48 protein-coding genes, 1 tRNA gene and 2 pseudogenes (2 of these 51 running past the window's edge) are annotated in these 56343 nt (G+C 72.8%); 27 read left to right on the top strand and 24 right to left on the bottom strand.

The genetic code is table 11. The annotated features are described in order from the left end of the window. Positions 1 to 600: the 3' portion of a histone deacetylase gene (locus AB0J36_RS16510; protein ID WP_357172679.1), read on the top strand. The gene continues 54 nt to the left of window position 1, outside the view; the window shows 600 of its 654 coding nt (coding positions 55-654); the start codon falls outside the window, past its left edge; its stop codon occupies positions 598 to 600. A 283-nt stretch (positions 601 to 883) separates the two neighbouring features. Further along, entirely contained in the window at positions 884 to 2590 is a 1707-nt protein-coding gene (locus tag AB0J36_RS16505) for a bifunctional metallophosphatase/5'-nucleotidase (protein WP_357132869.1), read from the top strand. 388 nt (positions 2591 to 2978) lie between these two features. On the opposite strand, the gene AB0J36_RS16500 is transcribed toward AB0J36_RS16505, so the two are convergent. Next, positions 2979 to 4262 carry an MFS transporter gene (locus tag AB0J36_RS16500; RefSeq protein ID WP_357132867.1) on the bottom strand — a complete coding sequence of 428 codons (1284 nt, stop codon included), beginning with the start codon at positions 4260 to 4262 and terminating at the stop codon, positions 2979 to 2981. 127 nt (positions 4263 to 4389) lie between these two features. Between AB0J36_RS16500 and AB0J36_RS16495 the strand changes: the two genes are divergently transcribed. Both AB0J36_RS16495 and AB0J36_RS16490 read left to right on the top strand, forming a co-directional pair. After that, positions 4390 to 4863, top strand: a complete 474-nt coding sequence (locus AB0J36_RS16495) for a hypothetical protein (RefSeq protein ID WP_357132865.1) — start codon at positions 4390 to 4392, stop codon at positions 4861 to 4863. 93 nt (positions 4864 to 4956) lie between these two features. Then, complete coding sequence (locus tag AB0J36_RS16490) at positions 4957 to 5808, top strand: hypothetical protein (protein ID WP_363660823.1); 852 nt, start codon at positions 4957 to 4959, stop codon at positions 5806 to 5808. Between the two features lie 61 nt (positions 5809 to 5869). On the opposite strand, the gene AB0J36_RS16485 is transcribed toward AB0J36_RS16490, so the two are convergent. Then, positions 5870 to 5946, bottom strand: a tRNA-Pro gene (locus AB0J36_RS16485). 159 nt (positions 5947 to 6105) lie between these two features. Next, positions 6106 to 6999, bottom strand: coding sequence for a metallophosphoesterase (locus AB0J36_RS16480; protein ID WP_357132861.1), 894 nt, complete (start codon positions 6997 to 6999; stop codon positions 6106 to 6108). A gap of 25 nt (positions 7000 to 7024) precedes the next feature. Here AB0J36_RS16480 and AB0J36_RS16475 point away from each other — a divergent pair, with 25 nt between their 5' ends. Beyond that, positions 7025 to 7480 carry a GatB/YqeY domain-containing protein gene (locus AB0J36_RS16475; RefSeq protein WP_355052539.1) on the top strand — a complete coding sequence of 152 codons (456 nt, stop codon included), beginning with the start codon at positions 7025 to 7027 and terminating at the stop codon, positions 7478 to 7480. An 87-nt stretch (positions 7481 to 7567) separates the two neighbouring features. Here the strand turns inward: AB0J36_RS16475 and AB0J36_RS16470 are convergent, their stop codons facing one another. Continuing rightward, positions 7568 to 10006 carry a penicillin-binding protein gene (locus AB0J36_RS16470; RefSeq protein WP_357132859.1) on the bottom strand — a complete coding sequence of 813 codons (2439 nt, stop codon included), beginning with the start codon at positions 10004 to 10006 and terminating at the stop codon, positions 7568 to 7570. A gap of 403 nt (positions 10007 to 10409) precedes the next feature. Here AB0J36_RS16470 and AB0J36_RS16465 point away from each other — a divergent pair, with 403 nt between their 5' ends. After that, positions 10410 to 10730 carry a WhiB family transcriptional regulator gene (locus AB0J36_RS16465; protein WP_355052537.1) on the top strand — a complete coding sequence of 107 codons (321 nt, stop codon included), beginning with the start codon at positions 10410 to 10412 and terminating at the stop codon, positions 10728 to 10730. A gap of 6 nt (positions 10731 to 10736) precedes the next feature. Here AB0J36_RS16465 and AB0J36_RS16460 read toward each other — a convergent pair whose 3' ends face one another. From AB0J36_RS16460 to AB0J36_RS16445, 4 genes and pseudogenes are all read right to left on the bottom strand, one after another. Next, positions 10737 to 11885, bottom strand: a complete 1149-nt coding sequence (locus AB0J36_RS16460; RefSeq protein ID WP_363660822.1) for an ArsA-related P-loop ATPase — start codon at positions 11883 to 11885, stop codon at positions 10737 to 10739. 57 nt (positions 11886 to 11942) lie between these two features. Further along, entirely contained in the window at positions 11943 to 12920 is a 978-nt protein-coding gene (locus AB0J36_RS16455) for an ArsA-related P-loop ATPase (protein WP_363660821.1), read from the bottom strand. A 26-nt stretch (positions 12921 to 12946) separates the two neighbouring features. Beyond that, positions 12947 to 13480: pseudogene (locus tag AB0J36_RS16450) on the bottom strand (hypothetical protein); the annotation flags it as partial. A gap of 151 nt (positions 13481 to 13631) precedes the next feature. Further along, positions 13632 to 13826: pseudogene (locus AB0J36_RS16445) on the bottom strand (pentapeptide repeat-containing protein); the annotation flags it as partial. 611 nt (positions 13827 to 14437) lie between these two features. Between AB0J36_RS16445 and AB0J36_RS16440 the strand changes: the two are divergent. The 7 genes from AB0J36_RS16440 to AB0J36_RS16410 all read left to right on the top strand — a co-directional run bounded on the left by AB0J36_RS16440 (position 14438) and on the right by AB0J36_RS16410 (position 22348). Next, entirely contained in the window at positions 14438 to 14923 is a 486-nt protein-coding gene (locus tag AB0J36_RS16440) for a hypothetical protein (protein ID WP_357132853.1), read from the top strand. Between the two features lie 44 nt (positions 14924 to 14967). Next, complete coding sequence (locus AB0J36_RS16435; protein ID WP_007466198.1) at positions 14968 to 15123, top strand: DUF4177 domain-containing protein; 156 nt, start codon at positions 14968 to 14970, stop codon at positions 15121 to 15123. Between the two features lie 55 nt (positions 15124 to 15178). Beyond that, on the top strand, positions 15179 to 15640 hold the full coding sequence (locus AB0J36_RS16430; RefSeq protein ID WP_355052533.1) for a RidA family protein: 462 nt from the start codon (positions 15179 to 15181) through the stop codon (positions 15638 to 15640). A gap of 113 nt (positions 15641 to 15753) precedes the next feature. Then, positions 15754 to 16581 (top strand): MBL fold metallo-hydrolase, encoded by an 828-nt coding sequence (locus tag AB0J36_RS16425; protein ID WP_363660820.1) that lies wholly within the window; start codon positions 15754 to 15756, stop codon positions 16579 to 16581. Beyond that, on the top strand, positions 16578 to 20207 hold the full coding sequence (locus AB0J36_RS16420; protein WP_363660819.1) for an adenylate/guanylate cyclase domain-containing protein: 3630 nt from the start codon (positions 16578 to 16580) through the stop codon (positions 20205 to 20207). The genes AB0J36_RS16425 and AB0J36_RS16420 overlap by 4 nt, the downstream gene beginning before the upstream one ends. Before the next feature lie 146 nt (positions 20208 to 20353). Continuing rightward, a complete protein-coding gene (locus tag AB0J36_RS16415; protein WP_357132847.1) occupies positions 20354 to 20809 on the top strand; it encodes a hypothetical protein in 456 nt (151 codons plus the stop codon). Positions 20810 to 20839: 30 nt separating this feature from the next. Then, complete coding sequence (locus tag AB0J36_RS16410) at positions 20840 to 22348, top strand: serine/threonine-protein kinase (RefSeq protein ID WP_357132845.1); 1509 nt, start codon at positions 20840 to 20842, stop codon at positions 22346 to 22348. Here the strand turns inward: AB0J36_RS16410 and AB0J36_RS16405 are convergent. Further along, the gene (locus AB0J36_RS16405; protein ID WP_357132843.1) at positions 22335 to 22676 is read right to left on the bottom strand and encodes a hypothetical protein; all 342 of its coding nucleotides are present in this window, start codon (positions 22674 to 22676) and stop codon (positions 22335 to 22337) included. The genes AB0J36_RS16410 and AB0J36_RS16405 overlap by 14 nt on opposite strands. A gap of 169 nt (positions 22677 to 22845) precedes the next feature. Between AB0J36_RS16405 and AB0J36_RS16400 the strand changes: the two genes are divergently transcribed. Continuing rightward, positions 22846 to 23787: a transporter substrate-binding domain-containing protein gene (locus AB0J36_RS16400; RefSeq protein WP_357132841.1), complete on the top strand. Its 942-nt coding sequence runs from the start codon at positions 22846 to 22848 to the stop codon at positions 23785 to 23787. After that, a complete protein-coding gene (locus AB0J36_RS16395) occupies positions 23784 to 24881 on the top strand; it encodes a hypothetical protein (protein ID WP_357132839.1) in 1098 nt (365 codons plus the stop codon). Before AB0J36_RS16400 ends, AB0J36_RS16395 begins: the two co-directional genes overlap by 4 nt. Here AB0J36_RS16395 and AB0J36_RS16390 read toward each other — a convergent pair. The 9 genes from AB0J36_RS16390 to AB0J36_RS16350 form a co-directional block, all read right to left on the bottom strand. Next, positions 24875 to 26038, bottom strand: coding sequence for an acyl-CoA dehydrogenase (locus tag AB0J36_RS16390; protein WP_357132837.1), 1164 nt, complete (start codon positions 26036 to 26038; stop codon positions 24875 to 24877). The genes AB0J36_RS16395 and AB0J36_RS16390 overlap by 7 nt on opposite strands. Then, positions 26038 to 28080 carry a biotin carboxylase N-terminal domain-containing protein gene (locus AB0J36_RS16385; protein ID WP_363660818.1) on the bottom strand — a complete coding sequence of 681 codons (2043 nt, stop codon included), beginning with the start codon at positions 28078 to 28080 and terminating at the stop codon, positions 26038 to 26040. The genes AB0J36_RS16390 and AB0J36_RS16385 overlap by 1 nt, the downstream gene beginning before the upstream one ends. A 12-nt stretch (positions 28081 to 28092) precedes the next feature. After that, complete coding sequence (locus AB0J36_RS16380; protein ID WP_357392915.1) at positions 28093 to 29694, bottom strand: carboxyl transferase domain-containing protein; 1602 nt, start codon at positions 29692 to 29694, stop codon at positions 28093 to 28095. Then, positions 29691 to 30887, bottom strand: a complete 1197-nt coding sequence (locus AB0J36_RS16375; protein WP_357392917.1) for an acyl-CoA dehydrogenase family protein — start codon at positions 30885 to 30887, stop codon at positions 29691 to 29693. The genes AB0J36_RS16380 and AB0J36_RS16375 overlap by 4 nt, the downstream gene beginning before the upstream one ends. Continuing rightward, the gene (locus tag AB0J36_RS16370; RefSeq protein ID WP_363660817.1) at positions 30884 to 32548 is read right to left on the bottom strand and encodes an acyclic terpene utilization AtuA family protein; all 1665 of its coding nucleotides are present in this window, start codon (positions 32546 to 32548) and stop codon (positions 30884 to 30886) included. The genes AB0J36_RS16375 and AB0J36_RS16370 overlap by 4 nt, the downstream gene beginning before the upstream one ends. Continuing rightward, on the bottom strand, positions 32545 to 33342 hold the full coding sequence (locus tag AB0J36_RS16365; RefSeq protein WP_357172651.1) for a TIGR03084 family metal-binding protein: 798 nt from the start codon (positions 33340 to 33342) through the stop codon (positions 32545 to 32547). Before AB0J36_RS16365 ends, AB0J36_RS16370 begins: the two co-directional genes overlap by 4 nt. Before the next feature lie 36 nt (positions 33343 to 33378). Next, entirely contained in the window at positions 33379 to 33984 is a 606-nt protein-coding gene (locus AB0J36_RS16360; RefSeq protein ID WP_357172648.1) for a TetR/AcrR family transcriptional regulator, read from the bottom strand. Between the two features lie 423 nt (positions 33985 to 34407). Then, entirely contained in the window at positions 34408 to 35151 is a 744-nt protein-coding gene (locus tag AB0J36_RS16355; protein ID WP_357172645.1) for a metallophosphoesterase family protein, read from the bottom strand. A gap of 122 nt (positions 35152 to 35273) precedes the next feature. Beyond that, a complete protein-coding gene (locus tag AB0J36_RS16350; protein ID WP_007466162.1) occupies positions 35274 to 35951 on the bottom strand; it encodes a Crp/Fnr family transcriptional regulator in 678 nt (225 codons plus the stop codon). Between the two features lie 143 nt (positions 35952 to 36094). Here AB0J36_RS16350 and AB0J36_RS16345 point away from each other — a divergent pair, with 143 nt between their 5' ends. The 6 genes from AB0J36_RS16345 to AB0J36_RS16320 all read left to right on the top strand — a co-directional run bounded on the left by AB0J36_RS16345 (position 36095) and on the right by AB0J36_RS16320 (position 41406). After that, positions 36095 to 36757 (top strand): adenosylcobinamide amidohydrolase, encoded by a 663-nt coding sequence (locus AB0J36_RS16345; RefSeq protein WP_357392921.1) that lies wholly within the window; start codon positions 36095 to 36097, stop codon positions 36755 to 36757. Between the two features lie 56 nt (positions 36758 to 36813). After that, positions 36814 to 37992, top strand: coding sequence for a CapA family protein (locus AB0J36_RS16340; protein WP_363660815.1), 1179 nt, complete (start codon positions 36814 to 36816; stop codon positions 37990 to 37992). A gap of 40 nt (positions 37993 to 38032) precedes the next feature. Continuing rightward, complete coding sequence (gene nth, locus AB0J36_RS16335; protein WP_357132816.1) at positions 38033 to 38821, top strand: endonuclease III; 789 nt, start codon at positions 38033 to 38035, stop codon at positions 38819 to 38821. Positions 38822 to 38826: 5 nt separating this feature from the next. Beyond that, positions 38827 to 39474, top strand: coding sequence for a TlpA disulfide reductase family protein (locus AB0J36_RS16330; RefSeq protein WP_357392956.1), 648 nt, complete (start codon positions 38827 to 38829; stop codon positions 39472 to 39474). Further along, positions 39471 to 40163 carry a CoA pyrophosphatase gene (locus AB0J36_RS16325; protein WP_355052513.1) on the top strand — a complete coding sequence of 231 codons (693 nt, stop codon included), beginning with the start codon at positions 39471 to 39473 and terminating at the stop codon, positions 40161 to 40163. Before AB0J36_RS16330 ends, AB0J36_RS16325 begins: the two co-directional genes overlap by 4 nt. Before the next feature lie 64 nt (positions 40164 to 40227). Then, positions 40228 to 41406: a MarP family serine protease gene (locus AB0J36_RS16320; RefSeq protein WP_357132813.1), complete on the top strand. Its 1179-nt coding sequence runs from the start codon at positions 40228 to 40230 to the stop codon at positions 41404 to 41406. Positions 41407 to 41419: 13 nt separating this feature from the next. Here the strand turns inward: AB0J36_RS16320 and AB0J36_RS16315 are convergent, their stop codons facing one another. The 4 genes from AB0J36_RS16315 to eccCa all read right to left on the bottom strand — a co-directional run bounded on the left by AB0J36_RS16315 (position 41420) and on the right by eccCa (position 48386). Then, entirely contained in the window at positions 41420 to 42115 is a 696-nt protein-coding gene (locus AB0J36_RS16315; protein ID WP_357392923.1) for a phosphatase PAP2 family protein, read from the bottom strand. A gap of 37 nt (positions 42116 to 42152) precedes the next feature. Next, entirely contained in the window at positions 42153 to 42944 is a 792-nt protein-coding gene (locus AB0J36_RS16310) for a phosphatase PAP2 family protein (RefSeq protein ID WP_357392925.1), read from the bottom strand. Between the two features lie 52 nt (positions 42945 to 42996). Then, a complete protein-coding gene (mycP, locus tag AB0J36_RS16305) occupies positions 42997 to 44328 on the bottom strand; it encodes a type VII secretion-associated serine protease mycosin (RefSeq protein ID WP_357392927.1) in 1332 nt (443 codons plus the stop codon). A gap of 74 nt (positions 44329 to 44402) precedes the next feature. Beyond that, positions 44403 to 48386, bottom strand: a complete 3984-nt coding sequence (gene eccCa, locus AB0J36_RS16300) for a type VII secretion protein EccCa (protein ID WP_357392929.1) — start codon at positions 48384 to 48386, stop codon at positions 44403 to 44405. Positions 48387 to 48487: 101 nt separating this feature from the next. Between eccCa and eccD the strand changes: the two genes are divergently transcribed. Beyond that, on the top strand, positions 48488 to 49891 hold the full coding sequence (gene eccD / locus AB0J36_RS16295) for a type VII secretion integral membrane protein EccD (protein WP_357132803.1): 1404 nt from the start codon (positions 48488 to 48490) through the stop codon (positions 49889 to 49891). Positions 49892 to 49922: 31 nt separating this feature from the next. On the opposite strand, the gene AB0J36_RS16290 is transcribed toward eccD, so the two are convergent. Then, positions 49923 to 50429 (bottom strand): inorganic diphosphatase, encoded by a 507-nt coding sequence (locus AB0J36_RS16290; RefSeq protein ID WP_355052506.1) that lies wholly within the window; start codon positions 50427 to 50429, stop codon positions 49923 to 49925. 455 nt (positions 50430 to 50884) lie between these two features. On the opposite strand from AB0J36_RS16290, the gene dacB reads away from it, so the two are divergent. The 3 genes from dacB (at position 50885) to tilS (ending at position 54639) form a co-directional block, all read left to right on the top strand. After that, positions 50885 to 52429: a D-alanyl-D-alanine carboxypeptidase/D-alanyl-D-alanine-endopeptidase gene (dacB, locus tag AB0J36_RS16285; protein WP_357172783.1), complete on the top strand. Its 1545-nt coding sequence runs from the start codon at positions 50885 to 50887 to the stop codon at positions 52427 to 52429. Between the two features lie 136 nt (positions 52430 to 52565). After that, positions 52566 to 53636, top strand: coding sequence for a zinc-dependent metalloprotease (locus tag AB0J36_RS16280; RefSeq protein WP_357132801.1), 1071 nt, complete (start codon positions 52566 to 52568; stop codon positions 53634 to 53636). A 10-nt stretch (positions 53637 to 53646) separates the two neighbouring features. Continuing rightward, entirely contained in the window at positions 53647 to 54639 is a 993-nt protein-coding gene (tilS, locus tag AB0J36_RS16275; protein ID WP_357132799.1) for a tRNA lysidine(34) synthetase TilS, read from the top strand. Here the strand turns inward: tilS and AB0J36_RS16270 are convergent. After that, on the bottom strand, positions 54626 to 55606 hold the full coding sequence (locus AB0J36_RS16270) for a helix-turn-helix domain-containing protein (RefSeq protein ID WP_357132797.1): 981 nt from the start codon (positions 55604 to 55606) through the stop codon (positions 54626 to 54628). The genes tilS and AB0J36_RS16270 overlap by 14 nt on opposite strands. Before the next feature lie 138 nt (positions 55607 to 55744). Between AB0J36_RS16270 and AB0J36_RS16265 the strand changes: the two genes are divergently transcribed. Further along, positions 55745 to 55894 (top strand): hypothetical protein, encoded by a 150-nt coding sequence (locus AB0J36_RS16265; protein ID WP_355052605.1) that lies wholly within the window; start codon positions 55745 to 55747, stop codon positions 55892 to 55894. Positions 55895 to 55995: 101 nt separating this feature from the next. After that, positions 55996 to 56343: the 5' portion of a hypoxanthine phosphoribosyltransferase gene (gene hpt, locus AB0J36_RS16260; protein WP_357132795.1), read on the top strand. Its footprint extends 228 nt past the window's final position; 348 of the gene's 576 nt are visible here — the first part of the coding sequence; it begins with the start codon at positions 55996 to 55998; its stop codon lies off the right edge, out of view.

The following is a 56343-nucleotide window of genomic DNA, read 5'->3' as shown; positions in this document are numbered from 1 at the left end:
TGGTACATCGGCGGCGGCTGTCCACCCGGCGGCCGACGGACGTACCCGGGTTGCCGCGACACCCGTCCTCCGAGCCGGTCGGCGCCGGTCTGGATGCCCGGCGGGATCTACTTCGCCGGTGAGTCCGGCGCGTGGACCGGCGGCATGGCGTTCTACGACCCGCGGCTGCCGGGCGAGGCTGCCGCGCGGGCCTACCTGGTGACCATCGACCAGTTCACCGACATCGCCGCGCAGGAGATGTACCGCCCGCCGGGCGACACCGCCGACCTGCTCCCGGCGACCGGCGCGGCCATCGACGCGGCCGTCGCCCACGGCCAGGCGACGCTCGGTCCGGGGCGCTACGAAACCCTCGTCTGCCCCGGTCGGCGTGCCGGCATCCCGATGCTCACCTTCACCGCGCCCGAACCGGCGTCCGCCGTGCCGCACCGGCCACCGGCACCCGCCTACCTGCGGATGATCGCCCAAGGGCTGCACGAGTCACACGGTTGGCCGGCTGAGCGGATCGTCGACTACCTGGCGCGGCGACCCGGGGTCGTCGACGGCTGGCGGCCCGAGGCGGTCGCCACAGTGGTCGCCGAAGCGCTCACCGCGGTCGGCTGATCCCGTCCCCTCTGGACCTTCGACCGACGTTGTTCCGCCACCGGTCATCGATTGTTCGACACGTGGGCCTGGTCCGACGATGGGCATTTCCGCAGCTCTCACGCTCAGCCCGACGCGTCGGTCGCGATCCGTCGCTCGACTCGACCGGCCGGCGTCCGGATGAGAGGCTGTCCGGGCGGGAGGCGATTCCCAACCGTGACCGACCCTCTCCGACGGTGTCGGTCGGCGGCCCGGTCGACCCACCGGCCGGGTACCGCACGCGTCGATTCTCACGAGGAGTTCCATGTCCGTACCCGGGATGCGTCGGGCCGCTGTCGGCCTGACCGCGCTCGCGGTGGCAGCGCTCGGCGCGGTCGCCACCACCCCCGAGCAGGCCGACGCGCGACCGAAGCCGGTCGACGTCACCCTGCTGGCCCTCAACGACTTCCACGGCAACCTCGAACCCCCGAGCGGCTCCAGCGGCACCATCGCCGGACAGACCGCGGGCGGCGTCGAATACCTCGCGACCCACCTGGCCGACCTGCGCGCCGCCGCGAAGAAGAAGAACACCATCACCGTCGCCGCCGGCGACCTGATCGGCGCGTCGCCGCTGCTCTCCGCCGCGTTCCACGACGAGCCGACCATCGAGGCGCTGAGCATGGCCGGTCTGGACTACGCCAGCGTCGGCAACCACGAGTTCGACGAGGGCGCCGCCGAGCTGCTGCGTATCCAGAACGGTGGCTGCCACCCGGTGGACGGCTGCGCCGACGGCACGCCGTACCGGGGTGCCGGCTTCACGTACCTCTCCGCCAACGCCTTCAAGACCGCCACCGGCAAGCCGCTCATGGCGCCGTACGCGATCCACAAGGTGCAGGGCGTCAAGGTCGGCTTCATCGGGATGACCCTGGAGGGCACCCCGCAGATCGTCAGCCAGCAGGGCGTCGCCGGCCTCACCTTCGCCGACGAGGCGGAGACCGCCAACCGGTACGCCCGTGAGCTGCGCCGTAAGGGCGTTCAGACCATCGTCGTGCTCCTGCACGAGGGGGGCGCCCAGGCGGCGACCGGTGGCATCAACGACTGCGTCGGCATGACCGGGCCCATCGTGGACATCGCCAACCGGATGGATCCGTCGATCGACGTGGTGGTCAGCGGTCACACCCACCAGGCGTACAACTGCAACATCAACGGCAAGCTGGTCACCAGCGCCAGCTCCTTCGGCCGCCTCGTCACCGACATCGACCTCAAGATCGACCGGCGCAGCGGTGACGTGATCTCCGCCGCCGCGAACAACGTGGTCGTCACCCGGGACGTCGCCAAGGACCCGAAGCAGACCGCCCTGATCGACCGCTACAAGACCGTGCTCGGCCCGGTCGCGGACCGCCAGGTCGGCGAGACCACCGAAGCCATCACCAAGACCCAGGAAACCCTCTTCGGTACGACCCTGGGCGAATCCCCGCTGGGTAACCTGGTCGCCGACGCGCAGCTCGCCGCCACCGACGACGAACAGAACGCGGTGGCCGCCTTCATGAACCCCGGTGGTGTCCGGGCCGACCTCAACGCCGGGCCGGTCACCTACGAGGAGGCGTTCACGGTGCAGCCGTTCGCCAACAACCTGGTGACCCTCGACCTGACCGGGGCGCAGCTCTACTGCGTACTGGAGCAGCAGTTCGTCACCGGTCGGACGCTGTACCCGTCGTCGACCGTCGGCTACGTGGTCGACCCGGCCGGCGCCACCGGCACCGCGGCCGACCCGTGCGCCGGCACCCGTGTGGTCCGGGGCAGCCTCACCATCGGCGGCACCGCCGTCGACCCGGCCGCCACCTACCGGGTGACGGTGAACAACTTCCTGGCCGGCGGCGGCGACGGCTTCAGCGCCCTCACCGGCGGCACCAACCAGGTCACCGGCCTGATTGACCTGGACGCGCTGGTGGCGTACCTGACCGCGCAGTCGCCGGTCTCCGCCCCGGCGCTCGACCGAATCCGCACCACCGCCGAGGTCCCCGCCGCCTGACGGCCGACCCCGCGACATCGGGCCCCGGAGCGGACGCTCCGGGGCCCGACCCGTCCCCGGCGGCCCCGCGCTGCCTGTGCGGCCCCGCGCTGCCTGTGCCGCAAGATCACGCTCGATCATGGAGGTAGTGGCCTGCGAGTGCCGGGATGCCACTACATCCAGGATCGAGCACGATCAAGCGCGGAGTGCGACCAAGATCCGCGCACTATCGGGGATGTTGCCGTCTCCGACGCGGCGGAGGCAGCAGCATCGGTGAAGCTGCGGGGGCGGCCGAAGGGGTCTCACCGGGCGCGGGGACTCCGGGTTGCTCGCCGGGTCGGGGGGTGCTTGCGGAGGCGAGCGGCGCGGCCCGCCGGGCGAGGAGGCCCGGGGCGCCCACGGGTGCGGGTCAGGCGGAGGCGGGTGCCGGGATGGGCGTGGGCGGAACGATCGTCACGCGGCCGTCCTGCTCGACGGTGAGCAGCCGGCGTAGCGAGAGCGCGATGAGTGAAGCGGCCAGGCAGCCGCCGACGACGACCGCCACCCAGACCATGCCGTTCGCCGCGCCGATGAGCGGGCCGGCGGTCACCGGACCGATCACCCCGCTGATGCCGAAGATCATCGAACTCATGGCGTTGTACCTGCCGCGCAGTTCGTCAGTTGCCAGGGCGTTGGTGAGCGCCGGCATCACCGGCGACAGCAGCGTCTCGCCGAAACCGAAGATCGCCGAACAGGCCACCACGCACAGGGCGGCCACCAGGGCGTTGCCGGTGCTGACGACGCCGGCGACACCGAGGACCAGCCAGGCGGCGGCGAACACCGCCCCGACCACGGCGAGCGCGCCGGTGCGGCTGCGGCCCTCGATCCGGCGGATGACCAGCAGTTGGGCGAGCACGATCGTCACCGTGTTGCCCGCGAGCGCCCAGGCGACGACGCGGGGGTTCACCTCGGCGACCCGTATGGCGTACGCGGCGAATCCGACCTCGACCTGGGCGTACCCGCAGGTGGTGAGGACCAGGCCGAAGATCACGAGCCGGCGGAACGGGCGGTCCCGCAGCACCGTCAGGTAGCCCCCGCTCGACGGCCCGGCGTCGGTCGAGCGTTGACCGAGTCGGTGGCCGACGCCCGGCAGGGTCAGCAGGATCAGGGCCGGCATCAGATAGCTGACCGCGTCCAGCAGATAGATCGTCTGGAAGGTGTCGGGTCGCGCCGTGTCGACGATCGCCCCGGAGGTCATCCCGCCGATGCCGATGCCGAGGTTGAGCAGCGCGAAGTTCAGCCCGAAGACGCGTTGCCGTTCGCCGTCGTCGGTGAGCGACGCGAGGATCGTGTTCCCGCCGGACCAGATCGCCGAGCTGCCGATGGCGATCACCGTCATCACGAGCAGCGCCGAGCCGGTCGAGTGGACCAGCGCCAGCGAACCGGTGCCGATCGCCTCGATCACCAGGCACGGCACCACCACCCGGCGCGCCCCGATCCGGTCGATCAGCGTCCCGCCCAGCGGTGACAGCGCCAGGGTGACGACGCCGTACCAGCCGATCACCAGTCCGGCGCGGGTGTCGGTGAGCCCCCGCACGTCGGTCAGGTAGATGAACAGGAACGGCAGGGTCAGGCCACGCCCGATCGCCGACAGCAGGGTGCCGAGGAGCATACGGCGGGCTTCTGGACGGCGAGGCAGGGCGCGGCGCAACATGTCCGGCATTCTGTTCGGTGGGTGTGACGCACGCGAACCGTTTTGGACCAACGTCGCGCTGCCCCGGCGCGGCGTGACCAATGCCACGACGTCCGCCGGTGTCGGCCCGGTCTGCGATGCTGGCCCGATGACCGGCACCTGGCGACACCTGCCCGCGTCCGCCCGCGCCATCGCGGTGACCGCCACGGCAGCCGTCGCCGCCGCCCAGGCCCGCGACGACCAGGCGTACGACGAGACGGTGGACGACCTGGCGGCCGACGAGCGGTCCGGGCTGGTGCTCGGCACGGTGGTCCGGCTCCTGCTGGAGGAGAGCCACCCGGACGGCTTGGACGGCGACGACATCCGCCAGGTTCTGGCACGCTGCGTGCAGGACGCGGCGCGCTGGCGTTCGGATGTGGACCCGCACGTGGTGCTCGTACTGTTGGCTGGCGCGTTGGGGGTGTACGACCCCGAGGGCGACGACTCGCCTCCCGGCGCGTCCGCCCTGGCGCGGCATGCTCCGCTGCTCGTGGCCGATCTGTTGGCGGTGACGGGTGCGCCGCTGGCCGACTACCTGGCCGCCGCGTTCAGCGAGATCGAGCGCACTGAGCGACACGACTGACGGTGTCCGTCTCCCGACTCGGGGTGCTGTCGGTCACGGTGCTGGCCGTACGCTCCGGCCGTCTGACGACCACAGTTTCCGTCAGGGGTGGGCGTGCGACCTCGACAGAACCGATCTCCGATCTCGTGGCGGGCGGCCAGCCCAACGGTCCGGTTGCTCGCGCTCGTGTCCTGGGCTGTCGGCCTGGTGGTGCTGGCCGCGGGATGGCTCGGGGATCGGGAGGGCTTCTGGTCCGACCGGCCGTTCCTGACGAACGTCGCCTCGTCGCTGGCGACCGCCGCACTCGGGTTGCCGATCGCGCTGGTCGTGATCCAACAGTTGGTCGCCGGTGAGGAGTCGTACCGGCAGGAGTGGTTGGCCAGCGAGGAGCTGATCGAGGCCGTACGGGAGGCCCGTGGGTACGCCGAGGCGCTCACCGCCACCGCACCGGCGGCGGGCCCTGCCGTGCAGGGCATGCACGACGTCAATCTCCAACACGTGATCCTCGGGGCTCAGATGCTGCCGCTCGTGCCCGATCACGCGACGGCGCTGGCCGGGCAGTTGCAACTGCTCGCCGCCACGTGGCCGCTCTACTCGGTGGTCCTCGGGCACCTGCCGGCAACCGTGTCCGGCCTGCGGGACGCTTGGGCGACGGCCGGGACCGCCCTGACCGCTCTGCCGGCCGCGCGGAGGCCAGGGCTGGCCGACCAGATGTTGACCGAGACACACGAACTGGTCGATCGGACGGCCGCCGCCTTCGACCAACTCACATTGGGCGACCTCGACATGGCCTTCCTGCACCGCCTTGTCCGGGAACTGACGCGGGACCGGCCGATTCAGAAGTCCCGGGTGCTGCGGGACGTGCAAAAGCTCGCCCAACTCGGTCCGCCATTGGCGTCCGCGCAGTCGGCGGCAGCGGAACTGGCCGAACGACTGCGGGGTATCGAGGCGTTGATTCGTCGATAGTCGCGGCCTGACGACATACGCAGAGGGCACATCCGATCGATCGGATGTGCCCTCTTACCTCTGGTCGGGGTGGCCGGATTCGAACCGACGACCTCTTCGTCCCGAACGAAGCGCGCTACCAAGCTGCGCCACACCCCGAGGCGTGCCGACAAATAGTAGCCCACCCGCTCCGATGGTCAAACTCGGTACCCCCGCCGCCCCAGCCCGGTCTCGAGGGTGATCGACACGCCTTCTGTGAAAGCGCGGTGTCCGGTCCGGGCGGATGGGCCGGCTTGCGGGAAATCGAGTCGATCAAGCCTAGCGGGGGATCAGGGTCAGGATGCTCGCCTCCGGTGGGCAGGCGAAGCGGACCGGGGCCGTCGGGTGGGTGCCGAGGCCGGCGGAGACGTGCAGCCACGAGTCCGAGCCCGGCCATCGGTGCAGACCGCGCGCCATCGAGCGGGGCAGGCCGCAGTTGGTGACCAGCGCCCCGTACCCCGGGACGCAGACCTGCCCGCCGTGGGTGTGCCCGGCCAACAGGAGGCCGAAGCCGTCGGCGGCCATCTGGTCGAGCACCCGCGGCTCGGGGGAGTGCGTCACGGCGATGGACAGGTCGGCGGAGGACGCCACCCGACCCGACACGGCCGGGTAGTCGTCCCGGTCGATGTGCGGGTCGTCGACGCCGACGAGGTCCAGCTCGCGGCCGCCGGCCTTGAGGCTCGTCCGGGCGTTGTTCAGGTCTGCCCAGCCGGCGCCGGTGAAGACCTGGCGTAGCTCCTCGTAGGGCAGCTCGACGCCCTCGGTGTACTCCCGCTCGGGCAGGAAGTAGCTGAAGGGGTTCTTCAGCACCGGGCCGGTGTAGTCGTTGGAGCCGAACACGAACGCCCCCGGATAGTCCAGCAGCGGTTGTAGCGCCCGCAGCACGCCCGGCACCGCCCCGGGGTGTGCCATGTTGTCGCCGGTCACCACCACCAGGTCGGGGTCCAGGGCGGCCAGCGACGCCACCCAGCGCTGTTTGCGGGCCTGGTTGGGCATCATGTGCAGATCCGACAGGTGCAGCACGCGCAGCGGCTCCGCGTCGGCCGGGAGCATCGGCACGTCGTACCGCCGCAGGGTGAACAGGTTGCGCTCGACGAGCGACGCGTACGCGAGGGTGGTCGCTCCAACCGCTGCGGTTCCGGCGGCGAGGCGGAATAGTGTGCGCTTTCGCATGGCGTTCAGGGTAGTTTGACCGTCCATGAGCACGCTGAAGGACCGCCTCACCGCCGACATGCGTTCCGCGCTCAAGGCGCGCGACGAGCTGACGACCTCCACGCTGCGGATGGCCCTGGCCGCCGTCGGCACCGCCGAGGTGGCCGGCAAGGCCAAGCGCGAGCTCACCGACGACGAGGTGCTCGCGGTGTTGACCAAGGAGGCCAAGAAGCGCCGGGAGGCGGCCACCGCCTTCGCCGACGCGGGCCGCACCGAGCAGGCCGCCAAGGAGACCGCCGAGGGCGAGGTGCTGGACCGCTACCTGCCCAAGCAGCTCTCGGATGCCGAGCTGACCGACCTGGTCGCGGGGGCGCTCGCCGCGGGCGGCTTCACCGGGAAGGCCCAGATGGGCCCGGCCATGAAGGCGGCCCAGGCCGCGGTGGCCGGCCAGGCCGAGGGGGGTCGGGTGGCCGCCGAGGTACGGCGACAGCTCGGCCTCTGATCCGCCACGCGGCTCCGGTTCGACCCAACGCAACGGGCGGGCACCCCCGAGAGAGGGTGCCCGCCCGTTCGCAGGTGTCGCCGGGCCTCAGCCGCCCGGACGGTTACCGGGGCGGCCGGGCGGGTTGCCGGGCTGCCCGGGCTTGTTGCTGTCCGGCGGAGTGCCGCCGGCGCCGGTGCTGATCTGGATGGTGACCACGCCGCCCTTGATGGTGCGCCCGTCCGGACTGGTGCCGGCGGCGGTGCCCGCCGGGCAGGACGACGCCACCTTCGTTTCGGACACGACCGGCTCGAAGCCGGCGCCCTTGATCCGGGACTTCGCGGTGTCGACCGGCTGGCACTTCACGTCGGGGATGCTGCGCTGGTCACCCTCGGAGATCTTCTGGCCCGGGGGTTCGAAGTTGATGCGCGGCTTGCCCTTCATGGCGTCCCGCAGCGTCTCGTACACCGGCGGGTTGATGCCGTCCTTCTCGGAGTGCTTCATCTTGACGTTCGTCTGCGGCCAGTCCGGGTCGGCCATGATGCCGGCCACCGCGTACTGCTTGGTCATCGCGACCAGCGCGGCCGTCTTCTCCGAGTCGGTGGTGCCGGACTTGCCGGCCACCGGCGCGTCGACGATGCCCTTCACCGCGGCGGCCGTACGGCTGCTGCCGCACTTGCTGGTCTTGGAGTTGTCGCCGACCGGGCAGCGGGCGGCGTCGACGGCGGCGCGGGCCACCTCGGTGCTGAACCGCTTCTCACAGCGCGGGTTGGCGATGTCCAGCTTCTTGCCCTCCGGGTCGCGGATCTCCTGCACCGGGATCGGCTCGCAGTACTTGCCGTCCGCCGCGAGGGTCGCGTACGCGTTGGCCAGGTCCAGCGGCGTGGTGGAGGAGACGCCCAGGGTGAATGCGCCCCACTGGTGGGCCGCGTCCTTGGTGGCGGCGAACTTGGCGTCGTTGCTGGCCCGGAACTGGATGCCGGCCCGCTTGGCGACGTCGACCACGTTCTCCGCGCCGACCTGCTGCTGCAGCGGCACGAAGTACGTGTTGACCGACTGGGCGAACGCGGTCCACATGTTCTGCACGCCACCGGCCTTTTTGCCGGAGTTGGTCGGGCAGTAGAAGTGGGTGCCGGGGCAGGCCGCTTCGCTGCTGCTGTCGATGATGTATTCCGACTTGAACTGCTGCGGCGCGTTCATCGAGTAGCTGAGCGGGACGCCCTTCTCCAGGGCCGCCACGATCGTGAAGATCTTGAACGTCGAGCCGGCCTGGTAGCCGGCGATGCCGTCACCGCCGGTGAGCAGCGGGTTGACCGTCGCCGGGTAGTTGCCCTTGATGCCCCGCTTGCTCTTCGCCGGATCGCTGGAGATCTTGTTCTTCGGGTGCTTCGGGTCGTCCAGCTTGAACTGCCGGTTGACCGCGAGCGCCCGCACCCGGCCGGTGCCCGGCTCGACCACGGCGACCATGGCGGCTTCCTTGCTGTTCTCGCTCTTGGACTTGCGGACCGCCTTGTCCGCGCCCTTCTGCGCCTGCACGTCGATCGACGTCACGACGGTGTAGCCGCCGCTCTTGAGCCGGCGCTCACGGTCGTACGGCGTCGAGCCGAACGTCGGCTGCTGCATCCACCAGCGGTAGAAGTAGTCGCAGAAGAAGCCCCAGCTGTTGACGTTGGTGGCGACGCAGCCGTTCGGGGTGCGCTTGTCCTGGACCTTCAGCTTGACCGCCTTGGCGGCGTCGGCCTCCTGCTGGGTGATGGCCTTGGTGTCGACCATGTTCTGGATGACGTAGTTACGACGGTCCAGCGCCAGCGGGTAACCGCTCTTGGTGGTCGGGTCGTTCGTCGTCGGGGCCTTGACCATGCCGGCCAGCAGCGCCGCTTCCTCGATCTTCAGCTTGCTCGGCGGCTTGCCGAAGTAGACCTGGCTGGCCGCGTAGATGCCGTACGCGCCATTGCCGAACGAGGCGAGGTTGAGGTAGCGGGTCAGGATCTCGTCCTTGGAGAACTCCTTGTCGACCTGCAGGGCGAGGCGCATCTCGCGGAGCTTGCGGGCGCTGGTGTCCTCGGTCGCCGCCACCACGTCGGCCGGGTGGGTGGCCGAGTAGGCGATCGCCAGCCGGACGTACTGCATGGTCAGCGTCGAGGCGCCCTGGCGGCCGGCGCTCTCGTTCTGGTTGTTGACGAACGCGCGGGCGACACCGTTGATGTCGACGCCGTTGTGCTTGTAGAAGTCGTGGTCCTCGGCCGCGATGATGGCCTTGATCATGTACGGCGAGATGTCGGCGTGCTTCACGTCGCGGCGGTTCTCGTCGTACATCGTCGCAAGCGGTGTCTTGCCGTCCGAGGCCAACAGGTAGCTGATCTGTGGCGCGCGGGCCACCGTCAGCTCCGTTGGCAGGTTGCCGAATGTCTCAGCGCCGGCCTTCGCGGCCAGTCCGGACATCGCCACCGCGGGGAAGGCCGCCGCAGCGACCACCACGCCGGCCAACAGGCCGCAGATGGCCAGCGATGCGGCGTTGGTCAGCACATTGTGGTCACGTTTCCGCATCCAGGTCACCTCGGCATGGTACGCGAGTAGGGAACGAGGGGCGCCTGGGCGTCTTTCCCCATTTCCTGCGCGCGCTGCCCTCGTTGTGCTAAACGCATGACCCCCGGTACGAGGTTGCGTGTGATCGGCGTGAGTCTCCTCCGTTTGGTGAAGGCGGCGCAGCGTTTTCGTGGACCTCGGCGGGGTAACCGGCGGTCGAGAGCCCGGGAAGCCGGGAGTGTCCGGAATGATGGATTTCGCCGACAACGTTGCGTAATCAGTCGACTACAGAGCATGATGATGGCGGCGACAGCGCCACATGTCGTCCGCGCCGCCTTGGGGAAGGTGAGCCGGGCGATCGGGGGGAAATTGCCGGCTGCCGTGCAACGAGGTCGGTAGGTACTGCAAGGGGGGACGAGTACACATGGGCATGATCACTGACTGGCCGTCGCTGGCGGCGTGTCAGAACGGGGACCCGGACGCGTTGTTCGTACAGGGCGCCGAACAGAACGTGGCCAAGCGGATCTGCCGAAGCTGCCCAGTTCGGTACGAGTGCCTGGCCGACGCGCTGGACAACCGGATCGAGTTCGGTGTGTGGGGCGGTATGACCGAACGGGAACGCCGAGCGTTGCTGCGTCGTCACCCGCAGGTGACGAGCTGGCGCAAGATGTTCGAGGCAGCGATGAAGAAGAACAGCAAGGACCAGGCCGGCAAGGACAAGATCCTGGTCACCGCGGCAACCTGACGCCGCTCACGACCGGCTGATCGCCGCGCCGATCGTCCGTAGCCCGTCGACGTCGTGCACGTCGGCGGGCTGCGCCGTCACCGACACCGCCGGCACCGCCGGGAACGCCTCGGTGAACCGCGCGGCGACCTGCTGCTCGCGTACCGCCTGACGCGCCAGCGCCGCGTGCGCCCGCAGCACGTCGGCGGTGCCGTCGTGTCCACCCAGCTCCGCCAGCCGCTCCGCGGCGGCGCGACTCCGCTCGGCGTCCAGCTTCGGAACCACCGGGCGGTGCACCCGGTTGAGCACCAGGCCGGCGAGCGGCATCTTCTCCTCGCGCAGGCGGCCCGCGAAGTAGGCGGCCTCCCGGACCGCGTCCGGCTCCGGCGTCGCGACCAGCAGGAAGGCCGTCTCCCCCGCCTGGAGGATCCGGTACGTCTGCTCGGCCCGCTGCCGGAAGCCCCCGAACATCGAGTCGAGTGCGGCCACGAAGCCGGACAGGTCGGTGAGCAGCTGCGCGCCGAGGACCTTCTGCACCACCTTCGAGAACATCCCGAACGACGCCGTGACCAGGCTGAACATGCTCCGCCCGCCGCTGCGCGCCGGTGCCAGCAGCAGGCGCAGCATCCGACCGTCGAGGAAGCGGGAGAGTCGGGCCGGCGCGTCCAGGAAGTCCAGCGCCGAGCGGGACGGCGGGGTGTCCACCACGATCAGGTCCCACTCGCCGCGCGCGTGCAACTGGCCCAGCTTCTCCATCGCCATGTATTCCTGGGTGCCGGCGAACGTCGAGCTCATGGCCTGGTAGAACGGGTTCGCGAAGATCTCCGCGGCCTTCGTCGGGTCGGTGTGCGCAAGGACCACGTCGTCGAAGGTGCGCTTCATGTCCAGCATCATGGCGTGCAACTCACCGCCGCTGGCCTCGACGTCGATGCCCTTGACCTGCCGGGGCGTGTTGTCCAGCTCGGTCAGGCCCAGCGACTGGGCGAGCCGGCGGGCCGGGTCGATGGTGAGCACCACCGTGCGGCGGCCGTGCTGCTCGGCGGCCCGCAGCGCCAGCGCGGCGGCCGTGGTCGTCTTTCCCACCCCGCCGGCACCGCAGCACACGACGATCCGCACGCCCGGGTCGGCGAGGATCTGGTCGACGTCCAGCTGCGGCGCCGCGTCTTCGGAAGGCACCAATCGAGCGTATCGGGCCGCGTCGGTCCATGCGCCCGTGCGGCGCTCAGGTGTGAGTCAATCGGCGTGGACGAGGGCCTGGGCCAGGGTAGCGAGGCCCGTCCGGTCCACCCCGTCCGGCAGCAACGGCAGCTCGACCATCGGCAGCCCCTGCTCCACCAGGTCGGCGCGGAGGGAATCCTCCAGTTCGCGCCGGATGAGCTGGTCCCGTGCCTCGTCGTGCAATCCGGCCACGATGTCCTGATCGGCCGGCAGTCCAGCGGCGACCAGACCCCGCCGCAGGTCCGCCGCGGTGACCGCCGGTCCGGCCGGCAACGAGGGTCGGGCGCCGTTGACGATCACCTTCCCGATGCCGAAGCCGAGGGAGGTCAGGTCGGCGATGGCGTCGACCGTCTCCTGCACCGGCATCTCCTCCAGGAGCGTGACCACGTGCACGGCCGTCATCGGGGAGCGCAGCAGGGCGGAGACCCCCTCGCTCTGGGTCTTGATCGGGCCGACCTTGGCGAGCCGGGCCGTCTCGGCCGTCACGTTGAGGAAACGACCGATCCGACCGGTGGGCGGCGCGTCCAGCACCACGGCGTCGTACGCGCGCCGCTGCCCCGAGGTACGGGTGGTGGCCTCCTTCACCTTGCCGGTGAGCAGCACGTCCCGCAGGCCCGGGGCGATGGTGGTGGCGAAGTCGATGGCCCCCAGCTTGCGCAGCGCCCGCCCCGCCGCGCCCAGCTTGTAGAACATGTCGAGGTATTCGAGCAGGGCCTCCTCGGCGTCCACCGCGAGCGCGCGCACCTCACCGCCGTCCGGCGCGTCGGCGAGGTGTCGCTCCTCGTACGGCATCGGGTCGAGGCCGAAGAGTTGGGCGATGCCCTGTCGGCCCTCGACCTCCACCAGCAGGGTGCGCCGGCCACCGGCGGCCAGCGCCAGGGCCAGCGCCGCCGCCACGCTGGTCTTGCCGGTGCCGCCCTTGCCGGTCACGACGTGGAGGCGGGCCGACCATCCGCTACCGGCCGGGTCGGACGGCCGCTCAGGTGCACGCACCTGTCGAGCCTATCCAGGGCGACGGGTCACGCGACCTCGCAGACCCACCAACCCGTCTTCTGTACCACGGTGAAGCGCAGGTCCTGGTCGGCAACCTTCTCGTCGGCCGTGGTCATGGTGACCCGGGTGGAGACGGTGGCCCGGTCGCCGGTCTGGTTGTCGACCTTCGGGGTGGTCCACTTGAATCGGGGGTTCTGGTACGTGGCGGCGTACTTCTCCACCTCGGCCACCTTGGCGGCGATCTTCTTGTCGTCGCGCGAGGCGGCGCAGACGTGCTCGGCGGCCTTGCCGGCGTCCCGATCCTTGTAGACGGCGGTGAGGAACTCGTCGACGGCGACCGCCGGCTCCTTCGCGCCCTCGCCGGACTCGGCGTTGCGCAGGGTCAGGAACGTCACGACGCCACCACCGACGCAGAGCACCATGATCACGGCCAGCGCGATGACCGCGATCAGCAGACCGCGCTTCTTCTTCGGCTCGGCGGTGCCGGCGTACGGCGGGTAGCCGGGCGGGGGCGGCGGAATCGCGCCCGGGGAGACGGGCAGCGCCGACGTGTCGGCCGGGCCCCCGTTCTGCGGGACGCCACCGGGCGGGGCGGGCGCGGCCGACGCTCCGGGCTGCGCGGGAAACGCCCCTGCCCCGAGCTGACCGGACGAGAGTGGCTGGCCAGAGAGTGGCTGACCGGAGAGTGGCTGACCGGAGACGGGCTGACCGGAGAGTGGCTGACCGGAGACGGGCTGACCGGAGAGTGGCTGACCGGAGACGGGCTGGCCGGAGAGTGGCTGACCGGAGACGGGCTGACCGGAGAGTGGCTGACCGGAGACGGGCTGGCCGGAGAGGGGCTGACCGGGGACTGGCTGGCCGGAGAAGGGCTGGCCGGGGAGGGCGAGCTGCCCGCCGGGGGCGGATGGGCCGGACCCGGCGCTCTGAGCGGGGAACGCCGGCGGGCTGGCCCCGGCGGGCTGGCCGGGCTGGGCCGACGGGCCGGGCTGGGCCGGGATGACGGGCTGGGCCGGTGTGGTCGGCGAGCCGGACTCACCGGTGGAGGTCGTCGGGTCGGACTGTCCGGGGCTGGTCGCCGCGTCGGGCTGGCCGGTGGGGTCCGGGTGGGCCGGCGGAAGAGCGCGCGGGCCGGCCTGGTCGCCGCTGGGCGGTTGGGTCATCTCGTTCCCCCGGGGGTGCGGCGCCCGGCTGCCACCCCGGGCGCCGAGCGAGATCGAGCGGGCGGCCGGGCGCTGCGCGACCGTCCGACCGAGAGGGTAGCGGCCGACCGCCGGTTCGGTGTCGCCCCTACCGCGCCGTACGTCACTTCTCGAGCCGGAGAAGCGGATGGTGACATCCGACGCAGTCGGGATTCCTGCGCCCAGTCTGTCACATATGTGACTCTGGGTGACTGATCGTGCGCGTCCTGTTGGCGAGACCGCCCCCGTGGACCTACCTTCGTCCCGGTGCGGGGGACCGGAACGGTTGGTTGAGCCCGACCGGAAGCGTGATCCGAGAGGTACGACCGGAGGCAGTTCATGCGCGACGCGGACAACATCCCTCGCACCCAGTTCCCGACGAACGATCGGCAACGGCGGCTCGGGTCCACGGGTGAGGTGGCCGGCGGGCTGGTCGGCAACCTGCCCATCAACGAGCGGTCGTACCGCCGGGTTTCGGAGCCGCCGGAGATCGCCCGAGCGTCGAACCGACCGGTCGAGCGGTCGCGGGACGACGACGAGCCGGGTTTCGTCATCCATCTGCCGATCCGGGTGCCCGATCTGGCGGCGGCGACCCTGCTGGCCGGGCGGGTCGCGGTGTCGCTGGGCTTCCTGCCGGAACTGGACGCGGGCGAGACGACCGTGTCCAACGCGGACGACCAGAACAACCGGCACCGGGTCTTCTGCGACCTGTTGCTGCCCGACCGCTCGCGTTGCCCGCAGGGGTACGGGCACGAGGGGCCCTGTGGAGAGCTGCCGGCCACGCCGGAGCAACGTCCCGCGCCCCGCCCGGCCAGCGGACCGTAGGCTGTGCCTCGACGAAGTCCGCACCACGAGGGAGCCCTCCAGCGATGCAGAAGTGGGAATACTCCACGGTCCCTCTGCTGGTCCACGCGACCAAGCAGATCCTCGACAACTGGGGTGAGGACGGGTGGGAACTCGTCGCCGTGGTCCCCGGCCCGAACCCGGACCAGCTCGTGGCGTACCTGAAGCGGCCCAAGGCGTGAGCGCCGGGACTCCGGCGCGGCGACGCTCCGCGATCGCGAACGACGAGGTGACGCGATGAGCAACGGCCCCCACGCGAAGCTCGCCGAGTTGGGCCTCGAGCTGCCCGACGTGGTGCCGCCGGTGGCCAGCTACGTGCCGGCCGTGCAGTCCGGGCAGCACGTGTACGTCTCGGGCCAGCTGCCCATCGCCGAGGGCAAGCTCCTGGCGACCGGCAAGGTCGGCGCGGGGATCTCCGCCGAGCAGGCCAAGGATCTGGCCCAGCGGTGCGCGCTCAACGCGCTGGCGGCGGTCGACTCGCTGGTCGGCCTGGAGAACGTGGTCAAGGTGGTCAAGGTGACCGGTTTCGTGGCCTCGGCCCCCGGGTTCATCGGCCAGCCCGCCGTGATCAACGGTGCCTCCGACCTGTTCGGCACCGTTTTCGGCGAGGCCGGCCGGCACGCGAGAAGCGCGGTAGGCGTGGCCGAGCTCCCCCTGGACGCCCCGGTGGAGATCGAACTGATCGTCGAGGTCGCCTGACCCCACCGCGATCTTGCACTTCCTGTCCCGACGAATGCCGTGAACAGGCATGAAGTAGCAGCAGGAAGTGCAAGATCGCGGGGAGTGTCGGGCGGGGTCGTACGATCGCAGCCATGAGCGGGCACGTGACGGGGGCCGTGGCGGCATTGGCTGGCGAGCTGCCGGCGTGGGTTTCGCTGCTGCGCGCGCCGAACCCGGGGCCGATGACCCTCGACGGGACCAACACCTGGGTGCTGCGCGCGCCCGACGCCGACCACGCCATCGTGGTCGACCCCGGGCCGGCCGACGAGGGGCACCTGAAGCGGATCGCGGAGCACGGCCCGATCGGCCTGATCCTCATCACCCACGGCCACCCCGACCACACCGAGGGCGCCGCCCGCCTGCGCGAGCTGGTCGGTGCGCCGGTCCTCGCCGCCGACCCGGCGCACACCATCGGCGGTACCTCACTGAGCGCCGAGACCACGCTCGACGACACCCTCGGCATCCACCTGCTGAACACTCCCGGACACACCTCCGACTCGGTCTGCTTCCTCATCGAGTGCGGCGACGAGCGGGTGGTGCTCACCGGTGACACCATCCTGGGCCGGGGTACCACCGTGGTGGCCCACCCGGACGGGAACCTCGGCGACTACCTGGGCAGCCTCGAGCTGCTGTCCGCGTACACCGGGATCGCGGCGCTGCCGGGCCACGGCCCGGCGCTGGCCGACTGCGCCGCCGCCGCCGAGTTCTACCTCGCCCACCGGCGGGCCCGGCTCGACCAGGTCCGGTCGGCGGTCAACGCCGGCGCCCGGACGCCCGCCGACGTGGTGGCGGCGGTCTACGCGGACGTGGACCGCTCGCTCTGGTGGGCGGCGGAATGGTCGGTCCGTGCCCAGCTCGAATATCTGGGCGTCGACAGCGGGGAATCCGCGCCGGGGGTCAGTGGGTTGGAGCACACGTGACCTGCCCGGTGTGCGGAACTGTCGCCGTCCCCGGCGCACGGTTCTGCCACAACTGCGGCGCCGCGCTACCGGCGGCCGCCACGTTGCCGGCGGCCGAGCGCCGGGTCGTCACCGTTCTCTTCGGTGACCTCTCCGAATTCACCTCCTGGTCGGAGGACCTCGACCCGGAACGCGTCGGCGCGGTCACCGACCGCGTGCTCGCCGCCCTGGCCGGTGCCGTCAAGACCTTCGGCGGGCACGTCGACAAGCTGACCGGCGACGGGATCATGGCGGTCTTCGGGGCCCCGGTGGCGCACGAGGACGACGCCGAGCGGGCCGTCCGGGCCGCCCTGTCGATGCAGCGGGCGGTGCGCCGGGTGCTCGACGACGAGCGGGGCGGCGGCGCGCCGCTCGGTCTGCGGGTCGGCCTGAACACGGGCGACGTCATCGCGGGTATCCAGGCCGCCATCGAGTACACGGTCATCGGCGACACGGTGAACACCGCCGCCCGGCTGGCCGACGCCGCTGCCGTCGGCGCGGTCTACGCCGGCGGGCGCACCGCCGCCGCCACCCGGCACGTCGCCTCCTGGCGGGCGCTGCGCCCGCTGCGGCTCAAGGGCAAGCGGGAACCGGTCGAGGCGTACGAGCTGCTGGGCCTGTTGGACGCGCCGGGCACCCGCTCGGGTCTCGGCGACGAGGCGCCCTACGTGGGCCGGGAGACCGAGATCGGGCGGGTCGCCGGCCGACTCGCCGAGGTGATCGATCAGGGTGACCCGCGGGTGCTGCTGATGACCGCCGAGGCGGGCATCGGCAAGTCCCGGTTCGCCGCCGAGGTGGAGCGCCTCGCGGCCGGGTACGACGTGGGCGCCGGCCGGTACGCGGCGCACACCGGCGCGCGGGTGTTGTCGGTACGCTGCGCCGCCTTCGGCGAGCGGCGTCGGCTCGCGCCCCTGGCCGACCTGGTCCGTGCCGCCGTCGGTCTCCCCAGCGACGCCGCCACCGCGCTGACCCGGCCGGCCGTGGAGGAGCGGCTACGCCGACTCGGCCAGCGTCTCGCCCGCTCGGGTGAGACGGCTCCGATCGCCAACGACCAACTGCTCGCCCTGCTCGGCTACGCCGAACTGCCCGCGCACTCCGGCACCGACAACGGCGAGTGGGGCGCCGCGGGTGCGGCGGCCGCCGACGCCGAGGCGGTGCCGAACGCCGTGGCCGACCTGCTCAGCGGGCTCGCCTCGGAAGCGCCGCTGGTGATCGTGGTGGACGACCTGCACGACGCGACCGCCGAGACCATCAGCGCCCTCGGGTCGACCCTCTCCCGACTCACCGGCCCGGTGCTCGTCCTGCTGCTCGGCCGCCCCGAGCTGGTCCGTACCGCCGGTGCGTTGACCCGTGTCGCGGACGCCGAGGTGCACTCCCTGCCGCCGCTGCGGGGCGCCGACGCGGCCCGCCTGCTGACCAGCTATCTCGGCGGCGGGAAGTTGCCGCCGGCTGACGCCGACCGGCTGCTCGCCACCGCCCAGGGCAACCCGTTCTACCTGGCCGAGTTGGTCACCCTGCTGATCGAGCGCGGTGCGCTGACCACCGCCGCCGGCACGCGGGACCAGGACTCGTCCGGCTGGCGGTTGGTGCCCGGCTCGCTGGGCAGCCGGCTGCTCTCGCGGGACCTCGCGGCCGTCCTCGCCGCCCGGATCGACGCGCTGCCTCCGGACGCCCGTTCCGTGCTGCGCGACGCCGCCGTCGTCGGCGACACCGTGCCGACGGGCGCGCTGGAAGCGCTCCGCGAGCAGCGCCGGGACGGGAGGCCGTCGGCGGTGGTCGCCGTCGAGTTCGACCGCGCCGTCGAGGAGCTGCTGCAACGCCGCATGCTGCACCGCACCCGCTCCGGGTACGCGTTCGCCACCCCGCTCATGCGGGAGGCCGCGTACGCCGGGGTGAGCAAGGCGGAGTTGGCCGAGCGGCACGCCGCGTTGGCCCGCTGGGCCGCGCCGGCCGAGGGTGTCACCGCGGGCGGCTTCTCGGAGGAGGCCCGCGACGACTTCGTCGCCGCACACGTGCAGCGGGCGGCCACGCTCGCCGACGCGGTGAAACTGCGACCGGACGCGCCGGCCCGCGCCGTGGTCCCGCTCGGGATCGCCGCACTCGGCCGGGCCGCCCGCCGCTCACTGTCCGCCGGGGAGCCCGCCCTCGCCGTCGAGTACGCCGAACGCGCCAGCGAACTGGCTCGCGACGGGGTGCCGGCGACCGACCGGGTGGTGCACGCCCGCGCGCTGCTGCAGATCGGTCGGGTGGTGGACGCGCTCGCCTTCGCCGAGAAGATCGCCGCGAACGCGGGGGACGACGCCACCCGGGCCAGCGCCCTGCTGCTCGCCGGGCAGGCCCAGCAGACCCTCGGTGAGCAGGGCCGGGCGGAGGCCGCCTGGCAGGAGGCGTTGCAGGTGGCCACCGCCGAAGGGCTGCCCACGCTGCGCGCGTCCGCCATGCGCCGGCTCGGCATGGGCGACTTCGTGGCCGGTCGGCTGAGCCAGGCGAGCAGCCGGCTGGCCGCCGCGTACCAGGTCAGCCTCGCCGCGCAGGATCGGCGCGGGCAGGCCTGGTCGCTGCAGAACCTGGCGTGGGTGACCACCACCCGGGGTGACTTCGCCGGCACCGACGCCGTGCTCGGTCGGGCCGCACGGCTCTTCGCCGAGCTGAAGGACCCGTACGGTCGGGCGTGGCTGCGGGGCACCACCGCGTTCGCCCGGCTGCTCGCCGGTCGGCTGCGGGAGGCGTGCCGCCTGGCGCAGGTCTTCCTGCCCTTCGGCGAGCGGGTGGGCGAGGCGTGGGCGGTGGGTACGCTGCGCGCGGTCGCGGCGTACGCCACCGCGGAGCTGGGCGACCTGGCCGAGGCGGACCGGGAGGCCCGCCGCGCGTACCGCGAGTTCGCGGCCGCCTCCGATGACTGGGGGCGCGGGTTCGCGCTGGTGGTCCGGGCCGTCGTGGCACGTGGGCTGGGCGAGCCGGAACACGCGGCCGACCTGCTCACCGACGCCCTGGTGTACGCCGAGCAGACCTCCCACCCGCTGCTCACCGGAATGGCCGGCACGCTGCGCGGCTCCGTGGCGCTGGACATGGGCGACCACGAGACCGCAGAGCAGGCCGCACGGGCGGTGTTGACGGCCGTCGAGCCGCACAACCCGCAGGCGCCGGCGCAGGTCGCGCCCCGGGTGCTGCTGGCCACCGCCCGACTGGCGGCCGGCGATCCGGCGACTGCGGTCGGGCTGCTCGCCCCCGTGGCGACGGCCGCCGCCACCACGCCCTCCCTGCTCCTGTCCCGCCGCCAGACCATGGCCCGGTACGCGTCGGCGCTGCTCGCCCACGGTCAGCGGGAGCAGGCGCTGGACTGGGCCCGACGGGCGGTCGCCGCACCCGCCGAGGACGTACGCAGTCAGGTGATCGCGGCGAGCGTGCTCGCCGAGGCGTTGGCGGCCTGCGGTCACCCGGCCGAGGCCCGGTCCTGCGCCGACGAGGCGGTCCGCCTGGCGTACGCGACGGAACAGCGCAGCGAACGACGGGCCGCCAAAGCCCTCCAGGAACGCCTGACCCCCACGAATCCCCCGCCCGCTGATCATGAAGTTGTTGCCACCGACGCCGGCGTGTCGACGCAATAACGTCATGATCGTCGCCCGCGGGTGGGTGGGGGTTCGGTGGGTTTTGGCGGTTCTGGGGATGTGGTTGTCCCGGGGAGCGGCTAGCGTGTCACCACCGCGCGGTGCTCCACAGTGGTGACCGTCGCCGTGCCTGGGGGAGGCCCACCATGAAGCTGCCGCGTTCCGTCGCCGGCTGGACCATCGCGGTCTTCGGCGTCCTGGCGCTCGTGATGGGCGGCGTCGGTCTGCTCTGGCCGGAGGCGCAGTTGCGCATGCTCGGGTTCGAGGTGCCGGCGACGCGTTCCGCCGGCGACTACACCGGCACCTTCCTGCTGGCGTCCTCGATGGCGGCGTTCAACATGGGCGTCTACTACCTGCTCGCGACGGTCACCGAGTGGCGGTCGTTCTACCGGTTCACGGTGGTGTTCCGGTTGGTCACCTTCACCGTGTTCACCATCGCCGTGCTGGCCGACATCGCTCCCGACAGGTTCTTCGGCGTGGCCGCGTGGGAAGGGCTCGGTGCGGTGGCGACCGCGGTCGGCCTGCGGATGGACGCTCGCCGGGGCACGCCGCCCGCCTCTGCCGCTTCAGCGCCGGCCGCTTCGGCGGACGCGGTGCGCTGAGCCACCGGCAGGGTTGGGTATTTTCGAGCGGTGACCGACACCCCGACCGGCGGCCTGCCGGTGCCGATCGTGCCCGGTCTGACTGATTTGCGGGTCTTTGCCCGAGGTGGTTACGCCACCGTCTACCAGGCCACCCAGATCTCCGTCGACCGCGAGGTCGCCGTCAAGGTCGAAAATCGCACGCTGGACAGCGAACGCGACCAGGCCCGCTTCCTGCGCGAGGCGCGGGCGGCCGGACGGATGTCGTCGCACCCGCACGTCGTGGACCTCTTCGACGTCGGCGTGACCGTCGACCAGCACCCGTACCTGATCATGGAACTCTGCGACGGGTCGTACGCCGAGCGGATGCGCAACTCGCCGCTCGGGCCGGTGGAGGCCCGCGACCTCGGCATCAAGATCGCCGACGCGTTGGCCCATTCGCACGGCGCCGGGGTGCTGCACCGGGACGTCAAGCCCGCGAACATCCTCTACTCACACTTCAACTCGGCGGTGCTTGCCGACTTCGGGCTGGCCGTACTGGCCGAGGCCCGGGACGCCTCGGTCACCCTGGAGGTGCTCACCCCGGCGTACGCGCCACCGGAGATGTTCAGCCACAGCCCGCCATCGCCGGCCGTCGACGTGTACGCGCTCTGCGCCACCCTCTACGCGGTGATGCACGGCCGACCGCCGCGGTGGCAGTCCGAGCGCAACCCCAGTCTGGTGACCGTGCTGGAGATGTTCAACCAGCCGATCCCCGCCCTGCCCGGCGTGCCGGACGAGCTGATCGACGTGCTGCGGCTCGGCATGGCCAACGATCCGGGCGAGCGGCCGTCCGCGCTCGAACTGCACGACCTGCTCACCACCCTGCCGTTCGGCGGGCCGGCCGCCCCGGTGAGTGGCGCCCCCCTCAGTGGCGGCGCCTCGATCGGCGGTGGCTCGCCCCGATCCGGCCTGTACGGCACGGGCCAGCCCGGTCCCCGTCCACCGGTCGAGGACACCCGCCCCGGCGTGCCCGGCGGGCGGCGCTGGCGGCGACGCTGGTTCCTCGGCGGCGCCGGCGTGCTGGCGCTCGCCGCCTCCGCCACCACCGGCGCCTGGGTGGCCAGCAGTGACGGGCCGCCCAGCCCGTCCCCCTCGGTGACCCGGGTCGCGGCCCCGGCAACCGGGCCGCTGCCCGGTTGCGCCGGCGTGCCGACCGCACTGCCCAGTGGCGCCCGCTGTCTGCCCGAACTGGAGTGCTTCGGCCCGGTGCGCATCCGCGGCGAACGTGCGGAGGCGGCCCGGGTCCCCTGCGACGGCCGGCACACCTGGGAGGCGTACGCCGAGGGCATCCTGCCGGTGCCGCTGGTGGGCGCGGACCACGACGAGGTGGTCGCCGCCGAGCAGGTACGACAGGTGTGCAGCGCCACGACGTTCCGGCTGACCACCGAGATCACCGAGCCGGCCGGCTGGCACCTGGAGGTGTTGCCGCCCGTCGACGGCAACGTCGACCGGGTCTACCGCTGCCTGGCCGGCCGGGGCGTCGACGCGCTCACCGCCCCCACTCTCACCGGTCGCTGAACCCGCCGCGCGTCCGTCCCCGGTCACGCACCGCACGCAACGCGTCCCGGCTGTCCAGCGCGTCGAGGGTGTCCGCGTCGATGCCGTACGGCATCAGGTCCGGTGGGGCGGTGGGGTTCGGCTGCTCCGCCGGCTCCGGTTCGTCACGCTGGCGGGCGGCCGACACGGCGACGGTGGCGACCGTCGCCAGCAGCACGCACAACAGCGCGAGAACGACCCCGACAAGGTCCTGCCGGCGCAGGACGACCAGCAGGATCAGCAGCGCGAGGGCACCCGGGGCCGCGACCGCCGCCACCATCCGCGCATCGATCCTGGAGAGTCGATTCACCCTTCCAGCATGTCGTGGCCCGGCTCGCTGTCAACCGCAGAGGCGATCCGCCACGCCGAGCGGCGTCGATCAAACGGTTGGGTCGACCTGACCGATCGGATCGCGTACGCAGTGGACTCGCCTCGCTACTCTCGGTGTTCCGCAGGCTGCTCCGTCAGCGAGGTCGCCCATGAACGTACGCCCACCCCGGTCCCGGCTCCGCTCGGTCGCGACGACGCTGGCGGTCGCTTTGACCCTCACCCTGGCCGCTGCGGCCGGATGCGACAGCCGCAAGGAGCCGGATCTGCCGTCGGTCCAGCAGAAACTGCGGGAGTCGCACACCTTCGGTCAGTCGACGCTGCGCATCGGCGTCGCCACCAAGGAGCCGCTGATGGGCGACCTGCGTAACGGCCAGCACGTCGGCTTCGACGTCGAGATCGGCAAGTACATCGCGGCCTCGCTGGGCTACCAGGGCGAGCAGCGGCTGGAGTTCGTGTCGGTGGCCACCGAGAACCGCATCCCGGCGCTGCAGGGCGGCACGGTGGATCTTGTGGTGTCCAGCTTCTCGATGACCGAGGAGCGCGAGAAGCTGGTCAGCTTCGCCGGCCCGTACTTCGTCACCACCCAGGAGGTGATGGTGCCGGTCCGGCTCAAGGACAAGATCCGCACCATTGAGGACCTGCGTGACCCGGCCTACAAGGTCTGCACCAGCGGTGGGTCCACCACGGAGGCCGAGCTGGAGAAGCACCAGGTCAGAACGTTCGTGGTGAAGGACGTGGGGGACTGCGTCGACGGTATCCGGCGCGGCCGGTACGACGCGGTCAGCTCCGACGAGACGATCCTCGCCGGCTTCCTGTCCATCTACCCGAGGGAGTTCGAGGTCGTCGACATGCCGTTCGGCACCAGCGAACTGCTGGGCATCGGCGTGCCGATCGGCGACCCCGCGCTGCGTGACCTCGTCGCGTACTTCCTGCAGAAGAGCTACCAGATGGGCCGCAACGGGGAGGCGAGCCCCTGGCAGATCGCGTACAACAGCACCCTCGGGCCGTGGTTGCACGTCGAGAAGCGTCAGCCGCAGCCGCTGAACGTGCCGAAACTGGTGGACTTCGACGACAAGTCGCCCTCGTCGTGAGCACGACGCCGACCGCCACCGACGGCCCGGTTCCACCGCCCCGTGCGGCGGTGCCGGTCGAGCCGACGGCCCAGGTCGAGCCCGGGCGCGTGCCCTGGGACCCGTCGGAACGGCGGGCGCGGGCCAGCCAGTCGTTCTGGACCGCAGTCGTGGGCGTGCCGGCGATCTTCTCGGTGCTCCGGCTCGGCGTGGAGGCGGGCGGCGAGCTACAGACCACCCTGTTGCTGGTCGCCAACGTCGGGACGGTCAACCTGCTCGCGGGTTTCCTCACCACCGCGGCCCGACTGCTCTCCACCGGGCTGGTCGCCGTCTTCGCGCTCGGCGCGGTGCTGGCCGTGAGCGTGGAGCGCCTGCCACCCGGCACCCGACGTCGTCCACTCTTCGCCCGCTGGGCGGACCTCACCCCGGCCTGGTTCGTGCTGGCCAGCTTTCTGCTCGCCCTGCTCACCTGGCCGCTGCTCTACCTGCCGCTGCTGCTGCCCGCGTTCGCGGCCGCGTTCCAGCTCCGGCCGGAGCGGTTGCACGAATGGGTCGTACCCCGGTTCCTGGCGATCATCGCGCTGTTCGCCGGGTACGGGTGGCTGATGGTGCCCACGCTGCGCGCCGCCGGCGCGGAGGGTGACCTGCTGGTGCTGGCGCTGCTGACGGTCCCGCCGGTGCTGGCGCTGTTCATCGCCGGGCCGCTGCCCGGCGTGGTCATCCGTCCGCTGGCGTCGGTGACCGAGGTGGCGGTGCTGGCCATGCTGCTCTGGGCCGCGCTGCCGGTGATCAGCACACCGGTCCTACCGCTCACCGTCACCACGGTGGGCGCCGAGAACGGCCCGACCGAGGACGTACGAGGGCACGTGGTGACCACCGACGATGTCAACATGGTGATCCTGCAGGAGCGGGGTGGGGTCCGGTACGTGCCCGTCGGACTCGTCCGGGCGCAGGTGCTCTGCCCGAGCGAGGAGGAGTTGCCCCGGCACCGGCTGCGCATCCACGACTTCCACGTCGAGGACTCGCTGCTGGAAGGGCTGGGCCGCCGCGTCCGCCCGGTGTACCGCATCGACGCCGCCTGCCGCGCCCCCGGGCCGCCCGCCGCGCCTCAGTAGGACTTCTCCTGACCCAGGACGTGCTGGGCGACGAAGTTGAGGATCATCTCCCGGCTGACCGGGGCTATCCGACCCGCCCGCACCGCGCCCAACAGCGTCGCCACCCCGTACTCGGTGGTCATGCCGGCCCCGCCGAGGGCCTGCACGGCGGTGTCCACGGCGAGCGCGGCGGCCTCGCCGGCCGCGTACTTGGCCATGTTGCCGGCCACCCCGGCCTCCAGGTCACGGCCGGCGTCGTACAGCGTGGCCGCCTTCTGGATCATCAGGCGGGCCAGCTCCACCTGCACGGCCGCGTGCGCCAGCGGATGCGACACCCCCTGGTGCGAGCCGATGCTCCGGCCACCCCAGACCTTGCGGGTGGCGGTGTACTCGCTGGCGCGCTCGATGGCGTACCGGCCGGTGCCGGCACCCATCGCCGCCACCGTGATCCGCTCGGGGTTGAGCCCGCTGAACAGGGCCGGCAACCCGGCGTCGAGGGACTCGCCGACCAGCGCGTCGGCGGGCACCCGCACGTCGTCCAGGTAGAGCAGGAACTGGTTCTCCGGGGACACGATCTCCATGTCCAGCTTGGACCGGGTCAGCCCGGCCGCGTCGGTCGGCACGATGAAGAGCGCGGGCTTGAGCTTCCCGGTGGCGGAGTCCTCCGTCCTCGCGACGACGAGCACGTGACCCGCCTCGTCGACCCCGGAGATGTAGCACTTGCGGCCGTTGAGCACCCAGTCGTCGCCGTCGCGGCGGGCCACCGTGCCGAGGCGGTGGAAGTTGGATCCGGCCTCCGGCTCGGTGATCGCGAAGACGATCTTCGCTGAGCCGTCGGCGAGACCGGGCAGGTGCCGTTTGCGCTGTTCCTCGGTGCCATGTCGGGCGATCACGGTGGCCGCGATGGCGGGGGACACCACCAACAGCAGCAGCGGGCAGCCGGCCGCCGCCAACTCCTCGCAGACGATTGCCAGTTCGGTGATGCCGCCGCCCCCGCCGCCGTACTCGGTGGGGATGTTGACCCCCAGGTAGCCGAGCCGCCCCGCCTCGGCCCACAGCTCGGTGGTGTGCTCACCGGCCTTCGCCTTCTCGACGAAGTAGCCGTGCCCGTACCGGCGGCCGAGCGCCCGTACCGCGTCGCGCAACTGGTCCTGTTCGGAAGTGAGGTCGAAGTTCATCAGTGGTCCTTTCCGATAACGGCCAGCACGTCGCCCGTCCGTACCTGACCACCGGCGGACACCGGCAGTTCGGCGACCACGCCGTCGGTCGGGGCGAGCACGGGATGTTCCAGCTTCATCGCTTCGAGGGTGAGCAGAAGGTCGCCGGCCGCGACACGCTGGCCGACCTCGACGTGCACCCGGGTCACCGCGCCGGGCAGTGGCGCGAGCAGCGACCCGGCGGCCAGCTCCGCGGTCGGCAGGGGCAGACGCGGCAGCTCGGCCAGGCTCGCCGCCCCGTCCGGACCGTCCACGAAGATCTCCGACCCCACCCGGTGTACGCGGTACGACCGCCGCACCCCGTCGACGTCGAGGACCACGCGGTCCGGGTTGGCCTCGATCAGCTCGACCACCTGCCGCTCGGCGCTCCCGTCAGGGGCGCCGGGTTGGCCGGCGGCGCGGCGTCCGTCGGGGTTGTCCGGGTCGGCGTGCTGCGCGACGGACCAATCGACCAGGCCGCCGGTGCGGTCGAGCCGGTAGTGGACCTCGATCTCGCCGTCCGGACCGGTGAAGCGGGTGACCTGTCCGACGGCCGGCACGTTGCGCCAGCCGGAGGGGAGGCCGGCGAGCACCGGTGCGGTCGATCGGCGGTGTGCGGCGCCGGCCAACGCGGCGGCGAGCGCGGTGACCGGGAGCTGGTCGGCGGGGAGCAGCGGCGCGAAGACCTCCGGGTGCCGGTCCAGAAAGCCGGTGTCGATCTCGCCGGCCGTGAACTCCGGGCTGCGCAGCACCCGGACCAGCAGATCCCGGTTGGTGGCGACGCCGTGAATCTCGGCCCGCGCCAGCGCGCCCGCGAGCGCGCGGATGGCCTCGGACCGGGTCGGGGCCACGGCGATCACCTTGGCCAGCAGCGAGTCGTAGTGCACGCTTACCACCGAGCCGGCCACCACGCCGGAGTCGAGTCGCAGGCCCGCTCGCTGGATCGAGCCGAACTCGCGGTCCACGCCCGGCACCTGGAAGCGGTGCAGGGTGCCGGTGGCGGGCCGCCAACCCTGCGTCGGCTCCTCGGCGCAGAGCCGCACCTCGATCGCGTGGCCACGGGTGTCGGGATCGTGGTGCTGCGCCGGCAGCGGCTCACCCTCGGCCACCAGCACCTGCATCCGGACCAGGTCCAGCCCGTCCGCAGTGGTCAGTTCGGTGACCGGATGCTCCACCTGGAGTCGGGTGTTCATCTCGAGGAAGTAGACCGCCCCGTCGGGCGTCAGCAGGAACTCGACAGTGCCCGCGCCCACATAGTCGACAGCTCGTCCGGCGGCCTCGGCCGCCTCGTGCAGACGCTCCCGCACCTCGGCAGGCACCAGACCGGGCGCCTCCTCGATGATCTTCTGGTGCCGGCGCTGGATCGAGCACTCCCGGACGCCGAGCACCTGCACGGTCCCGTGGGTGTCGCCGAGGATCTGCACCTCGACGTGCCGGCCGCGCTCGACGTACCGCTCGATGAAGACCGTGCCGTCACCGAACGCCGAAGCCGCCTCGCGCCGCGCGGAGGCGACGGCCTCGGCGAGCTCGGCCGCGTCCCGGACGATCCGCATGCCCCGGCCACCGCCACCGGCGGACGCCTTAACCAGCACCGGGAAGCCGGTGGCCTGGTCGGTGTCGGTCCAGCTCGGCAGCATCGGCACGCCCGCCTCGGCGAGCAGCGCCTTCGCCGCCAGCTTGTCACCCATCGCGGCGATGACCTTGGCCGGCGGACCGACCCAGGTCAGACCCGCGTCGGTCACCGCCGCCGCGAACTCTGCGTTCTCGGCGAGGAACCCGTAACCCGGGTGGACGGCGTCCGCGCCGCTGCGCCGCGCCGCGTCCAGGAGGAGATCCACCCGCAGGTACGTCTCGGCCGGCGTGGCGCCCGGCAGCCGGACCGCCTGATCGGCCTCGGCGACGAAGGGCGCGTCGGCGTCCGCGTCCGAGTGCACGGCGACGGTCTGCACGCCCATCGCCCGGCAGGTGGCGAAGACCCGGCGGGCGATCTCGCCCCGGTTGGCCACGAGCAGTCTGGTGATCATTGGCGACTCCCTCTACATCCGGAAGACGCCGAAGCCGTCGGCGCCCCTGACCGGTCCGTTGTGGATCGCCGATAGACAGAGGCCGAGGACGGTACGCGTGTCCCGAGGGTCGATCACCCCGTCGTCGTAGAGCCGGCCGGAGAGGAACAGCGCGCCCGACTGCGACTCGATCTGCTGCTCGACCATCATCCGCATCGCCGCGTCGGACTCCTCGTCGTAGTCACGTCCACGGGCGGCGGCGGCCTGCCGGGCCACGATCGACAGCACGCCGGCGAGCTGTGCCGGACCCATCACCGCCGACTTGGCGTTCGGCCAGGTGAACAGGAACCTCGGCTCGTACGCCCGACCGCACATGCCGTAGTTGCCGGCCCCGTACGAGGCCCCGAGGTTCACCGTGAGGTGCGGCACCGTCGAGTTGGACACGGCATTGATCATCAATGCGCCGTGCTTGATGATCCCGCGCTGCTCGTACTCGGTGCCGACCATGTAGCCGGTGGTGTTCTGCAGGAAGATCAACGGGGTGTCGGAGGCGTTGGCGAGCTGGATGAACTGGGCCGCCTTCTGCGCCTCCGCGCTGAACAGCACCCCCCGCGCGTTGGCCAGCACGCCCACCGGATATCCGTGCAGCTCGCCCCAGCCGGTGACCAGCGAGTCCCCGTACGCCGGCTTGAACTCGTCGAAGTCACTGCCGTCCAGGATGCGGGCCAGCACCTCACGCGGGTCGAACGGCACCTTCAGATCGGAGCTGACGATGCCCAGCAGCTCCTCCGGGTCGTACTTCGGCGGCCGGGGCACCGCCGTCCGCGGCGCGGGACCCCGCTTGCGCCAGTTCAGTCGGCGTATGCACTGGCGGGCCAGGCGGATGCCGTCGCGCTCGTCCTCGGCCAGGTAGTCGGCCAACCCGGACGTGCCGGCGTGCATCGCCGCGCCGCCCAGCGACTCGTCGTCGGTGACCTCTCCGGTCGCCATCTTCACCAGTGGTGGCCCGGCCAGGTAGACCTGTGACCGGTCCCGAATCATGATCACGTGATCCGACATCCCCGGCACGTACGCGCCGCCGGCCGTCGCGTTGCCGAAGACCACGCTGACCGTGGGGATGCCCGCTGCCGAGAGGCGGGTCAGGTCACGGAACACCCGACCGCCGGGAATGAAGATCTCCGCCTGCGTGGGCAGGTCCGCCCCGGCCGACTCGACCAGGTTGACCATGGGCAGCCGGTTGGCCAGGGCGATCTCACCGGCCCGCCGGGTCTTGGCGAGGGACCATGGATTGACCGCGCCGCCGCGTACCGTCGGATCGTTGGCGACGATCAGGCACTCCACGCCCTCGACGACCCCGATGCCGGTGACCACGCTGGCCCCCACCGGGAAGTCCGTGCCGTACGCGGCGACCGGCGACAGTTCGAGGAACGGACTGTCGGCGTCGACCAGCAACTCGATCCGCTCCCGGGGCAGCAGCTTGCCGCGTGCGTGGTGCCGCGACACGTACTTCTCGCCGCCGCCCGCGCGCGCCTGGTCAAGCGCGGCGTCCAACTCGGCCAGCCGCTCCACCAGGGCCGCCCGGTTCGCCGCGGATCCGGGCGCGGCCGGGTCGATCGCGCTGTCCAGAATGGTCACAAGCCCATGCCCTTCGCGATGATCTCGTTCATGATCTCGGTGGTGCCGCCGCCGATGCCGAGGATCCGCGCGTCGCGGTAGTGCCGCTCCACCTCGGCGTCGCGCAGGTAGCCGAAGCCACCGTGCAGTTGCAACGCCTGGTCGACGACGTGGTCGCAGGCGGCCACGGCCACGTTCTTCGCCATCGCCACCTCGGTCACCACGGGCTCGCCCGCAGCCACCCGGGCGGCCACCTCGTGGACGTACGACCGGGCCGCCTCGGCCCGCGTGTGCATCTCGGCCAACCGGTGCCGGACCACCTGCCGGCCGACCAGCGGACGCCCGAAGGTCTGCCGGTCCCGGCACCAGCGCACCGCCAGCTCCACACAGCGTTGCGCGGTCGCGTACGCCTGCGTCGCCAGCGAGAGCCGCTCCGCCGCGAAGTGCTGCATGATCGCCAGGAAGCCGGTGTTCTCCGCGCCGATCCGGTTGGTCACCGGCACCCGTACATCCACGAAGGACAGCTCAGCGGTGTCCGAGCAGTGCCAACCCAACTTCTCCAACCGGCGTCCCACGGTGAACCCGGGCGAATCCTTGTCGATCACGAGCAGGGTCAGGTTGCCGCTTCCCGGGAAGTCCGTGCACACCGCCGTGGTCACGAAGTCGGCCCGGTGACCGCTGGTGATGTAGGTCTTCGACCCGTTCACCACGTAGCGGTCGCCGTCCCGGCGGGCGGTCGTGCGGATGCCGGCCACGTCCGAACCGCCGTCCGGCTCGGTGATGGCCAGGGCGCCGATCATCGTGCCGGCCAGGGTGGGTCGGACGTACCGCTCGATTAGGCCGTCGTCACCCGGGGACGGGACGCCGGTGAGGCGACCGCCAAACGATCCGCCGGTGCGGGCACCGGCGGCGGCGACCATGTGCGGCAGCGCGATGCCGTGCGTGAACAGGGCCGCGACCAGCCCGGACGATCCGCCGGAACGGATCAGCTCCTCGGTCACGATGATCGAGTCGAGCAGGTCGCCGCCGCTGCCACCGACCGACTCGGGAAAGCCGATGCCGAGCAGGCCCAGCTTCGCGGCCGTGGCGTGCAGGGCCCGGGGGACCTCGCCGGCCCGCTCCCAGTCGTCCAGGTGCGGCAGCACCTCCCGGGTGACGAACGCCCGGGTCAACTCACGGAGCTGTCGACGCTCCGGCGTGTCCACGATGCTCATCGGGCGACCTCCGCCGGTAGGTCGACGATTCGCGCGCGGAGCAACTCACCGAGCGCCTTGGCCTGCGGGTCGAACCGGGTGGACGCGGCGACCCCGGCCCCGAGCAGGCCCTCGATCACGAAGTTCACCGCGCGCAGGTTCGGCAGCTCGTAGCGCCGGACGGCCAGCGGCGCCGTCTCCGGCAGCAGCCCGGCCAGCCGCTCGACGGTCAACCAGGCGCGCAGCCACGCGTACCCGGCATCGGAGCGCGCCCAGACGCCGAGGTTGGCGTCCCCGCCCTTGTCGCCCGAGCGCGCGCCGACCAGCTCACCCAGCGCTCCGCGCCGGGTCGGGCCGGTGACCGCCGCGTCGCCAGCCGACGCCGCCTCGTCCGGCGCGATCGGGGCCGTGCGGACCGGCGGGGCGATCGACACCCGTTCGCCGCCGGGCAGGACCGCCACCTGCGCTACCTCGTCCTGCGGCACGGTGTCGGCGGTGAAGACGCCGTACGGGGTCGCGTCGCCCGGCAGGGTGGTCAGCGTGCAACCCGGGTACGAGGCCAGTGCCAGCTCCACGGCGGCGGCCGAGAAGACCCGCCCGGCCCGCGTCCGGTCACTGTCGCGCAGGTGTACGTGCAGCAGGGCGCTGGCCGCCTCGGTGTCGGCGGCGTCGGGGTGGTCGGTGCGGGCGAGGGTGAACTCCAGCCCGGCGCTGCCGACCGCCTCGGCGATCTGCCCCCGTACCAGGGCCGCCTTCGCCTCGATGTCGAGGCCGCACAGGACGAACGTCATCGAGTTCCGGAAGCCGCCGAGGTTGTTGACGCCCACCTTGAGCGTGGGCGGCGGCGGGGCACCCCGTACGCCGGTGACGCGCACCCGGTCCGGTCCGTCGGGGTGCAGGGTCACCGTGTCCAGCCGGGTGACCACGTCCGGCCCCAGGTACGCCGGCCCGCCGACCTCGTACAACAGTTGGGCGGTGACGGTCTCCACGGTGACCGCGCCACCGGTGCCCGGATGCTTGGTGAGCACAGCGGAACCGTCGGGGCGCACCTCGGCGATCGGGAAGCCGGGCCGGTGCCCGCCGTCGGGCAGCTCGGTGAAGAAGCTGAAGTTGCCGCCGGTGACCTGTGCGCCGCATTCGAGGAGGTGCCCCGCGACGGTGGCCCCGGCCAGCTCGTCGAGATCGTCGCGACTCCACCCGTACCGCGCGATGGCCGGGCCCACCACCAGCGACGCGTCGGTGACCCGACCCGTCACGACCACGTCGGCCCCGGCGTCGAGGCAGGCGGCGATCCCGAACGCGCCCAGGTACGCGTTCGCGGTGAGCGCGTCGGCCCGTTGGAGGGCGTCGCCCTCGACGTACCCGACCCGCACCGCCAGGCCCAGGCGGCCGGCGAGCGCCTCGATGGCGGCGGCCAGTCCGGCCGGGTTCAACCCGCCCGCGTTGGTCACGACCCGCACCCCCCGGTCGAGGGCCGTGCCGAGGCACGTCTCCGCCTGGCGCAGGAACGTCTTCGCGTAGCCGAGGTCGGGGTCGCGGAGCCGGTCCCGACCGAGGATCAGCATGGTCAACTCGGCCAGGTAGTCGCCGGTCAGCACGTCCAGCTCGCCGCCGTCGAGCATCTCCCGCCAGGCGGTGAACCGGTCACCGTAGAAGCCGGAGGCGTTGCCGATACGGGTCACGGGCGTACCCCGTCTCCGCTGGCTGGCGTCCGGCCGTCGCCCGGCGGTCCGGCGAAGGCCTGGGCCACGTCGAGCCATTCGTCGGCGACCGGGCCGGTGGGCCGTAGGGCGAGATCCGCCCGGTGCCGGCGCTGGGTGACCAGGAGACAGAAGTCCCGGGCCGGACCGCTCACCCGGTCGGCGGCGTCCGCCGGCCCCCAGACCCAGGTGTCGCCGCCGGGCGCGGCCAGCTCGACCCGGACCGGCGACGCTGGTACGGCACGGCCGTGGGCGGTGAACCCGTGCCCGAGGGTACGCACACCGAGGTGCGCCACGTGGCGGAGGCGGTCGGTGGCCGGCCGGACGACACCGAGGGCGTCGGCCACGTCCTCACCGTGCGCCCACGTCTCCATGATCCGCGCGGTCGCCATCGAGGTGGCCGACATCCGGGTGCCGTACCAGGGCAGTTTGTCGCCGGCCGGAACGGCGGCCAGTGCGTCGACGAGCGCGGCCCGGCCGGCCCGCCAGCGGGCCAGCAGGTCGGCGGGGGGTGCCAGGAACTCGTCGACCCCGGCGTCCACCAGCCGGGTCACGTCCGGCGCTCCGGTCACCGTCGCGTAGAACGCCTCGGCGTCGGTGGCGGCCAGCAGCGCCACGTGGTCGGTCCAGGCCAGGTGGGCGATCTGGTGCGAGATGGTCCAGCCTGCCGCCGGGGTCGGGCGGGCCCAGCCGGCCACGGACAGCGGCGCGACCAGCGCGTCCAGGTCGGCGCACTCGTCGGTCAGATCCGTGAGCAGGTCACTGAGGTCGACCATGGTGCCTCCGGTCGGTGCGGGCCCCGATGGCCGGGGTCAGGGCGTGAGCAGGGTGGCGAGCTGACGTTTCCAGGTGACGAGCAGGGCGGTACGACGGGCCGAGTCGTCGCTGAGCAGGTTGGCCACTCCGAGCCCGCGCATCAGGTCGAGGGTGGCCTGCACCGCCTCGCGGACGCCAGGTCGGCGCTCGTCGACCCCGAGCAGCGCGACGGTGAGCCGGTGCATCTCCCGGCCGACCGTCGCCTCCAGCGGCACGAGGGCGTCGCGAAGCTCGCGGTCGGTGCGGGCCGCCACCCACAGTTCGAGCGCGGCGACGAAGAGCGGCCCGGTGAAGGCCACCCCGAGCAGATCGATCACCCGGTCCAGTCGCTGCGGGCCGGCCGGCAACGCCTCGGCCTCGGTGCGCAGCTCGTCGGCGCGGCGTTCGGCCAGGTGCGCCACGGCGGCCGTGACCAGCGCGGCCTTCGTGGGGTAGTGGTGCAACTGGGCACCCCGCGAGACGCCGGCCCGGGCGGCCACGACGGTGGTCGTGGTGCCGGACCAGCCGTGCTCGATGAGGCAGTCGACTGTGGCCTCCAGCAGGCGGGCCCGGGTGGCGCGACTGCGCTCCTGCTGGGGAACACGTGTCGATGCGGGAGGCATGCGAACAGCCTGTGGCCTGGGAAACAAACAGTCAAGACTGACTTTTTGTGGCGCCAGGCGACGAGCGGTGGCCCGGGGCGGCTCCCACCGGGTGTCTGCGGGCTCTGTCGGGCGGCTCTCACCTGGTGTTCTTGCGGTCTGTCGAGTGGCCCCACCGCTCTCCTTGGGCCCTGTCGGGCGGCTCTCACCTGGTGTTCTCGCGGTCTGTCGGGCGGCCCCACCGCTCTCCTTGGGCCCTGTCGAGCTGCCCCAGGAATGGGGCAGGCGGGTCGCGTCGCCTCCCGAATCGCCTGCCCCAGATTCGGGGCAGCTCGACAGGGCCCAACCACCTACTCCGCGGTCCTGCTCGCCACCGATCACCCGGCCGTGCCGGGGCGAGGGCTGGCTGGTCGAACGTGTACGCGTCGGGCGGATCCGTGCGGTTCAGCGGCCGTCGCGGGGGCCGAAGACGGCGAGCGCGTCGGCGTCGCTGTGGCGGGAGCGCAGGTACTCGTCGGCCCACGCGGCGGCGTCCGGATAGCCCGACTCCGTCGTCACCCGGGCGCAGGCCGCGTCCACGTCGAACGCGGTACGGCGGAGCTGGACGCCCGGCCCGAGCAGGGCCCACCACGCGCCCGCGCCCCCGTACGGCATGCCGACGCTGCCCGCGTTGACGACCAGCCGTCGGTCGACCAGCCGGGTGAAGGGCATGTGGGTGTGACCGCAGACGACCGTGGAGACCTCGGCCGGCAGACCGGCGAACACCTCCGCCCAGCGCGCCATCCGGGAGTCGACGAGCACCATCTCCTCGTCGTCGCGGGGCGTCGCGTGGCAGAACAGCGTCGGGCCCAGGCCGTCGACCTCCAGCGTCACGGTCGCGGGCAGCGCGGCCAGCCGGGCTACCTGATCGTCCCGAAGCTGGCCGGCGGCCCAGTTCGACACCTCTATCGAGGCGGGGCGGCCCGCACGCGCCTCGACCAGCTCACGTTCGCAGTTGCCGCCCACCCAGCAGGCCCGGTCACCGAGCCCGGCGAGCACGTCCAGCACCTCGACCGGCTGCGGACCGGCCGCGATGTCGCCGGTCAGCACGATGAGGTCGGCGGCGGCGACGTCCGGCTCGGCCAGCACCGCCTCCAGCGCGGGCAGCACACCATGGATGTCGGAGAGCACGGCGACCCGGTTCAGCATGGCCCCACACTTCACCCCGCCAGCCGTCCCGACCCAGCGATTCTGCGCCGGGCAGACAAACGGGCAGACAGATACGTCCCCGCCTTGCCGTCGGGGACGGAAGGCGGGGACGTACCGATGTCTCAGACGCGGGCGCGGCGGGCCAGACGCTCCGGGTCCAGGATGATGATGCTCTTGCCGTCCAGCCGCAGCCAGCCGCGCGAGGCGAAGTCGGCCAGCGCCTTGTTGACCGTCTCCCGGGAGGCGCCGACGAGCTGGGCGATCTCCTCCTGGGTGAGGTCGTGGGTCACGCGCAGGACGCCGCCGTCGCGGGTGCCGAAGCGGCCGGCCATCTGGAGCAGGTTCTTCGCCACCCGGCCCGGCACGTCCGTAAAGATCAGGTCGGCGAGCGAGTCGTTGGTCCGGCGCAGCCGCCGGGCGAGCACCCGGAGCAGCTGCTCGGCGATCTCCGGGCGGTTGTTGAGCCACGGCCGCAGCGCCTGCTTGCGCAGCCGTACCAGCCGGGTGTCGGTCACCGCGGTGGCGGTCGCCGTACGCGGACCCGGGTCGAAGAGCGACAGCTCGCCGACCATGTCCGACGGGCCCATCACCGCGATCAGGTTCTGCCGGCCGTCCGCCGCCCGGCGGCCGACCTTGATCTTCCCGGACAGCAGGATGTAGAGGCTGTCACCGGGCTCGCCCTCATTGAAGACGATCTCGCCCTTGCGGACCTCGATCGTCTCCATCTCCTTGGCGAGCGCCTCGGCAGCTTCCGGGTCGACACCCTGGAAGATCCCGCTGCGGGCCAGTACCTCGTCCATTGCGCACCTCCGGTTGCGCGTGCCGTCCGTCGGCCGGGGCCGCCGTCCGCTGATCCCCTCGCGCGCCGCCAAGTCTAGGCGCACGTGAGCACGAATCAGAGGTCGCCCCTGGAATCTTGATCGGTGGGCGTAACCTGCCCGACGTGCTGAGGGACCCGATTCTGACCAGCCGCGTCGAGGGCGGGCGAAACGTACCGCTGCTCGTCTGGCGGGCCGACGGGCCCCTGCGGGCGGTCAGCAGCGGCCCGCTGGGTGGTGGCGTCGGCATCCGGCGGTGGGTGCTGAACGCGACCGTGCCCATGTCGTACGACCGGGAAGACCCCGCCGCGCACCTGGCCGCACTCGCCGCGGACCTGGCCCTGGACGGGCCCGGGGTGGGTCTGCTGACCGGCGTCGACGTGACCGAGGTGGTGACCCGGACGGACACCGGGGTGCGGGCGTGGGCGACCGTCGGGCTCGGCACACCGGTGCCCGCCGCCGCGCCGGCCACGGGAGCGCTCAGCCAGCGGGTGGGCACGGTCAACATCGTGGTGTACGTGCCGGCCCGGCTCGCCGACTCGGCGCTGGTCAACGCCGTCGCCACCGCCACCGAGGCGAAGACCCAGGCGATCGGGGAGCTGGGACTGCCCGGGACGGGTACCCCCACCGACGCGGTCACCGTGCTCTGCCCGGTGGACGGGCCGGAGGCCGCGTACGGGGGGCCACGTTCGACGTGGGGCGCCCCGTTGGCCCGAGCCGTCCACGCCGCCGTGCGCGCGGGCGGCGAACGGCCGGTCGTGCCCTGGTCAGACCGGCTGACCGGCTGAACTTCCGACCGATCGGCCCTCGTCGGCGCGTTCCGAGGTCGGTAGGGTCGCGGGCGATGTACGCTACCGCCCCTTTCGCGTCCCGCCCGTTCCGCCGCGTCACCGCCGGCCTCGCGGCGCTGCTGGCCGCCCTGCTCGTCGCCGGCTGCGCCGACAGCGGGGACGCCCCGGTGTGGCAGCCCGGCGCCGGTGGCGGTGGCACGGGCGCGCCGCTGAACACGGCCGGCCCGAAGGCCAGCGGCGGCGCGACGGCCGCCAACGGGGGCGGCGTCATCTCGCTCTCCGCGACCGGCGACATCATCATGGGCAACGCGCCCGGTCGGCTGCCCGCCGCCGGTGGCAAGGGATTCTTCGACTCGGTCACCGGGGCGCTCAAGGCCGACCTGGTCATGGGCAACCTGGAGGAGCCGCTGACGGTGGACACCGGCGCCGGCAAGTGCGGGGCCAACTCCACCCGCTGCTTCCAGTTCCGTGCGCCGCCCGAGTACGCGGCGCACCTGCGTGACGCCGGGTTCCGGGTGCTCAACCAGGCCAACAACCACGGTTACGACTACGGGCCGAAGGGCTACCAGAACACGCAGCAGGCGCTGGAGAAGTACGACCTGGAGCACACCGGCGCGCCGGACGAGATCACCGTGGTCGACGTCAAGGGCGTCAAGGTCGCCGTGGCCGGCTTCTCCTCGTACGTCTGGTCCAACAGCCTGGTCGACATCGCCAAGGCCAAGACGGTGGTCGCGAAGGCGGCCACCCTCGCCGATCTGGTCGTGGTGCAGGTGCACATGGGTGGCGAGGGAGCGGACAAGACCCGGGTCAAGCCGGGCACCGAGCTGTTCCTGGGCGAGAACCGGGGCGATCCGGTCAAATTCTCCCACGCCATGATCGACGCGGGCGCGGACCTGATCGTCGGGCACGGGCCGCACGTGCTGCGGGGCATGGAGTTCTACCAGGGGCGGCTGATCGCGTACAGCCTGGGCAACTTCGCCGGCGGCGGCAACTCGCTGAGCAACGCCGGCCGGCTGGGCTGGGGCGGTGTGCTGAAGGTGTCGCTCAAACCCGACGGGAGCTGGAGCGGCGGCTCGTTCACCTCCACGTACATGAACTCGGCCGGCAAGCCGACGATGGACCCGGACGACCGGGGCCTGGGGCTCGTCACCGAGCTGAGCCGAACCGACTTCCCCAGGAGCGGGGCCCGGCTCGACGGGCAGGGCAGGATCACCGCGCCGACCGGCGGTTGACCCGGGAGGAACGTCCGGGGCGCGACGTAGGCTGACCGTCGTGACCAGTAGCCCTCCCGGCGCCAGCGAGACCGACCTCGGGCGCACCCGCCGCGCCCGCAAGATCGGCCGGGTGCTGACCGAGACGCACCCCGACGCGCACTGCGAGCTGGACCACTCCAACGCGCTGGAGCTGTCCGTCGCCACCATCCTGTCCGCCCAGTGCACCGACAAGAAGGTCAACGAGGTCACCCCGAAGCTCTTCGCCCGCTACCCGGACGCCGCCGCGTACGCCGGCGCCGACCGGGGCGAGATGGAGGAGCTGATCCGGCCCACCGGGTTCTACCGCAACAAGACGGACTCGCTGCTCAAACTCGGGCAGGCCCTCGTCGACAGGTACGACGGCCAGGTTCCCGGCCGGCTCGCCGACCTGGTGACGCTCCCCGGGATCGGCCGCAAGACCGCCAACGTCATCCTCGGCAACGCCTTCGACGTGCCCGGTATCACCGTCGACACGCACTTCCAGCGGCTGGTGCATCGGTGGCGACTGACCACCGAGACCGACCCGGTCAAGATCGAGCACGCGATCGGCGCGCTGTACCCCAAGCGCGACTGGACGATGCTGTCGCACCGGATCATCTTCCACGGGCGGCGGGTCTGCCACGCCCGCAAACCGGCCTGCGGGGCGTGCACGCTCGCGAAGCTCTGCCCCTCGTACGGCACCGGCCCGACCGAGCCGGCCGCCGCCGCCAAGCTGCTCAAGGGCCCCCGGGCGCGTGACCTGGCCGTGGCGGCCGGGGTCGACCCGGATCTGGTGCCGCCGCAGGCGGTCGCCGCGGAGGTGCCGTGAACCGCCTGCTCACGGGCGCGGCCACCCGGCGGCTCGCGCTGCTCGCCGTGCCGCTCGCGCTGTTCGTCGGCGGTTGCACCGCCAGCCCGGCCGACGACCCCGCACCCAAGTCGGCCGCCGCCGCCGCCGAACGACCGTCGCCCTTCCGGGACTGCGGCACGTTGAATGCGGCACCGACACCCAGCCCCGGGGCTGTCTCCACCCCGCCGGCCGCGACCACTGCGGCTGCGGACGGGCAGGAGTTGCCGGCGCTGACCCTGGCCTGCTTCACCGGCGGCGCGCCGGTCGCGCTGCGGGACGTGGCCGGGCCAGCCGTGATCAACGTGTGGGCCTCCTGGTGCGGGCCGTGCCGCAAGGAACTGCCGGCCTTCCAGCGGCTCAGCGAGCGGACCGCCGGTCGGCTCCAGGTCGTCGGGGTCAACACCCGCGACAGCCGGAGCGGCGCCCAGTCCATCGGCGAGGACTTCGGCGTACGGTTTCCGATCCTCGTCGACCAGGGTGACGCGCTGCAACGGGAACTGAGGCGCAACGCCTTCCCGCTGACCCTCTTCGTCGACGCGGGGGGTCGGATCCGGCACATCGACGCCACCGGAGCCCTCGACGACGCCTCGCTCACCACGCTGGTACGCCAGCACCTGGGCGTGGCGGCGTGACCCGTCGACCGCCCGGCTGGATCGACCCGCTGCTGAGTCGACTGGGCACGGCCCGCGTCGAGGACTTCACCCGCCTCACCACCCCCGCCGAGGGTGGCCGGGAGAGCGCCGTGCTGGTGCTGCTCGGTGAGCAGCCCGACACCGGACCGGACGTGCTGATCCTGCAACGGGCCGCGACCCTGCGTAACCATGCCGGCCAGCCAGCCTTTCCCGGCGGGGCGGCCGACCCGGAGGACGCGGACGCCCGCGCCACCGCGCTTCGCGAGGCCAACGAGGAGGTCGGGCTCGACCCGGCCAGCGTGACCGTGCTGGCCGAGCTGCCGAAGCTGTGGATTCCGGTCAGCGACTTCGTGGTCACCCCGGTGCTGGCCTGGTGGCACGACCCGCATCCGGTGCACCCCCGGGAGCCCGCCGAGGTGGCCCACGTGGCACGACTGCCGATCCGCGAACTGGTCGACCCGGCCAACCGGCTGCGGGTCCGCCATCCCAGCGGCTGGGTGGGGCCGGCGTTCTCGTCGCGCGGCATGCTCGTCTGGGGCTTCACCGCCGGGGTGTTGGCGGCCCTGCTCGAAATGGGCGGCTGGGCCCGCCCGTGGTCGCCCGGCCGGCTCGTCGACCTGCCGCCCACGGGCGCCACTCCCGCGCCGTCGGCCGGCACCGACGAGGTCGACGAGACCGCCCTGCGCTGACCACCCGGTCACCTTCCGCAAGCGATGGTCATCAGGTGGGCGCGGTGCCCGTACGCTGGACCCCGTGTCCGTCGTGGATCTCGTCCTGCTGCTGCTCATGCTCGTGTTCGCGATCAGCGGATACCGTCAGGGTTTTGTCATCGGCATCACCTCGCTGTCCGGCTTCTTCCTGGGTCTCCTGCTCGGCCTGCAACTCGGGCCGCTGTTCGCCCGGCAGTTCGTCGACGCCGGCACCCGGGTGCTGATCTCACTGGTGGCGATCTTCGGATTGGCGGTGATCGGGCAGGCGCTCGCCGGCTGGCTCGGCTCGCACCTGCGCAAGACGATCACCAGCGACGTGGGTCGGCGCATCGACGACGTCGGTGGGGCCTTCGTCTCGCTGTTCGCGGTGCTCCTGCTGGCCTGGCTGGTCGCTGTACCGCTCGGATCGTCGTCGGTGCCCTGGCTCGCCGCCTCGGTACGCAACAGCGCGCTGATCAGCGTGGTGAACGGGATCCTGCCGGAGGAGGCACACCGGCTCTCGACCGCGTTGGAGGACACCGTCGACACCGACGGTTTCCCGGACGTCTTCGGTGGCCTCGCGCCCACCCGGGCCCGGCAGGTCGAGCCGCCCGACCCGGCGCTCGCGGGCTCCCAGGTGGTGGTCAACGGTCAGCGTTCGGTGGTCAAGGTGCTCGGCTCCGCGCCGAGCTGCTCGCGTCGGATCGAGGGCTCCGGCTTCGTGTACGCCGACGACCGGGTCATGACCAACGCGCACGTGGTCGCCGGCACCCGTTCGGTGGCCGTGGAGCTGGGCGGCGAGCGGTACGACGGCCAGGTGGTGGTGTACGACCCCAACCGGGACCTGGCCGTGCTGTTGGTGCCGGGGCTTCCCGGCCCGTCGCTGCGGTTCGCCGCCGGCAACGCGGGCAGCGGCTCGGACGCCATCGTGCTCGGCTTCCCGCTCGACGGGCCGTACAACGCGCAGTCCGCCCGGGTCCGTGACGTCGACCGGATCAAGGGCCCGGACATCTACTCCTCCGGGGACGTCACCCGGGAGATCTACACGATTCGGGCCCTGGTGCGCAGCGGCAACTCGGGCGGCCCGCTGCTGTCGGCCAACGGCCTGGTGCTCGGTGTCATCTTCGCGGCGGCGGCCGACGACCCCAACACCGGTTTCGCAGTGACCGCCGCCGAGGCCCGCCCGGTGGCGTTGGCCGGTGCCGAGCGCAACCGGGCCGTCGCCACCGGCGAGTGCACCTGAGCGCCGTACCGGATCAGGTGCGGGCCGGCTCGGCGAGCGGCAGCTTCGCGCGTCCCCAGCGCAGTCCCCGGTCCAGGATCGCCCGCGCCATGATCGCGACGCAGGCGCCGCCGTTGAGGAAGGACGCCGTCACGTCGCTCGGGTGGTGCATCCCCCGGTACATGCGGGTCAGCGCCACGCCCACCGGCACCATCAGCAGCAGCGTCCACCAGGCGACCTTCGCGCCGGTGCTGCGCGCCCGCAGGGCCATCAGCACCGCGATGCCGACGTAGAGGGCGACCGCTGCCGAGGTGTGCCCGGAGGGGAAGCTCGACGTGGGCGGTGAGGTGTCCATGTGCTCCACCGCGGGCCGCTGCCGGTCGATCACCATCGTGGTCAGCAGGAACACCAGCGCCTGGGCGGTCACGGCCGCGCACAGGAACAGCGGCTCCCGCCAGCGCTTCAGCCAGAGCCGCAGCGCCAGCGCCACCAGCACGGTGACCACGACGATCATCTGAGTGCTGGCGAGGGTGCTGAACACCAGCGAGACGTCGTTCCAGCCGCCGGTGCGGTCACCGGCGAACTCCCGGTTGACCGCGTCCTCGACGGTGAACGGCCAGGTTCGGTTCAAGACACGGGTGACCAGCACCCCGAGCAGCACCATGACGCCGAACAGGAGGGACACCGGCAGCAGCACCCGCCGGACGATCTGGACCACGGTGTCGGACATGAGCCGGCCAATACCCGGTCGGCGTCCTCGTCACGCCTCAGGTCGCGTCGGGCTGCCGCTCGACCTCCGGCGCGACGCCGTCACGGGTCGGCCGCACCGGCCGGAGGCCCGTGTGCGCCCGCCAACTGGTGAACGCTGCGGTGGTCGCCGCGACCACCGCCACGCCGAGCAGCCAACCGCCGAGCACGTCGCTGGCGAAGTGCACGCCGAGCACCACCCTGCTCAGCCCGGTCACCAGCGTGACCAGCAACGCGGCGACCCAGAGCGCGACCTGCGCGGCCCCGCGCCGGACGTACGGCAGGAACACCAGCAGCAGCACTCCGGCGGCCAGGGTGGCGTTCAGCGCGTGCCCGGAGGGGAACGAGTAGCCGGCGGCCCGCGCCACCGGGTCGAGCAGTTCGGGCCGGTCCCGGCCGACGAGCAGCTTGAGCAGCGGGCCCATCAGTCCGCCGACGACCATGGTGGTGGTCGCCCAGAGGGCCAACCGGCGGGCCTGTCGGCGCACCAGCCAGATCACCACCAGCAGTACGACGACCCGCAGCGGCATCGGCGCGAACACCTCGCTCCACACCCGCATCAGCACGACCCAGGCCGGATGGTCCACCGCGTGCTCGTGCAGCGCGTCGGTGACCGTCGAGTCCAGCCGGTGCAGCGGCGCCCACGCTCCGAGCACCAGCAGCGCGAGCAGGGCGAACGGCACCAGCACCAGGAACGCCGCCGTCGCCGCCAGGGTCAGCCGCAGCCCCAGCGAGTGGTCCGGGTCGAGGCGACGCCGCCCCCAGGACGGGCGTCGGTCGGTGGCGAGGGTACGGGTGGCGGGCGTACTCATGCGGTCGGTTCTACCCCACCCGCCGGGCAATCAGGCCTGCCCGGTGCGTCGTTCAGCGAGCGCGCTGGCGGAACCGGCGCACCATCAGCGCCGCGCCGGTGACCAGAGCGGCGAAGAGCACGGCGCCGGTCCACAGTCGCTCCGGCGCGGATTCGGCCGGCACGCCCGCCGGTCGTGCCGTCCACCCCGTCTGCTGCCGGGGAGCGGTGAAACCGAGCGGGGCGCTGCCGGCGCCGCTCACCGGGTCGTCGTCGCCCGAACCGGGCGCCGGCCCGAAGCCGACCACGCCGGGCGAGGTCTGATCGTCCAGCGGGTTGGCGGCGACGGGCGGAACATCCGCGGTCAGCGCGGCCACCGGGTCGACCACCCCGTACCCGAACCGGTCGTCCCGGCCGGTCGGGCCGATGTCCCGGGCGGTGACCACGAGCCGGTTGACCACCTGGCCGGCGGGCATGTCCGGGTAGCGGGACCGGACCAGCGCGGCGGTGGCGGCCACCAACGGCGCGGCGAAGCTGGTGCCCTGCACCCGCCAGTACCCGTCGGTCGGACGGGCGCCGACCAGGCCGGTGGCCGGAGCGGTGAGCACCGTCGCCCGACCGGTGATCGACCCGGACCACAGGTTGTCGCTGTTGCGCTCCAACCCGGCGACCGCGATGACGCCCGGCTCGCGAGACGGATACCAGGGCTTGGAGTCGGTCGACGTGGCCAGGTTGCCGGTGCAGGCCACCACCACCACGTCGCGGACGAACGCGTAGTCCAGGGCCGCGGCCAGGGCCGGGCTGTCGCCACTGCCGCCCAGCGACAAGTTGATCACCCGGGCGCCGTGGTCGACCGCCCACCGGACGCCCTTGGCGACGATCAGCGCGTCGTCGTACTTGTTGCGTTCGTCCAGCACGCGTACCGGCAGGATCCGGGCATCCGGTGCCAGGCCGACCACGCCCCGCTTGTCGTCGTTGCGCCCGGCGATCAGACCGGCGACCGTGGTGCCGTGGCCCACCGGATCGGGACCCGCTCCGCCGGCCGGTCCGACCAGGTCGAGCCCGGGCAGCACCTGACCGGCCAGGTCGGGATGGTTCGCGTCCACGCCGGAGTCGACCACGGCGACGGTCACGCCCCGACCGGTCGAGGTGCGCCAGGCCGTGTCGGCCCGCAGCTCGTCGAGCTGCCACTGCTCGTCACGAACCTGGTCGGTGCGCGAGACGCTGTCACCGGGGGCGAACGCGGCCGACGCGCCGGCGAGCTGCCCGCCGCTGCTCGGCGCGGCGACGGGTGCGGCGCTCGGAACCGCGACAGCGGCCAGCGCCGCCATGCCGAGCAGCGCCCGGCCGGCCCGCCGGGCCACCGCCGGAGCGCTGTGCCGAACCCCAGTCACATCCACTGCCATTCATCCCGACGGAACCATGACGATCGGAGATTACCGGTTTCCCCACGCGTCACGGGGGGAACCGCGGAGACAGGTCACGGTGGCGGCAAATGTGCGAGCTGAACGAGGCGTACGCCCTCTCGCCGGGTGACCAACCGACCACGGCCCGCTGGCAGCGGCCCGGGTCGTACCGGCCCGACGAGCGCGCCCTCCTCCGGGCTGCCCGCCATTACCAGTCCGGCGGTGGAGAGTTCCCGCAGCCGCTGCACGATCGGCTCGTACTGGGCCCGACCCGCGCCGCCGGAACGGCGGGCCAGCACCAGGTGCAGGCCGACGTCGCGGGCGTGCGGCAGATGCTCCTCCAGCGCCCGCAACGGGTTCGCCGGCCCGGTCGCCACCAGGTCGTAGTCGTCGACCAGCACGAACAGTTCCGGCCCCGACCACCACGAGCGATCGCGCAACTGCTGCGGCGTGACCTCCGGCCCCGGCGCCCGCCGCTGCAGGTAACCGGCGGCCGACTCGACCAGGTCCGCGGTGTGCGCGGCCGCGGTGCCGTAGCCGATGAGGTGCGGTGTCTCGATCGCGCCGAGCAGGCTGCGCCGGTAGTCCACCAGGATGACCCGGGCCTCCTCCGGCGTGAACCGGGTGGTGATCGACGTGGCGAGCGCCCGCAGGAACGACGACTTGCCGCACTCGGCGTCCCCGAAGACCACGAAGTGCGGCTCGGCCGCGAAGTCGAGGTGCACCGGCCGGAGGTCGGCCTCGGCGACACCGATCGGCAGCCGCAGCCCGGTGGTGGCGGTGAGATCCAGATCGGCGTACGGCAGCACCGGCGGGAGGAGTCGGACCGGAGGCGCCACCGGCCCGGGCCAGCTGTCGGTGATCCGCTCGACCAGCTCGGCGGTGCCCCCACTCGGCCCCGCCAGTCGCGGGAGCGCGGTCAGGAAGTGCAGGCTCTGGGCCGTCACCCCCCGGCCGGGACGCTCCGGCACGTTCGCCGCGGCCCGCCGGGCGACCAGGGAGTCGGCCGGGTCGCCGAGGCGTAACTCCAGCCGGGAGCCGAACAGGTCCCGGATCGCCGGGCGGAAGTCCAGCCAGCGCAGGGCCGTGGCGACCACGTGCAGCCCGTACGACAGACCACGGGTCGCCAGGTCGGTGACCAGCGGTTCCAGGTCGTCGTACTCGCCGCGCAGCGTGCTCCATCCGTCCACCACCAGGAAGACGTCGCCGTACGGGTCGGCATCCGGCTGATCGGTCGTCGCCGTCGCGGCCCGACGTCGCCGGTACGTGGCCATCGACTCCACGCCCAACTCGGCGAAGCGGCGCTCCCGGTCGGCCAGGAGTGTGGTCAGCTCGCCGACGGTGCGTCGTACGGCGGTCGGGTCGGCGCGACCGGTCACCCCGCCCACGTGCGGCAGGTCGCGTAGCGCCGCGAGGCCGCCACCGCCGAAGTCGAGGCAGTAGACCTGCGCCTCGGCCGGGGTGTGGGTGAGCGCCAACGCGCAGATCAGCGTCCGCAGCGCCGTGGACTTGCCGCTCTGCGGAGCGCCGACCACCGCCACGTGCCCGGCCGCACCGTCCAGGGCCAGCCAGAGCAGGTCCCGGCGCTGCTCCAACGGCCGGTCCACGACGGCCACCGGCACGCCCAGCGCTCCGTGCAGCTCGGGGTTTGCCACGGTGAGCCCGCGGGCCGGGTCCACCTCGACCGTGCCGACCAACTCGTCCAGGGGCGGCGGATCACCGAGCGGCGCGAGCCACACCTGGTGCGCGGGCGGGCCCTGCCCGACGAGCCGGTCGACCAGCAGGTCGAGCAGGGTTTCCCGGCCGGGCTCGTCCTCGGCCACCATGGGCAGGGCCGGTGTCGTCGGCGCGGGCAGCGGTACGGCGTGGGTGGTGAACGTGAGCAGGCGGGCTTCGTCGTCGGCCGGGACGCCGGCCGTGGCGGCCCGGCGGCGCACGGCGCCCGAGACGTACGCGGCCTTGAACCGGGCCAACGGATCGGTGCCGGCGCGCAGGTAGCCGTGGCCCGGCGAGCGGGGCAGCTCGTGGGCGTCCGGCACGCCGAGCACCGTGCGGGACTCCAGCGCGGAGAAGGTGCGCAACCCGATCCGGTACGACAGGTGCGTGTCCAACCCGCGCAACCGGCCCTCCTCCAGGCGCTGGCTGGCGAGCAGCAGGTGCACGCCGAGCGACCGACCCAGCCGACCGATCTGCACGAACAGGTCGATGAAGTCGGGCTTGGCGGAGAGCAGTTCGGAGAACTCGTCGCAGATCAGCAGCAGCGACGGCAGTGGGGCGAGCGGGCTGCCGGCGGCTCGCGCCCGCTCGTAGTCGCGCACGCTGGCGAAGTTGCCGGCCCGGCGCAGCAGCTCCTGCCGGCGGACCAGCTCGCCGTTGATCGCGTCGACCATCCGGTCCACCAGGGGCAACGCGTCGGCCAGGTTGGTGATCACGGCGGCGGTGTGCGGCAGCCGGTCGAACGGCGCGAAGGTCGCCCCGCCCTTGAAGTCGACCAGGACGAAGTTGAGCTGCTCGGAGCTGTGCGTCGCGGCCAGCCCCAGCACGAGGGTGCGGAGCAGCTCGGACTTGCCCGACCCGGTGGCCCCGATGAGTAGACCGTGCGGGCCCATCCCGTCCTGGGCGGACTCCTTGAGGTCCAGTTCGATGGCGCCACCGTCGACGCCCACCCCGATCGGCACCCGCAGCCGGTCCCGGGGCGCGCGCGGCGTCCAACCCTGCTCGGCGGTGAAGCTCTCCGGGTCGCCGAGGCCGAGCAGCTCCGGAAGGCCCAACTCGATCTCCAGTGGGGCGTCCGGGCCGCGGGCCGTGCCGGCCAGCCGCAGTGGCGCGAGCCGTCGGGCGACGGCCTCGGCGTCGGCGAGGTCGAGGTGGTCGGCGCTGCCCACCTCGGCGTGCCCCTCGACCGACCACGAGTGCAGCCGCCGGCCGCGCAGCTCGAGCAGCAGCGCGTACCGGTCGAGCAGGCGCGGCGGTGGCGTCTCCAGGTCGAGCACGGTGACCGCGTCGATGCCACCGTCGCCGGTCAGGTCGGTGGCGCCGGTCAGGTCACCGCCGTCGAGGACCACCACCACGTGCGGGCCGTCGGTGGCCGGACCGGCCGGGCTGAACCGGGAGCGGCTGGCCACCACGTCGGCGAGCAGCCGCTCCAGTTCCGCGCCCGACGAGGTCACCAGCCGGGCGGGTCCGAGCGCGTCCGTGCGTCCGGGGTGGTGCGCGTGTGGAAGCCACTTCACCCACTCCCAGGCGGCACGGCGTTCGGGGCCGGCGCAGACCGCGATCAGCAGCTCGTCGGGCGCGTGGAAGACGGCCAGCTGGATCAGCACGGCCCGGGTCAGGGCCTGCGCCGCCGGGTCGCCGGTGGGCGTGGGTGGCCCGCCGGTGGTCGGGCCGCTGCCGGCGGCGCTGCGCACGTGCACCCGGGCGAAGCTGCGCAGGGACAGCGCCACCGGCAGCTCCGGCACCACCGAGTACGCGTCCAGGAAGCGGCGCAGCGCGCCGGCCGTCATCGGCTCCAGCTCCTCGAGCGGCCGGGTGACCGGCGGCACCAGCGGGGTGGCCAGCGTCTGCGGCCCGACGGCGACGCGAACCACGGCGAAGTCCGGGTCGCCGGGGCGGCGTTCCCAGACCCGGCGGCTGTCCACGGTCGACCACAGTCGGCCCGGGTCGGGGTGGCGGTAGTACAGACCCGCGCGCTGCTGTCCGGCGGTCTGCCGGACCCGACGGCGCAGCGTCGCCAGGTGGCGCAGGTACTCGCGGCGAGCCGCCATCATCTCGGACTTCTTCGGGGTGCCCGAGGCGCTGCCCCAGGTGGTCACCAGCATCGCGAGCGAGGAGAGCCCGAACATGCCGCCCACGACGTACGAGTACGCGCCGCCGCCCCGCCCGAACATCATCGCCATCGCCACCGTGCCGCCGAGCATGGGCAGCACCATCAGTGCCTGCTGCCACCGGCCGCCGGCCACCGCCGGGATCTCCGGCGGCGCGTCGACGGGCAGCTCGCCGACGGGGATCTCCGGCGCTGGCCGACGCGGTGGGCGCTTGATGACGACGGTGGACACTCGGCCTCCTGACTGCGCTGGGTAACCCGAGCCTGGCTCATGGTAGGTAAAGTCCTGTCGTCCCCGCAGCCTCCGATGCCGTTCGATATGGAGACCGGTCGATGACAACCGGACTGGCCCGCGTCACCATCAGCGCCCCCCAGCGGCGGGTGGACGTCGCCCTGCCGGAGCAGGTCCCCCTGGCCGAGCTGCTGCCCGACGTGCTCCGGCACGCCGGCGAGGGACTGGCCGACGACGGGGAACGGCACGGCGGCTGGGTGCTGCGCCGCACCGACGGGGCGCTGCTGGCGACCGCGCAGGCGCTGCTGCCGCAGGGCGTCCGCGACGGCGAGGTGCTGCACCTGGTGCCGGCCCGCGCCCACTGGCCCGAGCTGGAGTACGACGACGTCGTGGAGGCGATCGCCGACGGCGCCCGGCGACGTGGCGGAGCCTGGTCACCCGCCGCCACCCGGGTCGCCGGTCTGGCCGGCGCCGCCGTACCGCTCGCCGTCGGGCTGCTCGCCCTGCTCGCCAGCGGCCCGACGTCGAGCAGCGGCTGGGTCGCGGCGGCGGCGGTGGCGCTGCTGCTCACCGTGGCCGGTACGGTCGCCAGCCGTGCCAACGGCGACGGCGCGGCCGGCGCGACGCTCGGCGGGTACGCGCTTCCGTACGCCTTCGTAGCCGGTGCCCTCGCGGTCGGCTCGGGTGACCCGGTCGGCCCGCTCGTGCCGGTGCGCTGGGTCGGCGCGGCCGAACTGCTGGCCGGCTCGGTGGCGCTGCTGCTCGTGGCGCTGGTCGGGCTGCTCGGGGTGGCGAGCCGACAGCGGATCTTCGTGGCCGGCGTCACGGTCGGCCTGCTCGGTGCCGGCGCGGCGCTCGGCGCGCTGCCGCTGACCCCCGCCGGCACGGCGGCGGTGCTGCTCAGCGCACTGGTCTTCGCCATCGGGGCGATCCCGCTGCTGGCCATCCGGCTCGGCAAGCTGCCACTGCCGCCGATCACCCTGCCGGCCACCCCGTCCGCCGCCGAGCCGGAGCGGCCCGGGGACCTACCGGACCGGGGTCGGGTGCAGGCGGCGGTCACCCGCACCGAGGAGATGCTCACCGGGATGCTGCTCGGGCACGCGGTGCTGGCGGTCGGGGCCGCTGTCGTACTCGGGGTGGCTGGTGGGACGGCCGGCCCGGCGCTGGTGGCGGTGGTCTCGGCCGTGCTGCTGCTGCGCTCGCGGCTGTTCGTGGCGCTGCGGCACCGGGTGCCGACGGTGCTCGCCGGGCTCGTCGGCTACGCGGTGCTGGGCGCGGTGCTGGTCGACCGGGCCGACGACACCGGCCGCCTGGCGCTGGTCCTCGGCGGGGCGGCGCTGGGCCTGGTGACCGTGGCCGCCGGCACCGGGTACGCCCGGCGACCGGTCTCGCCGTACCTCGGGCGGGTCGCGGACCTCACCGACACGGCCCTGGTGGTCGCCGTGGTGCCGGTCGCCTGCGCGGTGCTCGACCTGTACGACAAGGCCCGGGGACTGCTCGGGTGAGCAGCTCCCGGGCCCGGCCGGTCGTCGTACGTCAGTGGGTGGACTCGCCGCGCGCCTCGGCGTCGCGCGCCCGCTGGTAGGAGGCGCGGATCTCGGCCTCGGCCTCGGTGCGGCCGACCCAGGTCGCGCCCTCGACCGACTTGCCGGGCTCCAGGTCCTTGTACACCTCGAAGAAGTGCTGGATCTCCAGGCGGTCGAACTCGCCCAGGTGGTGGATGTCGCGCAGGTGCTCCTGACGAGGGTCCTCGTAGGGGACGCAGAGGACCTTGTCGTCGCCGCCCTTCTCGTCGGTCATCCGGAACATGCCGATGGTCCGGCAGCGGATGAGGCAGCCCGGGAAGGTCGGCTCGGGGACCAGCACGAGCGCGTCCAGCGGGTCGCCGTCCTCGCCCAGCGTGTCCTCGATGAAGCCGTAGTCGGCCGGGTACTGGGTGGACGTGAACAGGGTGCGGTCCAGCCGGATCCGGCCGGTCTTGTGGTCCACCTCGTACTTGTTGCGGTGACCTTTCGGGATCTCAACCGTCACGTCGAAATCCATCTGCACGCTCCCTCGTCTGCCCACGCTGGCTAACGGAACCACTGGCGGCCCTCCGGACAGGTGAATGCCCACCCGCCGACTCCGGCCGCCGCATAGTCTTCGGACCGAAGTAGTGTCACCCAAGCCGATTTTCGTTGGGGGAGGAGGGGGTCGTGGGGAGGGAAGATTCACACTACCGTCCGGACGAGGGCGTCAGAGGCGGTACCGGACGATCCGGCTCCGGTGGCGCGACCGGAAGGGTCCCGGTGCCGGACGCGCACTTCCCCCGAGTCCCCGAGGAGTCGGTTCCCGAGCGGCCACCGCCGCTGCCGTGGCGTCCGTCCGGCTCGGCCCCGGCGGGACCGAACAACGGTCGCTTCCCGGTCCTCGGCCCGGACCGCCCCGCGAGCGGCGCGCACCCCCCGGGTCGCGCGTCGGTCCGACCCGCCCCGAGCGGCCCCACCTGGGGCGGCCCGATGCCCGGCGAGCGTTCGGCCGGCGGCGATCCGTACGGCGTACCGCCGCTGGGTCCGCCGATCTCCGCGCTGCCCTCGACGGCCGACGTCGAACCGCCGGTGACGCCGCCGACCACGCCGCGCCGTCGCGGGCGACTGGTGACCGTGCTGGCCGTCGTGGTGCTGCTGGTGCTGGCCGGTGTGGGTGTCGTGGTGACCCGTCCCGGCCCGGTCGCGGGCTGGCTGGGCGACGACGGGGCGTCCGCGCCGACCGCCGCCGGCGCCAGCGCCGAACCGGACCCGTCGGACGTGTTGAACGGACCCGACCCGAACGCGCCGCTGCCCAGCGCCGACGCGGTACGGGCCGTGCTCGACCCGTTGGTCGACGTACCCGCCCTGGGTGACCGGGTGAACGTCTCGGTGGCCGACGTGACCACCGGTCAGACGCTGTACGGCAAGGGCGCGGACGACGGCACGGTGCCCGCCTCCGTCACCAAACTGGCGACGGCGGTGACCGTGCTGGCCGCCCGCGGCCCCGGATTCCGCATCCCGACCCGGGCGGTGGCCGGCACCAAGCCGGGCGAGGTGGTGATCGTCGGCGGCGGTGACCCCACGCTCGCGGTGAACAAGAAGGGCTACTACCCCGGCGCGGCACGCCTGGACGACCTGGCCGCGCAGGTACGTACCGCCCTCGGCGGCACCGCCCCGACCAGCGTCACCGTCGACGGCACGGTCTACTCCGGCCCGCTGTACGGCCCCGGCTGGGACGACGACATCCCGACCGGCGGGTACGGCGGCGCGGTGACCGCGCTGATGACCGACGGGGCACGCAAGGACCCGGGCGCCGAGCCCGGCGGCGCCGAGCGGGTCCCCGAGCCCGACCTGGCCGCCGGCCGGTCGTTCGCCCGGCTGCTCGGTGTACCGACCAGCGCCGTCAAGCGGGGTACGGCCCCGGCTCTGGCGACCGCCGCCGGTGGCACCCCGCCGGCCGGTACGGAGCTGGGTGTGGTGCAGTCCCCACCGCTGATCCGGTTGGTCGACATCATGATCAGCGAGAGTGACAACCTGCTGGCCGAGGCGCTGGCCCGCCAGGTGGCCCTGGCACGAAACCAGAAGGCGTCCTTCGACGGCGGCGCTGCCGCGATGGACGCCGAGGTGGCGGAGCTGGGCCTGCCCGCCGAGGAGATCACCCTCTCCGACGGCAGTGGGCTGTCGCGTCGCAACCGGATCAGCCCGTCGCTGCTCACCGACCTGATCCGACTGGCCGCGAGTCCGGATCATCCGGAACTGGCCGGCGTCTTCGGAGGCCTGCCGGTGGGCGGCTGGTCCGGCACGCTGGGCGAGCGCTACCGGGGTGCCCCGGGGACCGCCGCCGGCGCCGGTGCCGTACGCGCGAAGACCGGCACCCTGACCGGGGTGCACGCCATCGCGGGCCTGGTCACCACGGCCGACGGCCGACTGCTCACCTTCGCGGTGCTCACCGACAAGGTGCCCGGCGGGACGGACACCGCCCAACCGGCGCTGGACCGCATCGCCTCCGCACTGGCCGGCTGCGGCTGCCGCTGACCGGCCGCACGGGCGGGCTCCGGCTGCCGCTGACCAGCTCCAGGGCCCGGTCCGGGTCGGCACGCGGGGCCGCGACCGGCGTCGATCGCCGACGCGAGCCCGGCCCGGGGTGTCGCGACGCGGGTACGGTGGGTTCATGGCGCAGTTCGTGGACTGGGATCTGGCCGCCGCCACCGCGGGGGCGTTGAGCAAGTCGGGCCCCCGGGTGTCGTACACCGAGGCCACCGACGTGGTCGGCGACCTGCGTCGGCTGACCGACGAGGCCGCCGGGCACGTGGCCGACTACACCGGCCTGCGGGCGCAGGTGGCGCACCCGCCGGTGCGGGTGGTCGACCGGCGGGACTGGGCGGCCACCAACATCGCCGGGCTGCGTGAGGTGATCACCCCACTGGTCAGCCGGCTGTCCGGCGACAAGCAGCCCGGCGCGCTCACCGAGGCGATCGGGTCGCGGCTGACCGGGGTGCAGGCCGGCACCGTCCTGGCCTACCTGTCCGGCCGGGTCCTCGGCCAGTACGAGGTCTTCTCCGCCGACCCGGGGCAGTTGCTTCTGGTGGCGCCGAACATCGTCGAGGTGGAGCGCAAGCTCGAAGCCGACTCCCGGGACTTCCGGCTGTGGGTCTGCCTGCACGAGGTCACCCACCGCACCCAGTTCACCGCCGTGCCCTGGATGCGGGCCTACTTCCTCGGCGAGGTCCAGGCGTTCGTGGACGCGTCGTCCAGCGGCGGCGAACATCTCGTCGAGCGGCTGCGGCGCGGTGTCGCGACGCTGTCCGAGGCGGTCCGCGACCCGGAGAGCCGGACGAGCGTGCTGGACATCGTGCAGACCCCGGCGCAGCGGGCCGTCCTCGACCGCCTCACCGCGCTGATGACCCTGTTGGAGGGGCACGCCGAGTTCGTGATGGATGGCGTCGGCCCGCAGGTGATCCCGAGCGTGGAGCGGATCCGGGCCTCGTTCAACCGTCGCCGCGAGGCGGGCAACCCGTTGGAGAAGGCGATCCGTCGGCTGCTCGGGGTGGACGTCAAGATGCGCCAGTACGCCGAGGGTCGCAAGTTCGTGCACGGCGTGGTCGAGCGCGTCGGCATGGACGGCTTCAACCAGATCTTCAACTCACCGCTCACCCTGCCCCGGCTGTCGGAGCTGGGCGACCCGGACGCCTGGGTGGCACGCGTGCACGGCCCGGCCGGCACCGTTCCGTCCGCCGGCTGACCGTCCGCCGGTGGCCGCGCTCGCCCCACCGGTGGCCGCGATCCGGGTGGCGGTCCGTCGCGCGCTGACCCACCTGCCGTCCGGCGGGCCGGTGCTGGTCGCCTGCTCCGGTGGGGCCGACTCGCTGGCCCTGGCGGCGGCGGCCGTGTTCGTGGCGCCCCGGCTGGGTCTTCCCGCCGGCCTGGTGACCGTGGACCACGGACTGCAGGACGGTTCGGCACGGCGCGCGGAGGCGGTGGCCGCCTGGGCCCGAGAGGCCGGGTTCGCGCCGGTCGTGGCGGTGCGGGTGGACGTGGCCGGCCGTCCGGGCGGGCCGGAGGCGGCGGCCCGCCAGGCCCGCTACGAGGCGTTGGCCGAGGCCGCGCGGCAGCACGAGGCGGTCGCGGTGCTCACCGGCCACACGCGCGACGACCAAGCGGAGACGGTGCTGCTCGCACTCGCCCGGGGGGCCGGGCCGCGTGGGCTGGCCGGGATGCCCGATCGGCGGGAGCTGGCCGGGGTTCCGCTGCTGCGTCCGCTGCTCGAGATCGGCCGGGAGCAGACCCGCGCCGCCTGTGCCGTCCTCGGGCTCAGCCCCTGGCAGGACCCGCACAACACCGACCCCTCGTACGCCCGCTCCCGGGTGCGGGCCGACGTGCTGCCGGCGTTGGTACGGGCGCTCGGGCCGGGTGTGGTGGCCAACCTGGCGCGCACCGCCCGGCTGGTGGCGGCGGACAACACCGCCCTCGACGAGATCGCGGCGAGGGCGCTGGTGACATCCCGGCATCCCGCCGGTGGGCTCGCGGTGCCGGAGCTGGCCGGCCTCACCGCCGCCGTACGCGGTCGGGTGCTGCACGCCTGGGCCCTCGAGTTGGGCGCGGTCGGGGGCGCCCTGTCGCACCGGCACGTCGGGGCGCTGGACGCCCTGGTCACCGACTGGCACGGTCAGGGTCCGACCGACCTGCCCGGGGGTGTTCGCGTACTTCGTCGGGGCGACCGACTGGCGGTCCTCAGCTCGGGCTGAGGGCCGCCGCGCCGTCGCTCCGGTCCCGGAAGGTCGTCCGGTAGCTGTGCGGGGTGGCGCCGACCCGGCGGCTGAAGTGGTGGCGCAGCGCGGCGGCGTCACCGAAACCGGCCTGGTCGGCGACGGCCTCCACGCTCAGCGGCGTCTCCTCGAGCAGTCGTCGGGCGAGTAGCACCCGCTGGTTGGTGAGCCAGTCGTGCGGGGTGGTGCCGGTCTCGGCCCGGAACCGCCGGGCGAACGTCCGGGGGGCCATGCCGGCGCGGGCGGCCAGCTCCTCCACCGTGATCGTCCGGTCCAGGTGCCCCATCAGCCACTCCAGCACCGGTTCCAGGGTGGGCGCCTCGGGGGCCTTCGGGATGGGCGCCTCGACGTACTGCGACTGGCCGCCGTCGCGGTGCGGCGGGACCACCATCCGCCGGGCCAGCCGGGTTGCGGTGGCCGAGCCGTGCACCTGGCGGACGAGGTGCAGGCAGGCGTCGATACCGGCCGCGGTGCCGGCGCTGGTGAGCAGCCGACCGTCCTGGACGTACAGGGAGTTGCACCGCACCCGGGCGCGGGGATGCCGGCGTTGCAGCTCGTCCACGTACCGCCAGTGGGTGGTGCACTCCCGGTCGTCGAGCAGTCCGGCCTCGCCGAGCAGGAAGGCCCCGGAGCAGACGCTGATGAGGTGGGCCCCGCGCGCGTCGGCGCGGCGCAACGCGTCGAGCACACAGTCGGGTACGACGGTGCCCTGACCGTGTGCCGGAACGGCCACCAGGTCGGCCTCCTCGAGCGGGGCCAGGTCGGCGTTCGGCGTGAGGTGAAAGCCCGCCGAGGTGCGTACGGCAACGCCGTCGGGACTGCACACGTCGAAGCGGTACGCGGGGAAGCCGTCGGCCGTCCGGTCGGTGCCGAAGACCTCCGCGAGCACCCCGAGCTCGAAGGGAGCGACCTGGTCCAGGGCGAGGACGGCGACGGATCGGAGCATGTGACGAGGGTAACCCGAGAGATGGCAGTAAATCGATGCCCAATGGCATCTCTGCCACTGTCCGGGCGGCGCGCGTCGGCGCAGACTGGTCTCAGTCCGGTGCGCACCGGCGGCGAAACCGACAGCAATCATGCGAAAGTGAGCGCCGCCATGGAGTTCCTGTTCTTCCTCCTGTTCCTCGTCCTGCTCGTCGCCGCCTCGGCGGCGAACCTCACCGTGGACAGCCACGACTCGGCCGACTGGAAGCCCAGCGAGGACGGCCGCCGCTGGCGGTCCCGTACCAGCTGATGCCTTTTAGCACCCTTCGCGGTAAAAATCCTGGGCGGGACCGTGCCGAAAGGTGCGGCCCCGCCGACGGAGGCCATCCGACGTACGGCAGGCTAGGAGTCATGGCTGACGGCTCCTGGTACGACGCCGACATCGACCACGTGATCATCTCCGAGGCGCAGATCCGCGAGAAGACAGCGGAACTGGCCAAGCAGGTCTCCGCCGACTACGCCCACGTGGGCGACGGACTGCTGCTGGTCTGCGTGCTCAAGGGCGCGGTGATGTTCATGGCGGACTTCGCCCGGGCGCTGGGCCGAAGCGGCCCCCCGGCCGAACTCGACTTCATGGCCATCTCCTCCTACGGCCAGGGCACGACCTCCTCCGGGGTGGTCCGCATCCTCAAGGACCTCGACCGCGACATCGCCGGCCGGCACGTCGTGGTCGTCGAGGACATCGTCGACTCCGGGCTG

It is taken from the genome of Micromonospora sp. NPDC049662, from assembly GCF_040675055.1.
Taxonomy (GTDB): domain Bacteria; phylum Actinomycetota; class Actinomycetes; order Mycobacteriales; family Micromonosporaceae; genus Micromonospora.
Note: the sequence above shows the minus strand (reverse complement) of the source record. Positions and strands in the feature narration are given on the sequence as shown.

What these genes read in the sequence shown, in the direction of transcription:
- AB0J36_RS16360 (WP_357172648.1), bottom strand. Translation starts at nt 33,984, where the DNA reads ATGCCTCCCGCATCGACACGTGTTCCCCAGCAGGAGCGCAGTCGCGCC.
- AB0J36_RS16310 (WP_357392925.1), bottom strand. Translation starts at nt 42,944, where the DNA reads ATGAGTACGCCCGCCACCCGTACCCTCGCCACCGACCGACGCCCGTCC.
- AB0J36_RS16355 (WP_357172645.1), bottom strand. Translation starts at nt 35,151, where the DNA reads ATGCTGAACCGGGTCGCCGTGCTCTCCGACATCCATGGTGTGCTGCCC.
- AB0J36_RS16415 (WP_357132847.1), top strand. Translation starts at nt 20,354, where the DNA reads ATGAAGCTGCCGCGTTCCGTCGCCGGCTGGACCATCGCGGTCTTCGGC.
- AB0J36_RS16430 (WP_355052533.1), top strand. Translation starts at nt 15,179, where the DNA reads ATGAGCAACGGCCCCCACGCGAAGCTCGCCGAGTTGGGCCTCGAGCTG.
- AB0J36_RS16340 (WP_363660815.1), top strand. Translation starts at nt 36,814, where the DNA reads ATGTACGCTACCGCCCCTTTCGCGTCCCGCCCGTTCCGCCGCGTCACC.
- AB0J36_RS16290 (WP_355052506.1), bottom strand. Translation starts at nt 50,429, where the DNA reads ATGGATTTCGACGTGACGGTTGAGATCCCGAAAGGTCACCGCAACAAG.
- AB0J36_RS16475 (WP_355052539.1), top strand. Translation starts at nt 7,025, where the DNA reads ATGAGCACGCTGAAGGACCGCCTCACCGCCGACATGCGTTCCGCGCTC.
- AB0J36_RS16425 (WP_363660820.1), top strand. Translation starts at nt 15,754, where the DNA reads ATGAGCGGGCACGTGACGGGGGCCGTGGCGGCATTGGCTGGCGAGCTG.
- AB0J36_RS16505 (WP_357132869.1), top strand. Translation starts at nt 884, where the DNA reads ATGTCCGTACCCGGGATGCGTCGGGCCGCTGTCGGCCTGACCGCGCTC.
- AB0J36_RS16400 (WP_357132841.1), top strand. Translation starts at nt 22,846, where the DNA reads ATGAACGTACGCCCACCCCGGTCCCGGCTCCGCTCGGTCGCGACGACG.
- AB0J36_RS16435 (WP_007466198.1), top strand. Translation starts at nt 14,968, where the DNA reads ATGCAGAAGTGGGAATACTCCACGGTCCCTCTGCTGGTCCACGCGACC.
- AB0J36_RS16470 (WP_357132859.1), bottom strand. Translation starts at nt 10,006, where the DNA reads ATGCGGAAACGTGACCACAATGTGCTGACCAACGCCGCATCGCTGGCC.
- AB0J36_RS16350 (WP_007466162.1), bottom strand. Translation starts at nt 35,951, where the DNA reads ATGGACGAGGTACTGGCCCGCAGCGGGATCTTCCAGGGTGTCGACCCG.
- eccD (WP_357132803.1), top strand. Translation starts at nt 48,488, where the DNA reads ATGACAACCGGACTGGCCCGCGTCACCATCAGCGCCCCCCAGCGGCGG.
- AB0J36_RS16390 (WP_357132837.1), bottom strand. Translation starts at nt 26,038, where the DNA reads ATGAACTTCGACCTCACTTCCGAACAGGACCAGTTGCGCGACGCGGTA.
- dacB (WP_357172783.1), top strand. Translation starts at nt 50,885, where the DNA reads ATGCCCGGCGAGCGTTCGGCCGGCGGCGATCCGTACGGCGTACCGCCG.
- AB0J36_RS16270 (WP_357132797.1), bottom strand. Translation starts at nt 55,606, where the DNA reads ATGCTCCGATCCGTCGCCGTCCTCGCCCTGGACCAGGTCGCTCCCTTC.
- AB0J36_RS16385 (WP_363660818.1), bottom strand. Translation starts at nt 28,080, where the DNA reads ATGATCACCAGACTGCTCGTGGCCAACCGGGGCGAGATCGCCCGCCGG.
- mycP (WP_357392927.1), bottom strand. Translation starts at nt 44,328, where the DNA reads ATGGCAGTGGATGTGACTGGGGTTCGGCACAGCGCTCCGGCGGTGGCC.
- AB0J36_RS16440 (WP_357132853.1), top strand. Translation starts at nt 14,438, where the DNA reads ATGCGCGACGCGGACAACATCCCTCGCACCCAGTTCCCGACGAACGAT.
- AB0J36_RS16375 (WP_357392917.1), bottom strand. Translation starts at nt 30,887, where the DNA reads ATGAGCATCGTGGACACGCCGGAGCGTCGACAGCTCCGTGAGTTGACC.
- AB0J36_RS16480 (WP_357132861.1), bottom strand. Translation starts at nt 6,999, where the DNA reads ATGCGAAAGCGCACACTATTCCGCCTCGCCGCCGGAACCGCAGCGGTT.
- AB0J36_RS16500 (WP_357132867.1), bottom strand. Translation starts at nt 4,262, where the DNA reads ATGTTGCGCCGCGCCCTGCCTCGCCGTCCAGAAGCCCGCCGTATGCTC.
- AB0J36_RS16365 (WP_357172651.1), bottom strand. Translation starts at nt 33,342, where the DNA reads ATGGTCGACCTCAGTGACCTGCTCACGGATCTGACCGACGAGTGCGCC.
- AB0J36_RS16495 (WP_357132865.1), top strand. Translation starts at nt 4,390, where the DNA reads ATGACCGGCACCTGGCGACACCTGCCCGCGTCCGCCCGCGCCATCGCG.
- AB0J36_RS16465 (WP_355052537.1), top strand. Translation starts at nt 10,410, where the DNA reads ATGGGCATGATCACTGACTGGCCGTCGCTGGCGGCGTGTCAGAACGGG.
- AB0J36_RS16280 (WP_357132801.1), top strand. Translation starts at nt 52,566, where the DNA reads ATGGCGCAGTTCGTGGACTGGGATCTGGCCGCCGCCACCGCGGGGGCG.
- AB0J36_RS16315 (WP_357392923.1), bottom strand. Translation starts at nt 42,115, where the DNA reads ATGTCCGACACCGTGGTCCAGATCGTCCGGCGGGTGCTGCTGCCGGTG.